This window comes from Guptibacillus hwajinpoensis (assembly GCF_020171785.1).
In the GTDB taxonomy this organism is placed as follows: Bacteria; Bacillota; Bacilli; order Bacillales; family Guptibacillaceae; genus Guptibacillus; species Guptibacillus sedimenti.
On sequence record NZ_JAIVAE010000002.1, the window covers coordinates 632,234 to 689,904 of the forward strand.

Annotated in this window: 56 protein-coding genes, 8 tRNA genes and 1 riboswitch (2 of these 65 running past the window's edge); of the genes, 54 read left to right on the forward strand and 10 right to left on the reverse strand. The window is 39.7% G+C overall.

Features of this window, described 5'->3' with window-relative positions:
• The 11 genes from LCL91_RS03730 to LCL91_RS03780 all read left to right on the forward strand — a co-directional run.
• Nucleotides 1-50, forward strand: a tRNA-Val gene (locus LCL91_RS03730) (it extends 26 nt beyond the left edge of the window).
• A 34-nt stretch (nucleotides 51-84) separates the two neighbouring features.
• Nucleotides 85-160 (forward strand) — tRNA-Thr (locus tag LCL91_RS03735).
• A 5-nt stretch (nucleotides 161-165) separates the two neighbouring features.
• Nucleotides 166-250: transfer RNA gene (locus LCL91_RS03740), tRNA-Leu, on the forward strand.
• Nucleotides 251-262: 12 nt separating this feature from the next.
• Nucleotides 263-339, forward strand: a tRNA-Arg gene (locus LCL91_RS03745).
• 6 nt (nucleotides 340-345) lie between these two features.
• Nucleotides 346-421, forward strand: a tRNA-Ala gene (locus LCL91_RS03750).
• Between the two features lie 10 nt (nucleotides 422-431).
• Nucleotides 432-524 (forward strand) — tRNA-Ser (locus LCL91_RS03755).
• 5 nt (nucleotides 525-529) lie between these two features.
• Nucleotides 530-603: transfer RNA gene (locus tag LCL91_RS03760), tRNA-Gly, on the forward strand.
• A 7-nt stretch (nucleotides 604-610) separates the two neighbouring features.
• Nucleotides 611-685 (forward strand) — tRNA-Glu (locus tag LCL91_RS03765).
• Nucleotides 686-811: 126 nt separating this feature from the next.
• Nucleotides 812-1,141 carry a transporter gene (locus LCL91_RS03770; protein WP_224880040.1) on the forward strand — a complete coding sequence of 110 codons (330 nt, stop codon included), beginning with the start codon at nucleotides 812-814 and terminating at the stop codon, nucleotides 1,139-1,141.
• A 132-nt stretch (nucleotides 1,142-1,273) separates the two neighbouring features.
• Nucleotides 1,274-1,918 (forward strand): YpjP family protein, encoded by a 645-nt coding sequence (locus LCL91_RS03775; RefSeq protein WP_224880042.1) that lies wholly within the window; start codon nucleotides 1,274-1,276, stop codon nucleotides 1,916-1,918.
• Between the two features lie 56 nt (nucleotides 1,919-1,974).
• Complete coding sequence (locus LCL91_RS03780) at nucleotides 1,975-2,202, forward strand: hypothetical protein (protein ID WP_224880044.1); 228 nt, start codon at nucleotides 1,975-1,977, stop codon at nucleotides 2,200-2,202.
• A gap of 191 nt (nucleotides 2,203-2,393) precedes the next feature.
• On the opposite strand, the gene LCL91_RS03785 is transcribed toward LCL91_RS03780, so the two are convergent.
• Nucleotides 2,394-2,630: a YuzB family protein gene (locus tag LCL91_RS03785; RefSeq protein ID WP_098443574.1), complete on the reverse strand. Its 237-nt coding sequence runs from the start codon at nucleotides 2,628-2,630 to the stop codon at nucleotides 2,394-2,396.
• A gap of 190 nt (nucleotides 2,631-2,820) precedes the next feature.
• Here LCL91_RS03785 and trxB point away from each other — a divergent pair, with 190 nt between their 5' ends.
• Nucleotides 2,821-3,762 (forward strand): thioredoxin-disulfide reductase, encoded by a 942-nt coding sequence (gene trxB, locus LCL91_RS03790; protein ID WP_224880047.1) that lies wholly within the window; start codon nucleotides 2,821-2,823, stop codon nucleotides 3,760-3,762.
• A gap of 34 nt (nucleotides 3,763-3,796) precedes the next feature.
• On the opposite strand, the gene LCL91_RS03795 is transcribed toward trxB, so the two are convergent.
• Nucleotides 3,797-4,240: an Hsp20/alpha crystallin family protein gene (locus LCL91_RS03795; protein ID WP_098443576.1), complete on the reverse strand. Its 444-nt coding sequence runs from the start codon at nucleotides 4,238-4,240 to the stop codon at nucleotides 3,797-3,799.
• A gap of 150 nt (nucleotides 4,241-4,390) precedes the next feature.
• On the opposite strand from LCL91_RS03795, the gene LCL91_RS03800 reads away from it, so the two are divergent.
• Both LCL91_RS03800 and LCL91_RS03805 read left to right on the forward strand, forming a co-directional pair.
• Nucleotides 4,391-5,185 carry a thymidylate synthase gene (locus tag LCL91_RS03800; RefSeq protein WP_224880049.1) on the forward strand — a complete coding sequence of 265 codons (795 nt, stop codon included), beginning with the start codon at nucleotides 4,391-4,393 and terminating at the stop codon, nucleotides 5,183-5,185.
• Entirely contained in the window at nucleotides 5,182-5,664 is a 483-nt protein-coding gene (locus tag LCL91_RS03805) for a dihydrofolate reductase (protein WP_224880051.1), read from the forward strand. Before LCL91_RS03800 ends, LCL91_RS03805 begins: the two co-directional genes overlap by 4 nt.
• 43 nt (nucleotides 5,665-5,707) lie before the next feature.
• Here LCL91_RS03805 and LCL91_RS03810 read toward each other — a convergent pair whose 3' ends face one another.
• Complete coding sequence (locus LCL91_RS03810; protein ID WP_224880054.1) at nucleotides 5,708-6,541, reverse strand: YitT family protein; 834 nt, start codon at nucleotides 6,539-6,541, stop codon at nucleotides 5,708-5,710.
• 143 nt (nucleotides 6,542-6,684) lie between these two features.
• Between LCL91_RS03810 and LCL91_RS03815 the strand changes: the two genes are divergently transcribed.
• Nucleotides 6,685-7,350 (forward strand): GntR family transcriptional regulator, encoded by a 666-nt coding sequence (locus LCL91_RS03815; RefSeq protein WP_224880056.1) that lies wholly within the window; start codon nucleotides 6,685-6,687, stop codon nucleotides 7,348-7,350.
• A gap of 40 nt (nucleotides 7,351-7,390) precedes the next feature.
• Here the strand turns inward: LCL91_RS03815 and LCL91_RS03820 are convergent, their stop codons facing one another.
• Nucleotides 7,391-7,711: a 2Fe-2S iron-sulfur cluster-binding protein gene (locus LCL91_RS03820; RefSeq protein ID WP_098443581.1), complete on the reverse strand. Its 321-nt coding sequence runs from the start codon at nucleotides 7,709-7,711 to the stop codon at nucleotides 7,391-7,393.
• A 163-nt stretch (nucleotides 7,712-7,874) separates the two neighbouring features.
• On the opposite strand from LCL91_RS03820, the gene LCL91_RS03825 reads away from it, so the two are divergent.
• The 9 genes from LCL91_RS03825 (at nucleotide 7,875) to LCL91_RS03865 (ending at nucleotide 18,063) form a co-directional block, all read left to right on the forward strand.
• Nucleotides 7,875-8,306: a DUF2203 domain-containing protein gene (locus LCL91_RS03825; RefSeq protein WP_224880058.1), complete on the forward strand. Its 432-nt coding sequence runs from the start codon at nucleotides 7,875-7,877 to the stop codon at nucleotides 8,304-8,306.
• A gap of 335 nt (nucleotides 8,307-8,641) precedes the next feature.
• Nucleotides 8,642-10,528 carry an ABC-F family ATP-binding cassette domain-containing protein gene (locus tag LCL91_RS03830; protein ID WP_224880060.1) on the forward strand — a complete coding sequence of 629 codons (1,887 nt, stop codon included), beginning with the start codon at nucleotides 8,642-8,644 and terminating at the stop codon, nucleotides 10,526-10,528.
• 187 nt (nucleotides 10,529-10,715) lie between these two features.
• Entirely contained in the window at nucleotides 10,716-11,537 is an 822-nt protein-coding gene (locus LCL91_RS03835) for a M55 family metallopeptidase (protein ID WP_224880062.1), read from the forward strand.
• 15 nt (nucleotides 11,538-11,552) lie between these two features.
• A complete protein-coding gene (locus LCL91_RS03840) occupies nucleotides 11,553-12,482 on the forward strand; it encodes an ABC transporter permease (RefSeq protein WP_098445743.1) in 930 nt (309 codons plus the stop codon).
• Nucleotide 12,483: 1 nt separating this feature from the next.
• Nucleotides 12,484-13,428, forward strand: a complete 945-nt coding sequence (locus tag LCL91_RS03845) for an ABC transporter permease (RefSeq protein ID WP_305077679.1) — start codon at nucleotides 12,484-12,486, stop codon at nucleotides 13,426-13,428.
• A gap of 54 nt (nucleotides 13,429-13,482) precedes the next feature.
• On the forward strand, nucleotides 13,483-15,114 hold the full coding sequence (locus tag LCL91_RS03850; RefSeq protein WP_305077681.1) for a peptide ABC transporter substrate-binding protein: 1,632 nt from the start codon (nucleotides 13,483-13,485) through the stop codon (nucleotides 15,112-15,114).
• Between the two features lie 171 nt (nucleotides 15,115-15,285).
• The gene (locus LCL91_RS03855; RefSeq protein WP_224880065.1) at nucleotides 15,286-16,386 is read left to right on the forward strand and encodes a dipeptide epimerase; all 1,101 of its coding nucleotides are present in this window, start codon (nucleotides 15,286-15,288) and stop codon (nucleotides 16,384-16,386) included.
• Complete coding sequence (locus LCL91_RS03860) at nucleotides 16,373-17,281, forward strand: C40 family peptidase (protein ID WP_224880067.1); 909 nt, start codon at nucleotides 16,373-16,375, stop codon at nucleotides 17,279-17,281. Before LCL91_RS03855 ends, LCL91_RS03860 begins: the two co-directional genes overlap by 14 nt.
• Complete coding sequence (locus LCL91_RS03865) at nucleotides 17,281-18,063, forward strand: serine hydrolase (RefSeq protein ID WP_224880069.1); 783 nt, start codon at nucleotides 17,281-17,283, stop codon at nucleotides 18,061-18,063. Before LCL91_RS03860 ends, LCL91_RS03865 begins: the two co-directional genes overlap by 1 nt.
• A gap of 53 nt (nucleotides 18,064-18,116) precedes the next feature.
• Here LCL91_RS03865 and LCL91_RS03870 read toward each other — a convergent pair whose 3' ends face one another.
• Complete coding sequence (locus LCL91_RS03870; RefSeq protein WP_224880174.1) at nucleotides 18,117-18,614, reverse strand: L,D-transpeptidase family protein; 498 nt, start codon at nucleotides 18,612-18,614, stop codon at nucleotides 18,117-18,119.
• A gap of 41 nt (nucleotides 18,615-18,655) precedes the next feature.
• Here LCL91_RS03870 and LCL91_RS03875 point away from each other — a divergent pair, with 41 nt between their 5' ends.
• From LCL91_RS03875 to LCL91_RS03940, 14 genes are all read left to right on the forward strand, one after another.
• The gene (locus LCL91_RS03875) at nucleotides 18,656-19,156 is read left to right on the forward strand and encodes a metallophosphoesterase family protein (RefSeq protein ID WP_224880072.1); all 501 of its coding nucleotides are present in this window, start codon (nucleotides 18,656-18,658) and stop codon (nucleotides 19,154-19,156) included.
• Nucleotides 19,157-19,275: 119 nt separating this feature from the next.
• Complete coding sequence (locus LCL91_RS03880) at nucleotides 19,276-20,775, forward strand: phytoene desaturase family protein (RefSeq protein ID WP_224880074.1); 1,500 nt, start codon at nucleotides 19,276-19,278, stop codon at nucleotides 20,773-20,775.
• On the forward strand, nucleotides 20,772-22,208 hold the full coding sequence (locus LCL91_RS03885; RefSeq protein ID WP_224880076.1) for a phytoene desaturase family protein: 1,437 nt from the start codon (nucleotides 20,772-20,774) through the stop codon (nucleotides 22,206-22,208). Before LCL91_RS03880 ends, LCL91_RS03885 begins: the two co-directional genes overlap by 4 nt.
• Before the next feature lie 7 nt (nucleotides 22,209-22,215).
• The gene (locus LCL91_RS03890) at nucleotides 22,216-23,052 is read left to right on the forward strand and encodes a phytoene/squalene synthase family protein (protein WP_224880078.1); all 837 of its coding nucleotides are present in this window, start codon (nucleotides 22,216-22,218) and stop codon (nucleotides 23,050-23,052) included.
• A gap of 163 nt (nucleotides 23,053-23,215) precedes the next feature.
• Nucleotides 23,216-23,926, forward strand: coding sequence for an alpha/beta hydrolase family protein (locus LCL91_RS03895; RefSeq protein ID WP_224880080.1), 711 nt, complete (start codon nucleotides 23,216-23,218; stop codon nucleotides 23,924-23,926).
• A 56-nt stretch (nucleotides 23,927-23,982) separates the two neighbouring features.
• The gene (locus LCL91_RS03900) at nucleotides 23,983-24,540 is read left to right on the forward strand and encodes a GNAT family N-acetyltransferase (RefSeq protein WP_224880083.1); all 558 of its coding nucleotides are present in this window, start codon (nucleotides 23,983-23,985) and stop codon (nucleotides 24,538-24,540) included.
• 30 nt (nucleotides 24,541-24,570) lie between these two features.
• Nucleotides 24,571-25,497 carry an alpha/beta hydrolase gene (locus tag LCL91_RS03905; RefSeq protein ID WP_224880086.1) on the forward strand — a complete coding sequence of 309 codons (927 nt, stop codon included), beginning with the start codon at nucleotides 24,571-24,573 and terminating at the stop codon, nucleotides 25,495-25,497.
• Nucleotides 25,498-25,857: 360 nt separating this feature from the next.
• Nucleotides 25,858-26,607 carry an AAA family ATPase gene (locus LCL91_RS03910; protein WP_224880088.1) on the forward strand — a complete coding sequence of 250 codons (750 nt, stop codon included), beginning with the start codon at nucleotides 25,858-25,860 and terminating at the stop codon, nucleotides 26,605-26,607.
• A gap of 92 nt (nucleotides 26,608-26,699) precedes the next feature.
• Nucleotides 26,700-27,239, forward strand: a complete 540-nt coding sequence (locus LCL91_RS03915) for a GNAT family N-acetyltransferase (RefSeq protein ID WP_224880090.1) — start codon at nucleotides 26,700-26,702, stop codon at nucleotides 27,237-27,239.
• A 191-nt stretch (nucleotides 27,240-27,430) separates the two neighbouring features.
• Nucleotides 27,431-27,910 carry a DUF2975 domain-containing protein gene (locus tag LCL91_RS03920; RefSeq protein ID WP_224880092.1) on the forward strand — a complete coding sequence of 160 codons (480 nt, stop codon included), beginning with the start codon at nucleotides 27,431-27,433 and terminating at the stop codon, nucleotides 27,908-27,910.
• A gap of 10 nt (nucleotides 27,911-27,920) precedes the next feature.
• Nucleotides 27,921-28,142: a helix-turn-helix domain-containing protein gene (locus LCL91_RS03925; RefSeq protein ID WP_224880094.1), complete on the forward strand. Its 222-nt coding sequence runs from the start codon at nucleotides 27,921-27,923 to the stop codon at nucleotides 28,140-28,142.
• Between the two features lie 24 nt (nucleotides 28,143-28,166).
• Nucleotides 28,167-28,985 (forward strand): DUF817 domain-containing protein, encoded by an 819-nt coding sequence (locus tag LCL91_RS03930; protein WP_224880096.1) that lies wholly within the window; start codon nucleotides 28,167-28,169, stop codon nucleotides 28,983-28,985.
• Nucleotides 28,986-29,008: 23 nt separating this feature from the next.
• The gene (locus tag LCL91_RS03935; protein WP_224880099.1) at nucleotides 29,009-29,437 is read left to right on the forward strand and encodes an HIT family protein; all 429 of its coding nucleotides are present in this window, start codon (nucleotides 29,009-29,011) and stop codon (nucleotides 29,435-29,437) included.
• Nucleotides 29,438-30,420: 983 nt separating this feature from the next.
• Entirely contained in the window at nucleotides 30,421-31,080 is a 660-nt protein-coding gene (locus LCL91_RS03940; RefSeq protein ID WP_224880100.1) for a Type 1 glutamine amidotransferase-like domain-containing protein, read from the forward strand.
• 60 nt (nucleotides 31,081-31,140) lie between these two features.
• Here the strand turns inward: LCL91_RS03940 and LCL91_RS03945 are convergent, their stop codons facing one another.
• The 4 genes from LCL91_RS03945 to LCL91_RS03960 are packed head-to-tail and all read right to left on the reverse strand — an operon-like array spanning nucleotide 31,141 to nucleotide 36,051.
• Nucleotides 31,141-32,613 (reverse strand): phytoene desaturase family protein, encoded by a 1,473-nt coding sequence (locus tag LCL91_RS03945; protein ID WP_224880102.1) that lies wholly within the window; start codon nucleotides 32,611-32,613, stop codon nucleotides 31,141-31,143.
• Nucleotides 32,610-33,722 (reverse strand): glycosyltransferase, encoded by a 1,113-nt coding sequence (locus tag LCL91_RS03950; RefSeq protein ID WP_224880105.1) that lies wholly within the window; start codon nucleotides 33,720-33,722, stop codon nucleotides 32,610-32,612. Before LCL91_RS03950 ends, LCL91_RS03945 begins: the two co-directional genes overlap by 4 nt.
• Entirely contained in the window at nucleotides 33,722-34,528 is an 807-nt protein-coding gene (locus LCL91_RS03955; RefSeq protein ID WP_224880107.1) for a carotenoid biosynthesis protein, read from the reverse strand. Before LCL91_RS03955 ends, LCL91_RS03950 begins: the two co-directional genes overlap by 1 nt.
• Before the next feature lie 17 nt (nucleotides 34,529-34,545).
• Nucleotides 34,546-36,051 (reverse strand): phytoene desaturase family protein, encoded by a 1,506-nt coding sequence (locus LCL91_RS03960; protein WP_224880109.1) that lies wholly within the window; start codon nucleotides 36,049-36,051, stop codon nucleotides 34,546-34,548.
• Nucleotides 36,052-36,225: 174 nt separating this feature from the next.
• Here LCL91_RS03960 and LCL91_RS03965 point away from each other — a divergent pair, with 174 nt between their 5' ends.
• The 4 genes from LCL91_RS03965 to msrA all read left to right on the forward strand — a co-directional run bounded on the left by LCL91_RS03965 (nucleotide 36,226) and on the right by msrA (nucleotide 40,199).
• A complete protein-coding gene (locus LCL91_RS03965; RefSeq protein ID WP_224880112.1) occupies nucleotides 36,226-36,744 on the forward strand; it encodes a glycosyl-4,4'-diaponeurosporenoate acyltransferase in 519 nt (172 codons plus the stop codon).
• Complete coding sequence (gene fni, locus LCL91_RS03970) at nucleotides 36,725-37,768, forward strand: type 2 isopentenyl-diphosphate Delta-isomerase (protein ID WP_224880114.1); 1,044 nt, start codon at nucleotides 36,725-36,727, stop codon at nucleotides 37,766-37,768. Before LCL91_RS03965 ends, fni begins: the two co-directional genes overlap by 20 nt.
• 82 nt (nucleotides 37,769-37,850) lie before the next feature.
• Nucleotides 37,851-39,254 (forward strand): Na+/H+ antiporter NhaC family protein, encoded by a 1,404-nt coding sequence (locus LCL91_RS03975; RefSeq protein ID WP_224880116.1) that lies wholly within the window; start codon nucleotides 37,851-37,853, stop codon nucleotides 39,252-39,254.
• 80 nt (nucleotides 39,255-39,334) lie between these two features.
• Nucleotides 39,335-39,449: riboswitch (SAM riboswitch) on the forward strand.
• A gap of 99 nt (nucleotides 39,450-39,548) precedes the next feature.
• Complete coding sequence (msrA, locus tag LCL91_RS03980) at nucleotides 39,549-40,199, forward strand: peptide-methionine (S)-S-oxide reductase MsrA (protein WP_224880118.1); 651 nt, start codon at nucleotides 39,549-39,551, stop codon at nucleotides 40,197-40,199.
• Between the two features lie 41 nt (nucleotides 40,200-40,240).
• On the opposite strand, the gene LCL91_RS03985 is transcribed toward msrA, so the two are convergent.
• On the reverse strand, nucleotides 40,241-42,484 hold the full coding sequence (locus LCL91_RS03985; protein WP_224880120.1) for a hypothetical protein: 2,244 nt from the start codon (nucleotides 42,482-42,484) through the stop codon (nucleotides 40,241-40,243).
• Between the two features lie 215 nt (nucleotides 42,485-42,699).
• Between LCL91_RS03985 and cydD the strand changes: the two genes are divergently transcribed.
• The 12 genes from cydD to carB all read left to right on the forward strand — a co-directional run.
• Entirely contained in the window at nucleotides 42,700-44,433 is a 1,734-nt protein-coding gene (gene cydD / locus LCL91_RS03990; RefSeq protein WP_369522933.1) for a thiol reductant ABC exporter subunit CydD, read from the forward strand.
• On the forward strand, nucleotides 44,430-46,136 hold the full coding sequence (cydC, locus tag LCL91_RS03995) for a thiol reductant ABC exporter subunit CydC (protein WP_224880123.1): 1,707 nt from the start codon (nucleotides 44,430-44,432) through the stop codon (nucleotides 46,134-46,136). Before cydD ends, cydC begins: the two co-directional genes overlap by 4 nt.
• A 126-nt stretch (nucleotides 46,137-46,262) precedes the next feature.
• Entirely contained in the window at nucleotides 46,263-46,613 is a 351-nt protein-coding gene (locus LCL91_RS04000; protein ID WP_224880125.1) for a VOC family protein, read from the forward strand.
• Between the two features lie 78 nt (nucleotides 46,614-46,691).
• Nucleotides 46,692-47,579 (forward strand): ABC transporter permease subunit, encoded by an 888-nt coding sequence (locus LCL91_RS04005; RefSeq protein ID WP_224880127.1) that lies wholly within the window; start codon nucleotides 46,692-46,694, stop codon nucleotides 47,577-47,579.
• A complete protein-coding gene (locus tag LCL91_RS04010) occupies nucleotides 47,576-48,601 on the forward strand; it encodes an ABC transporter permease subunit (protein ID WP_224880129.1) in 1,026 nt (341 codons plus the stop codon). The genes LCL91_RS04005 and LCL91_RS04010 overlap by 4 nt, the downstream gene beginning before the upstream one ends.
• 62 nt (nucleotides 48,602-48,663) lie before the next feature.
• On the forward strand, nucleotides 48,664-50,814 hold the full coding sequence (locus LCL91_RS04015) for a DNA topoisomerase III (protein ID WP_224880131.1): 2,151 nt from the start codon (nucleotides 48,664-48,666) through the stop codon (nucleotides 50,812-50,814).
• Nucleotides 50,815-50,961: 147 nt separating this feature from the next.
• Nucleotides 50,962-51,999, forward strand: coding sequence for an N-acetyl-gamma-glutamyl-phosphate reductase (gene argC, locus LCL91_RS04020; RefSeq protein ID WP_224880132.1), 1,038 nt, complete (start codon nucleotides 50,962-50,964; stop codon nucleotides 51,997-51,999).
• Nucleotides 52,000-52,026: 27 nt separating this feature from the next.
• Nucleotides 52,027-53,259, forward strand: coding sequence for a bifunctional ornithine acetyltransferase/N-acetylglutamate synthase (gene argJ, locus LCL91_RS04025; protein ID WP_224880134.1), 1,233 nt, complete (start codon nucleotides 52,027-52,029; stop codon nucleotides 53,257-53,259).
• A complete protein-coding gene (argB, locus tag LCL91_RS04030) occupies nucleotides 53,222-54,055 on the forward strand; it encodes an acetylglutamate kinase (RefSeq protein WP_224880136.1) in 834 nt (277 codons plus the stop codon). The genes argJ and argB overlap by 38 nt, the downstream gene beginning before the upstream one ends.
• Entirely contained in the window at nucleotides 54,046-55,218 is a 1,173-nt protein-coding gene (locus LCL91_RS04035; RefSeq protein WP_224880138.1) for an acetylornithine transaminase, read from the forward strand. The genes argB and LCL91_RS04035 overlap by 10 nt, the downstream gene beginning before the upstream one ends.
• Nucleotides 55,215-56,288, forward strand: coding sequence for a carbamoyl phosphate synthase small subunit (locus tag LCL91_RS04040; protein WP_224880140.1), 1,074 nt, complete (start codon nucleotides 55,215-55,217; stop codon nucleotides 56,286-56,288). The genes LCL91_RS04035 and LCL91_RS04040 overlap by 4 nt, the downstream gene beginning before the upstream one ends.
• A protein-coding gene (gene carB / locus LCL91_RS04045; protein ID WP_224880141.1) for a carbamoyl-phosphate synthase (glutamine-hydrolyzing) large subunit crosses the window boundary here: on the forward strand, nucleotides 56,275-57,671 show its start. The gene runs 1,804 nt beyond the window's last position; only the first 1,397 of its 3,201 coding nucleotides appear in the window; the start codon lies at nucleotides 56,275-56,277; the stop codon falls past the right edge of the window. Before LCL91_RS04040 ends, carB begins: the two co-directional genes overlap by 14 nt.

The window sequence follows — 57,671 nt, forward strand, 5'->3', positions numbered from 1 at the left end:
TCTGCCTTACAAGCAGAGGGTCGGCGGTTCGAGCCCGTCATCCTCCACCATTTCTTTTAAGTGTGTTATCACTAATAAAATCATGCCGGCCTAGCTCAATTGGTAGAGCAACTGACTTGTAATCAGTAGGTTGGGGGTTCAAGTCCTCTGGCCGGCACCACACATGCGGGTGTGGCGGAATTGGCAGACGCGCTAGACTTAGGATCTAGTGTCTTACGACGTGGGGGTTCAAGTCCCTTCACCCGCACCATATATTATTTTTGCGCCCGTAGCTCAATTGGATAGAGCGTCTGACTACGGATCAGAAGGTTAGGGATTCGACTTCTCTCGGGCGCACCATATTTCGGGGCCTTAGCTCAGCTGGGAGAGCGCCTGCCTTGCACGCAGGAGGTCAGCGGTTCGATCCCGCTAGGCTCCACCAACTATATATCGGAGGAATACCCAAGTCTGGCTGAAGGGATCGGTCTTGAAAACCGACAGGGGCTTAGTCGCCCGCGGGGGTTCGAATCCCTCTTCCTCCTCCATCTTTGCGGGTGTAGTTTAGTGGTAAAACCTCAGCCTTCCAAGCTGATGTCGTGGGTTCGATCCCCATCACCCGCTCCAATTTGTTGGCCCGTTGGTCAAGCGGTTAAGACACCGCCCTTTCACGGCGGTAACACGGGTTCGAATCCCGTACGGGTCACCAGCATCATTTAATGATATAATTTTTCTTAAGCATACTCAGGAGAGATGCTTTTTTGTTGTTTTCATTTCGGTACATCTCACTTGGATACCGCATACATTGCTGTATATAAGAGAGGGGATGGATCGAATGGTTTATGAAGAACATGAACATATTGCTTACCACTATGACAACACTGATGCTTATCGCCAGCAGCCAGTAGCACCAACATCGAGCCCACCTGCATCACCGCCTCCAAGACCAATGTCTTCTGCGCAAGCAGGAACGTTTGCTGTTGATCCTGGCTCAATCAGAAGATGCATGTATCGATTTACCTATATTTGGATGAGGGGTGGCAATTCGTTCTGGTTTTGGCCGGTATTTGTAGGACGTACGTCTGTATCCGGATTTCGTTGGACTGGTAGAAGGTGGGTTTATACAGGAATTAGCTTAAGAAGAATTGACATGTTTCAATGCTAAATCGTGGAGCGCTTACATGAGGCGCTCTTTTTCATGACTTCATTGTGAAAATTAGCGTAAATATCTGGCTTTTTTTAATAGATCGTGCGAAAATAAGACTAATTATTGATCTTCGAAAGTCAGGTGCACATAATGAAATTCCCTCTATGGATGAGAAAGTTATTTGTAGCATTTGTCGCTGTTATGACGTTAGGAACGGTTATTCCTACTGGATACCTGGCAGATGAAAAAAACGAGCCGTCAGAGACGTATCAGGAGGAAGGCCATCTTCTTCTCGATTCATTGGACGAGCCTTTAGGGTTATCGGAACCTTCGGAAGAAGAGGCTACAGATTGGCCGACAATTGCAGCTCAAGTGCCTTCTTCTGAATTACTTGCGCATTTTGTCACTTATGCAAGTAGTCAGTCAGAAGAACAGGGATTATCAAAGTTTGGAGAAGCGATTTCAACTCGTGTAGGTAGCGAATATTCGGAGTCAATCGTTCCCAAAATGACAGAAGCCATTGCAGCATCTGTTGCAGATCTCGACATTGAAGAACTTAGGACGCTTCGTTTAACGGAATCACCGTCTGGCGGATATGGAGAGCGGATTCTTCATGTATACAGCGAACAGAGTGGAGAAGACCTTTTGCGCTTTCACGTTCGAAGAGATCATCCACCTCAGGATGGCTACTGGTTTAACTTTCACTATCATGCAGCAGATGATAATTTTGAAGAGCATTATGAAGTAGGTAAAATTTATTGGGATAAAAACACTCCGCCTAAGTGGCTCTCTTAAGAGAGGTGCGCGGGGTGTTTTTGGTTGGAGAGTAGTAAGGGAGGATTACAGCCTAGATGGAACTTGTACAATGCATTAGAGATGTTTTTGAAGAAGAACCGCTTGTCGGTTCAGAAAACCCGTTTCAGCGGAAATTATTTAAAGAGGGAAATTTTTATCCGGTTTACAGGGATGAACACAATAGTTGGATTACACTCGATGAAGAAGGCGAACAGCATATCATTGCAACAGGGATTTTGTTAAATGATGATTTTTGGTTCACATTTCGGTTTCGAATCGCATAAAAAAAGCCGCAGCGTGCGGCTTTTACTTCTTTTTAGGGCGCGCGTTTTGCGGGCCTCTTTTTTTATTCATCAGAAGAGCGTCTTCGCCCTCTTTTTTGCCCTGTACCCCGGTTTTAGGATCATAAGCATTACGGTTTTTCATACAAGTGCCTCCTCTACTTAGATTCATCACTTAGTATGTCCGATTCTCCTTAAAACATCGGGTTTTCTTCGATGAACTGGTAGACGTTATCAACAAGTTCATCTGGCGTTTCACCTGTCACACGTTCGCCATTTACAAGGCAGTACATTTCTTGGCTACATAGCGTGCAATGGCCAAGACAGGAATATTCAAGGACGTCTAGGTCCGTATCTTTTTCTAGTGTTTCCATTGCTTTATGTGAACCGCTTGAAAGATTGCTCATGCAAAATTCTACAATTGGATTCATTTCTATTCACCTCAAGTTTTCCTCACAAATTCATAACTGTTTCCATTCTACCAAGAAGGGAGGAAAATGGACAACCATTTGCATGGACGAAGAAACATATTGACTATGACTCATATAATTTGTAAGAGAAGGGTTTATTTCTTTATAATTAGGAAAAATAACATAATGAAGTCGATAGAGGAGGGTCATTATGCATAAAGCAGTTATTGTAGGAACAGGACCAGCAGGTTTAACAGCAGCGATTTACCTTGCGAGAGCAAATATGGATCCGCTTGTCATTGAAGGGCCGGAACCTGGTGGTCAGCTTACGTTAACAACTGATGTAGAAAATTTCCCCGGGTTTCCGGATGGTGTTCTTGGCCCTGAATTGATGGAAAACATGAAGAAGCAGGCGCTCCGTTTTGGTGCAACAATCGAACGCGGCTGGGTGAAGGACATTGATTTTAGTGAACGTCCTTTTAAATTAACAACGGATACGCTTGGCGACATCGTGGCAGAATCAGTTCTTATTTCGACTGGTGCTTCAGCGAAGCTTCTTGGAATTCCAGGTGAATCAGAGAATATGGGCAGAGGTGTAAGTACATGTGCGACGTGTGATGGCTTTTTCTTCCGTGGTAAAAAAATCGTCGTAATTGGTGGAGGAGACTCTGCGATGGAAGAAGCCACTTTTTTAACAAAATTTGCTTCGGAAGTAACCATCCTTCATCGAAGAAAGGATTTACGTGCCTCAAAAATCATGCAAGAGCGCGCACGAACTAACGAAAAAATCAGCTGGAAACTCAATGCTTCACCTATTGAGGTTGTGGCCGAAAACAATAAAGTTAGTGGTATTAAAGTGAAGGATAGTGATTCCGGAAAAGAAGAAATTGTGAAAACGGATGGTATTTTCGTTGCCATAGGCCACCGTCCAAACACAGATTTTCTTCAGGGTAAACTTAACATGGACGATAAAGGTTATATCCAAGTGGAACCAGGAACCACCAGAACGAATGTTCCAGGTGTATTTGCATGTGGCGATGTTCAGGATTTTACTTACCGACAAGCGATTACAGCAGCAGGAACAGGCTGTATGGCTGCGATGGATTGTGAGCGGTTCTTAGAAGGTAACGCCTTTATTGATTGGAGTATGTAAACATGAAAGCGCAGGGCAGGTGCCCTACGCTTTTTTAATGGATATCGATATAGTTTGAATCGTTTTGAATGCGGTCGGCTTTTGGAATTTTAATTTCAAGAATGCCGTTTTCGTATTTTCCCTTCACATTTTTCATTGAGAAGTGATAAGGCAGTTTGATCGTGCGACTCGTACTCGCATAAGAGCGTTCTTGTTTATAATACTTTTGCTTATCGTTTCGTGTTTCTTGATATTCTTTCGACTCGATTGAAATGCGCAGTCCATCTCCAAGCGGTTCAACCTTAATTTGTTCTTTTGAAATACCAGGTAACTCTGCCTCTACGATAAAAGCAGCATCCGTTTCATATAGGTCAACGCGAAACGATTGCGCAGGCAGCAAATTGGCAAACGGCTCTTTAAAAAAATCATCAAACGTGTTCATCCAATTTTGAATAGCAGGATCTTGAAACAGTTTCGGCAATTTATCGCCTTTACCCATTTAACATTCATCCTTTCCAACATTTCTGATATAAAGTATGTGTGCCCATGGAAAATGTTCCTTTTGGCTGTTTTTTACAAGGGATTCTAAAGTTACTTCTCTACTTTCTTCATGTTACAATGGTCAGTAGAGAATTAAAGGAGGAGTACGATGAAGACTTATTTGCAGCTTTGCGAAGAGATTTTACATAACGGAACAAAAAAATCCGATCGAACAGGTACAGGTACAATGAGTGTGTTTGGTCACCAAATGCGCTTTGATTTGCAGGAGGGTTTTCCTGCATTAACAACAAAAAAACTTCATCTAAGATCCATTATTCATGAGCTACTTTGGTTTTTAAAAGGGGATACAAACGTAAAGTATCTTCAAGATAACGGCGTGCGTATTTGGAATGAATGGGCTGATGAAAACGGGGAGCTTGGTCCTGTTTACGGTCATCAATGGCGTTCATGGACAGGCGCAGACGGATCGACAGTCGATCAAATTGCGAAAGTGGTTGAACAAATCAAAACAAACCCGAATTCAAGAAGGATGATCGTAACAGCATGGAATCCTTCTGAAGTTGACGATATGGCTTTGCCTCCATGTCACTGTCTTTTCCAGTTTTACGTAGCGGATGGTAAACTTTCTTGTCAGCTTTATCAGCGGTCTGCTGATGTTTTTCTTGGTGTACCATTTAACATCGCTTCATATGCACTTCTCACTATGATGATGGCACAAGTGTGTGACTTAGAGCCCGGTGAGTTTATTCATACGTTAGGCGATGCTCACATTTATAACAACCATATCGAGCAAGTTCAGCTTCAACTTACGCGTGATCCGAAAGATTTACCCAAAATGAAAATCAATCCAGAAGTGAAATCCATCTTTGATTTCTCATTTGAGGATTTTGAATTAACGGATTATCATCCTCATCCTCATATTAAAGGAGAGGTTTCTGTATGATTTCATTTCTTCTTGCAATGGATGAAAAGCAGCTAATTGGTAAAGACAACGATCTTCCATGGCATCTGCCAGCTGATCTTGCTTACTTTAAACGAATGACCACTGGAAAGTCGATCGTGATGGGAAGAAAAACGTTTGAATCGATTGGAAAAGCGTTACCAGGACGTGAAAACTATCTAATTACGAGAAGAAATCTCGAATATGAAGGGGTTACGGTTCTCCATTCAATCGAAGCTTTTCTCGATCTTACAAAGCGTGAAGAAAAAGAGTGGTTTGTGATCGGTGGAGCGGAGATTTATCGTCAAATTCTGCCGCATGCGGATCGACTATATATTACCGAAATTCATGAAACGTTTAACGGGGATACTTATTTCCCTGATTTCTCTAAAGAGGATTGGAATGAAACATCCAGAGAAAAACATGAAAGAGATGACCGAAATCAACATGATTTTGATTTTGTAGTATACGATCGAGTCTAATAAAAAGAATCCCCCGTGAACTTCACGGGGGATTCTTTGATCACTATGTTTTTGGAAAGGTAAAACCTTCTCCAAAAACGTCTCGCACATCATGAACGACAACAAAAGCTTTATCATCCACTTGTTGAATCATTTTTTTGAGAAGAAAAAGCTCCTGTTTGTTAATCACAACGTATAGAATATCTTTTGATTCATTTGAATAGTGACCTCGTGCATTAATGACTGTAACACCTCGGTCCATTTCTTCGCTTACTTTTTCGGCGATTGCGACGGTGCTAGTTGAAATAATCGTAACGGCTTTTCGCGTATCAAATCCATCAATTAAATAGTCCAATATCTTCGTACTAATATAGATAGAAATTCCCGTATACATCGTATTTTCAATTCCAATAACGACAGAAGAACCGAGAACGACTAGAATATCGAATACAAACATCGATGTACTAACGCTCCATCCAAAGTGCTGGTTAAGCATTCTGGCTACAATTGTAGAGCCGCCGGTTGTTCCACCGGAGCGAAGAACAAGACCAAGTCCGATCCCGATGAACACACCTGCAAAGACAGTACCAAGCATGATATCAAGAGGTTCGCCCATTCCCTCAGTGAGCTGGATAAATAGGGAGCTAAAGAAAATGGCAAGCATTGTGTACCAAGTTACTCGTTTGTTTAGTACTTTGTATCCAATCGCTAAAAGTACAGCGTTCATTACAAAGTTCGTAATTCCCGGTGACCAATCAAGAATATAATATAGCGTCATGGAAATACCGGTTACGCCACCTTCACCTAATTCATTCGGAATCGCAAACAAGTTTACTCCAAGCGCAAAGAATAGCGATCCAATAATAATTAAAGTGATTTCTTTTCCGGTGTTATTCATTTTATCACTCCGTTCTGTTCCTGAATACGTAGGATAATATATCATATCGGATAAAGTCGAACAAGATTGTTCAACAATATTGTTCAAAAAAACAATCCATATGTTAAAATGAGGGAAAAGAAAGGTAAGGCGGGTCTTGAGATATGCGAAAAGAAACGGTCGAGCAAAAAGTATATCAGCTTATTAAGAATGCAATATTGAGGAGACAAATTGCACCCGGAAATCAGCTGTTTGAAAGTGCAATTGCAGCGAAAGTAAATGCTAGCAGAACGCCGATTCGTAGCGCCATTTCGAAGTTAGAAGCAGAGGGACTTGTCGATGTCATTCCGAATAAAGGGGCATTTATCGTTCAACCGACAATGGAAGAGATGATTCAGGCTTTTGAAATGAGAAAAGTCTTAGAAGAAATGGCAGTCAGAGAAGGATACTCTAAACTAGTGAAAACACATATAGCGTTGTTAAAATCTCATACAGAGGAGATGAGTAAAGCTTTTGAAGCGGGGGACATGCTTGTATACCATGAGCAAAATAAAGCGTTTCATCTTATAATGGCAAATGCGAGTGGAAATCGTTATTTAATTGATTTTATGGAGAAGATATTAAACCAAATCACCATTTATATGATTTTGTATGATGTTTTTAGAGAAAATGATGATAATGATCTTCTCGAACATCATCAAATGAATCAGCTTATCGAGAAGAATGATAAGGGGAGCCTTCTTCAAGTGGTTAAGGAACACCTTAATCATAGTTTAGCAAAGCTCGAGAATGACAAGCACAAATATCAGTCGCTTACGAAATTATTCTAAAGAAAGACGAGCTGTGTATAGCTCGTCTAAGTAAGTTCCCTTATTCTGCAGGTCTCGGACCGGCATCCAGACCAGAACTTTCAACAGTCATCATAGGTTTTACTTCACAATCACCGTTAACACGAACTTGACAGGAAAGACGTAGGTTTTCTTCTACACCTTTTTTCTTGAATGCTTCCTGCTCAATTTCTGTGAGATCTCCAAACTCCCCATTCATTACTTCAACACGGCAAGTTGTGCATTTTGCTTTACCACCGCACCGGTGAAGCACCTGAACTCCGTTATCTTCAAGTGCAAGAGTTAATTTTGTTCCTTCTTCTACGTCAAATGATCCATGGTCTGGTACTGTTACTTTAGCCAAAGAAATTCCTCCTTTATAAATCGTTCCCCGTTCACTTACTATCATATCGGAAATATGTACTCGTTTGAAGCACTCTTTTAATTGTAAAATTTCGTCGAATGATGTGTAAAGAATAGAAGGAAGGGTAAATAAGAAGTAGTAAAGATGAACCAGGAGGAAAAACATGGATAAAAAATATTTTACTTTAGAGGAAGCGAATAATTTATTACCCATGATTAAAAGAGAGCTCGCCGGATTAAAGCGTTTAAAAGCCCAGTTTAATGAACATTATGATCAAATTGAGCAACATAAAAAAACGCTTCTTTATCGCCATAAAACAAAAGTAGATGAGGATATTCTATTTAAAAAAGAAGCGCGTATGGAATTTATGGAATTAGAGGCACAAACGTTTATCAATAATATTATGGCCCTTGGTGTCGAAATAAAAAACGTAGATGAAGGGTTAATTGATTTTCCAGCCGTTATCAATGGAAAAAAAGTGCTACTTTGTTGGAAAGAAGGGGAAAGCGAGGTATCCTTTTTTCATTCTGATCTTGGAGGGTTTAGCCAAAGGGAACCGATTGAAAACATCATTAAAGAAGAAGAGCAGGGCTGAGGTCGTTCAGCCCCTTTTTTTGAACAGTTTATAAATTTCAATTACCGTATTAGTATAGAAAATAAAATATTGCTTACCTTAAGAAACGAGGGAGGTGAAGCAATGAAAAATCCTAAGCAAAATCAGAAGCATGAGACAGAATTTGCGAGTGAGCTTGCAGCTGATCAGAACAATAATAAGAAACATAAAAAAAATAAAAAACAGAAAAAGAATGCCTAACAAAAAGAAGCTCTGAATGGAGCTTCTTTTCTTTATGAAAGTAGTTGATTAGTTCCCTTCTATCTCTAAAACAGTTAAAATAGAAAGCAGACTAAAGAGAGAAAAGGATGAGGATCATGAGCTTGTTACAGGCTGAATCAATCACCAAGTCATATGGAGAAAAAACATTATTCGATGAAATATCTTTTTCGCTCGAAGATAAGCAAAGAATCGGATTAATCGGTGTTAACGGGACTGGAAAATCATCATTGCTTAAAATCCTTGCGGGGCTTGAATCAATGGATCGTGGCAAACTTTATCACGCGAATCAATTTCATGTGGAATATTTACCTCAAGATCCTGTATTTATAGAAAAGAAAACGATTCTTGAAACGGTTTTTGATAGTGACGTTCCACTTTTTAATACGGTGCGGAAATATGAAGAGGCACTTCAAATCGTTATGAATCATCCCGAAAAAGAATCTGCTCAAGAAAAGTTGCTTCAAGCACAAGAAGACATGGATCGTCTTCAAGCATGGGATTTTAGTACACAAGCTAAAACAATCTTAACGAAGCTAGGTCTCCATGATTTTGAGGCAAAGGTTAATGCATTATCAGGTGGTCAACAGAAGCGGGTGGCACTAGCAAAAGCATTTATTAATCCTGCCGATTTATTAATTCTTGATGAACCTACAAACCATATTGATAATGCTACAGTAGAGTGGCTCGAGCAGTATCTTGCGAGCTATTCGGGCACGCTATTACTTGTCACACATGACCGGTACTTTCTTAATCGCGTAACGAATCGTATTTTTGAATTAGATAAGGGGCGGTTATTTGAATATGATGGAAACTATGCGACGTTTTTAGAACAAAAAGCGTTGCGAGAAGAACGTGAAGCAAAAGAAGAAGATAAGCATAACAAATTACTTAAGAGTGAACTCGAATGGCTAAAAAAGGGAGCTAAAGCAAGAACCACAAAACAAAAAGCCAGGAAACAAAGAATTGAAAACATGAAAGAAGTACCTGGGCGTGCGACTGAAGGCAATGTAGATATGGCATTAGGGGCTAGTCGACTAGGCAAAAAGGTGATTGAAGCAACTGACCTTACAAAAACCATTAATGGTCGCATTTTGACTGATCGCTTTAACTATCTTGTCCTTCCTCAAGACCGAATAGGCATCATCGGACCCAATGGTTCTGGTAAAACAACATTACTCAATATGCTTGCAGGTCGGATTGCCCCTGACGCTGGTCACGTTGAAATTGGGGTCACAGTTAAGCCTGGTTTTTACACCCAACAAAATGAAGGGCTTGATGAATCTCTAAGAGTTATTGAGTACATTCGAGAAGGGGGAGAAGAGGTTCGCCTACGTAAAGGCGGTACCGTTTCAGCTTCCCAAATGCTTGAGCGATTTTTATTTTCACCTGATATGCAGTGGACTTACATATCCCGATTGTCCGGTGGAGAGAAAAGAAGGTTATATTTGCTTCGCATTCTAATGGAAGAACCAAATGTCCTTTTTCTTGATGAACCTACGAACGATTTGGATGTTCAAACGTTAGCGGTATTGGAAGACTACCTTGCTGATTTCCCAGGGGCTGTTATTACTGTCTCTCACGATCGCTATTTCCTTGATAAGATCGCAGAGCAACTTTTTGTTTTTGATGGCACAGGAAAGATTGATCATTATTATGGCTCTTACTCTGATTACCTTGACGTTGTAAAAAGAGAAAAAGAACTTGAAGCACAAGATAAAAAGCAATCGAGTCAAAAAGAAAACATTGTAAATGAAAAGCCTAAGCAAGTGAAATTGTCCTATAAAGAAAAGAAAGAATGGGAAACCATTGGGGACACAATTGAGAAAATAGAGCAGCGCATTGAAGACGTGAAGAATGAAATTGCAGAATCAGGAAGTGATTTTGCCAAAGTAGACGAGCTCTATAAAGAAGAGCAGGCTCTTTCAATGAAGCTAGAAGAAAAAATTGAACGTTGGTCTGAGCTCTCGGAAAAAATGGAATAAGCAATACAAGATCCTACCATACACGCTGGTAGGATCTTTTTATTGTGTCTATTTCTTTTAACTAGGAGTAAAGGGAAAAAACTATGAAATAAAACTTCACAATGTCTTTAGAATATTTTGAGAAACGAAGTAAAAAGTGGTATAATAATTCAGAAAGTTACGAATCTAGAGAGAAGGGAGAAAATTTGTGAAGTTTTATTTATCGGTAGATATGGAAGGAATATCAGGACTTGTTGATGACTCGTTTATTGATTCGAGCAAGCGGCACTACGAACGCGGGCAGGAAATCATGACAGAGGAAGCCAATCATGTGATTGAATCGGCATTTGGATGTGGATGTTCAGCGATAACGGTGAATGATAGTCATTCAAAAATGAACAACTTGCTTTTTGAGAAACTTCACCCTGAAGCAAGGCTCATTTCAGGAGATGTGAAACCTTATTCAATGGTTCAAGGGTTGGACAGTACATATGAAGGAATGGGAATGATTGGCTATCACGCACGCGCTGGCACTCCGGGTGCAATGTCTCATTCCATGTTTCACAATGTAAGAAATTTCTACATAAATGAGCAAGTTGTTGGAGAGCTGGGAATGAATGCTTACGTTGCAGGATATTTGGGTGTTCCAGTATTGTTTGCCGCTGGTGATGATCGAGCAGCACTTGAAGCTGAACAGCTAATCCCAAATATTACAACTGCTGTAGTTAAAGAATCGATTTCGCGATCTTCTGCGCTTTTATTTTCTCCCCATAAAACAGAAAGGATTTTGCGTGAACAGACAGAGAAGGCGTTTGTTAACAGACACAATGTCGAACCTTTAGTTCCTCCTCGTGAGCCTGATCTTCGCATTGAATTTACTAATTATGGACAAGCCGAGTGGGCGAGCCTGATGCCTGGTGTCGAAATTGAAACAGAAACCACCGTTAAATATCAAGCGAAAAATATGCTTGAAGCTTATCGAGCCATGCTTGTGATGACAGAATTAGCATCTAGAACAACATTTAGCTAGAAAGTAGGGATGCCTGTGGCGAAATATATTGTTAATCGTCTCTTCGCCATGGTGATTACATTATGGATCATCGTAACCATTACGTTCTTCTTAATGCACGCGGTTCCAGGGTCACCATTTAACCAGGAAAGAAACACCAGTGAAGCAGTGCAGCAAAATCTTGAAGCGCATTACCATTTAGATGAACCGGTCTTTATTCAATATGCGATTTATATTAAATCTCTTGCAACACTTGACTTTGGACCATCAATTAAACAATCATCTACCTCCGTTAATGAAATGATTGGGAGAGGGTTTCCTGTCTCAGCAGAGCTCGGAATAACTTCTCTTCTTATTGCGATTATTTCAGGCATAATACTTGGTATCATGGCCGCACTTCGTCACAATGGGGCAATTGATTATATGGCCATGACATTTGCAGTAATAGGGATTTCTGTACCGAATTTTATTATGGCGACACTACTTATTCAACAATTAGCCGTCACATGGGAGATTTTCCCGGTAGCGACGTGGGCGTCACCAATGCATATGATTCTACCATCAATCGCGCTTGCTACAGGCCCAATGGCGATCATTGCGCGATTAACGAGGTCAAGTATGATCGAAGTACTAAACCAAGATTACATCATGACGGCTCGTGCGAAAGGAATGACTACTTTTCAAATTGTGACAAAGCATGCGCTTAGGAATGCGTTACTACCGGTTATCACGATTCTTGGTACGCTTGTTGCTGGTGTTTTGACGGGTAGTTTTGTTATTGAAAAAATCTTTGCCATCCCTGGAATGGGGAAATACTTTATTAACGGCATTAATGATCGTGATTATCCTGTCATTATGGGAACAACTGTCTTTTATAGTGCTTTCCTCATAATGATGCTCTTTATTGTAGACATTGCTTACGGGATATTAGATCCGAGAATTAAGCTACATAAGAGGGGGGAGTAGCATGATACCAGAGCGAAAAGAAATAAAACAGGAGTTATCTGATGATCTGTTTCTTCCGTTACAAAATCCCTCTTCTAATGCTGAAATGATCGCGAAACCTAGTATTTCCTATTGGAAAGATGCCTGGATGAGGCTTTCTGGGAACAAGCTATCTATGGCTGGACTTGTGATGCTAGTTTTACTCGTATTGATGGCGATCTTTGGGCCGTTATTAACGCCATATTCCTATGATCACCAGGTGCTAACAGAAGGCAATTTACCACCTTCTTCTGAACATTGGTTCGGTACAGATAATCTTGGACGAGATATGTTTACGCGAACATGGAATGGAGCGAGGATTTCATTATTCGTTGGATTTATGGCAGCCATTATCGATTTCATCATCGGAGTCGCTTATGGTGGGTTTTCTGGTTATAAAGGTGGAAGAACAGATAATTTTATGATGAGAATCATTGAAATTTTATATGGTCTTCCGTACTTACTAATGGTGATCTTACTGATGGTGGTTATGGGTCCAGGACTGTTTACAATTATTATTGCGTTAACCGTAACAGGATGGGTTGGTATGGCGAGAATTGTTCGCGGCCAGGTTCTTCAATTAAAGAATGCAGAACACGTACTGGCATCCAGAACGTTTGGAGCGCGTGCTGGTCGAGTTATTCGAAAGAACCTACTTCCGAATACAATGGGGCCGATTATCGTTCAAATGACGCTGACTGTACCCACGGCAATCTTTGCAGAAGCTTTTTTAAGCTTTCTAGGGCTAGGTGTACAGGCACCTGTTGCGAGTTGGGGTGTTATGGCGAATGATGGATTGTCTGTTATTTTATCTGGTCACTGGTGGAGATTATTTTTCCCTGCATTCTTTATTTCGTTAACGATGTTTGCTTTTAACGTTCTTGGCGATGGTTTGCAGGACGCGCTTGATCCAAAATTACGTAAGTAAAACCTCATTTTTATGAGATTTCACTGATAATGACATTTTAAGGGGGAAATTTATTTGAAGAAAATCATAACAATGCTACTTTCCTTGTTGCTTCTTATTGGAATCGTTGGTTGTACAACAACGGAAAATAGCTCATCAAATTCAAACTCAGGAAGTGACGATGCAAAGCAAGAAGAGGGTACAAAGGTACTTAAGCTGAATAATGGAAGTGAACCAACTTCATTTGATCCACCAATTGGTTTTGATAGCGTATCATGGAACGCGTTGAACAACTTAATGGAAGGTTTAACGCGTCTTGATGAGAAGGATCAGCCACAGCCGGCTGCGGCAAAAGAGTGGGAGCTATCTGAAGATGGCAAAACGTATACGTTCCAATTACGTGAAGATGCGAAGTGGTCGAATGGAGAAGTCGTTACTGCTGATGATTTTGAATATGCCTGGAAGCGACTAGCGAATCCTGATACGGCATCTCCAGCCGCGTTTCTTGCTTACTTCATCGAAGGGGCGGAAGCATATAATACAGGAGAAGGATCAGAAGACGATATGATGGTAAAAGCTGTGGACGAAACGACGCTTGAGGTAACACTTGAAAGTCCCGTTGCTTTCTTTCCTAATTTGATTTCAAACCCGGCTTTCTTCCCTGTTCATAAGGCGACAGTTGAAGAAAACCCTGAATGGCATACGGAAGCTGATACGTATGTAAGTAATGGACCTTTCAAACTATCAAAATGGGAACATGATTCTGAGTTTGAATTTAGTAAGAATGAAAATTATTGGGATGCTGCGAATGTAAAGCTTGACCAAGTAAATTGGGCAATGGTTGATGATACGAATACAGAGTATCAAATGTATAAAACAGGAGAGCTTCATACTTCTGATGTCCCAGCTGACTTAAGCGAAGAACTTTTCAGCGATGGGAAAGCTCAAGTGGAAGATCAGTCAGGAACTTATTTCTATCGCTTCAACCTTGAAATGGAGCCTTTCCAGAATGAAAATATTCGAAAAGCGTTTGCAATGGCCGTTGATCAGCAGAAAATTGTAGAGTTCGTTACGAAGAATGAAGAGAAACCAGCTTACGGTTTTGTTGCATATGGATTTGAAGATGCGGCAGGCGGTGATTTTAGAGAAGTTGGTGGTGACCTCGTGACCACAGACGCTGATCAAGCAAAAGAGCTACTTGAAAAAGGGATGGAAGAAGAGGGGTATGATCAACTTCCTACAGTAACCCTGACTTATAACACAAGTGATGATCATAAGAAAATTGCTGAAACGCTACAACAAATGTACAAAGAAGTTCTTGGGGTAGATGTTGAACTAGCGAATCAGGAGTGGAATGTTTTCTCTGATGAACAAAAGCAACTAAACTTGCAATTCTCAAGAAGCTCATTCCTTGCCGATTATGGCGACCCGATTAACTTTCTTGAAAGTTTCCAAACGGATCATTCTATGAACCGTACTGGATGGAGCAACGAGGAATATGATTCTTTAATCGAAAAGGCGAAACAAGAAACGGACGAAGCGAAACGTTTCGAATACATGCATGATGCAGAAGCACTCTTATTCAAAGAAATGCCGATTTTCCCGATTCATTTCTACAATCAAGTTTACCTTCAGAGTGAAGATGTGACGGGAATTGTTCGTCACCCTGTAGGATACATGGAACTGAAATGGGCGGATATTAAGTAAAAGCACGGAGCCCGGTTTGAGTAAACCGGGCTCTTTTTTATAAGAAGACTTTTAAGGAAATATGTAAAAGGGCTATAGTTCTATGTTTATCATTGATAGAATAAACGTGATGAATGTCGTAAGCCTAGTTGAAATTTACCGGATCACGTCCTCATGAAAAGGAGAATTTAAATGAAGATCACGAACATTGAAACGTTTTGTGTATCAGTTCCATTGAAGAAACCATTTAAAACGGCGCTTCGAACGGTAACAGAGGCTGAAGCTGTGATGGTGAAAATCGAAGCAGAAGAATTAGTAGGTTTTGGTGAAGCTCCGCCAACGGTAGTGATTACGGGGGAGAGTCTGGCTAGTATTAATTCAGCAATACAACATGTGATTAAACCGAAACTAATTGGAATGAACCTCACAGAATATGAATCTATCTTCCACCAACTTCACAATGCGATGATCGGAAACACAAGTGCGAAAGCTGCGGTCGATATGGCCATTTATGACCTTATATCGAAAAAAAGTTCTCTTCCTTTATATCAGTTTTTAGGCGGTTATCGGAACACGATGCAAACGGACTACACCGTAAGCGTGAATGATCCTAATGAAATGGCTAATGATGCAGTCCAGTACATAGAAGATGGCTTTACCATTTTAAAAGTAAAAGTTGGAAAAGATACGATCCAAAATGATCTAAATCGCATTAGAGAAATTAGAAAACGCATTCAAAACGATGCCTGTATCCGATTAGATGCAAATCAAGGTTGGACGGCTAAAGAAGCCATTTATGCCATTCGTCAAATGGAAGAGGAAGGGCTAAACATTGAGCTAGTTGAACAGCCGGTACATAGAAAAGACTTAGAGGGATTGAAGAAAGTAACGGATGCTGTACTGACACCAATTATGGCAGACGAGAGCGTATTTTCACCTCAAGACGCTCTTCAAGTCATTCAAATGCGTGCAAGTGATCTTATTAATATTAAACTGATGAAATCTGGAGGCATTCACCAGGCACTTAAAATTAACGCACTTGCTGAGACGGCTGGAATGGAGTGTATGGTTGGCAGTATGATTGAATCCCGTGTAGGCATAACTGCTGCTGCTCATTTTGCTGCAAGTCAACGAAACATTACTCGATTTGATTTTGATGCGCCCCTTATGTTTCAAGATGATCTCGTTCAAGGTGGCGTTCACTATAGGAGGAATGTGATGACTTTTACGGAGACTCCAGGATTAGGAATTCACACAATTGAAAAGGATGGGATGACAATTGGAATTGACTAGAAAAACAATCGCTGTAACAGTAGCAACCTTATGGACATCGCCAGAAAAAGCACGATCGATTGACAAGAATGCTCTTACAAATCCTGTACAATTAATTGACTGGTTGGAGCCGTTAACATATACAGAAAGACTTGAGTTATGTGATCAAAATCATATCCAATCACAAGTATTATACGGGGAAGAAGTCATTGTACTTGATCAACGAGGGAATTGGTCATACGTTCTAGTACCTTCTCAACCTTCTTCAAAAGATGAAAGAGGCTATCCAGGATGGATTCCGACAGTTCAGCTATCGAGTCGAATACCTGATCCTAATTCCTTATGTGTTTCAACAAACAAACATGGTGCTAAACTACGAGACGTGACTAAAAACAGCGAGATGCTATTAAGTTATCAAACGATTCTACCTGTACTCGATGAGCAAAAGTTGGAATATGTCGTTTGGACCCCTCATGGGGAGGGACGATTAGATAAGGAAGATGTTACACTTTGGAGAAAGAACGAGCAAGTGGGGACAGGGGATGAGCTTGTTCACGAAGCTGAAAAGTTTATTGGTCTTCTTTATTTATGGGGAGGCATGTCTTCTTATGGGTACGATTGTTCAGGGTTTAGCTATAATATGGCGAGGTCTATTGGCTGTACAATTCCGCGTGATGCACATGACCAATTGAAAAGTGGGGAAGCCGTCGAAGAAGGACAGTGGAAAAAAGGAGATTTGCTCTTTTTTGCTTATGAACAAGGGAAAGGATCGGTTCACCATGTTGGCATTTATTATGGAGACGGGAAAATGATTCATTCTCCTAGTACAGGTCGATTTATTGAAGTTACACCACTTAAAGGAACAATTTACGAGGAAGAATTGTGTGGGGTCGTACGTTATTGGGGGAAAAATTGATGCAGTTTGGACAGGTGAAAGAAAAAATCCTAGAGTGTTTTCACGGGCTTGAAGGGAATCAATCGATTTATGTATCGACCCCTGATGGCGAAATCGCGTTACATGCTGATCAGCCAGTATCCTCAGCAAGTATTATTAAAATTGCCATCTTGCTTGAAGCATTAAAACAAGTCGACGATGAACAGTTGAAAATCGATCAGGTTGTCCAAATCGATAACGTAAATTATGTTTGGGGAGCCGGAGTGATAAACCATCTTTCACGTGATTATCAATGGAAGTTAGCTGACCTCCTTAAGTTGATGATCATATCCTCTGATAACACTGCAACGAATCAGCTAATTGATTTAGTTGGCGAACACAACATTAATCATACAATGAAAGCAGCAGGAGCCTTTCATTCAAAGCTTATGAGAAAGATGATGGACCGAGATGCTCTTAAATCAGGATTGGACAACATGCTCAGTGGGAAAGACACCTATTTACTATTGCGTGAATTTGTTACCCAGCATTTACTATCGCAATCTTCCATGAAATGGGGAGTAGAGGTTCTATTACAGCAGCAGTTTAAAGATAAGTTTCCAAGCAAAATTTCTACTATAAAAGAAATTTTGCTTGCTCACAAAACCGGAGAACTGAATGGAGTCGAACATGATGCTGGCATACTGTTTACTTCTAATGGTCCTGTGGTTTATGCCTTTTTAACAGCAGGCTTATTGGAGAATCGTTATGGGCGAGAAGCTATCGCGAATGCAGGCAGGTTGTTGTATGACTTTTACGAGTAATTGATCGATATCGAAAACGCTGTCCAAAAGTGGAGAGCGTCTTTTTTATATGATTAAGGTCCTATTGTTACAGAAGTGCCAATTGGAATCGTATTGGCGAGTTGTTCCACATCTTGGTTATACATGCGAATACAGCCTCTCGAGACGTATTTTCCAATTGAGGATGGATCATTTGTACCATGAATGCCGTAATGGATCTTTGAAATACTCATCCACATTGTTCCAAATGGGCCTCCAGGATTTGGCGCTTTATTAATAATAATAAACTTTCCGGTAGGCGTATCGTGAAGCATACGGCCAACGCCGACAGGGTATACCTTTACAGTAGACCCATTTTTTAGAAGCGTAAGTGTACGATTAGTTAACGAAACATAAATCGTAAAGGGTAGTGTGTTTGGATCCGGGTATCCTGGAATTTCAATGAGCTGGCCAGGATATATGAGGTTTGGGTTGGCTAGTGAATTTGCCATAATGAGTTGCGAAACAGGAATACGGTAATCACCACTAATCGAAGACAACGTTTCACCTGATTTTACAATGTGCTGCAAAATGAAACCTCCTTAAACAATGTTATATGAAGGGAATGAGAACAATGAATGTCATTATCGTTTCAGATACGCATATGCCACGGATGGGAAAGCGACTTCCTGAAGTTTTACGAAAGGAACTTTTGGGAGCAGATCTCATCATCCATCTAGGGGACTGGAGTACAAAACAAGTGTATGAAGAATTAAAGTCGTATGCACCTGTAACAGGAGTTTATGGTAATGCTGACGAAGCTTTTTTTATTAAACAATTTAACGATAAACTTGTCCTTGACTTGGAATCTCATCGCATAGGCATTACGCATGGGCATGGTAAAGGAAAAACAACAGAGCAAAGAGTGATAGCTCAATTCGAACATGAAGACGTAGAAATAATTCTCTTTGGGCATTCACACATCCCTCTTCATAAAGAGTATGAAGGGAGAATCCTCTTTAATCCTGGATCCCCAACTGATAAGCGAAAACAGTCCCATTACTCCTTTGGTAAATTGAGCGTAGTACGAAATCAGCCTCTTTACATCGAACATGTTTTCTTTCTGAAAAAATAGGGCATTACGTTAAAAACAAGCTTTTGTGCATAAAATGTTGAACTATTTCCGGCTAATATGTATAATGTTTGTATAACATATGTGCGAAGTTTCATATGCGGATGGAAGGGGAACTAATCATGTCAATAAAAAAACGAGTTATCGTAATCGGGGCTGGACCAGGGGGGCTTACAGCCGCCATGCTTCTAGCAAGTAAAGGACATTCGGTTACAGTCTATGAGAAACAGTCCTATGTCGGTGGTCGAACCTCGGGGTTTGAGCGAGGCGGCTATCGTTTTGATAGAGGGCCAACCTTCCTTAACATGCCGCATATTCTTGAAGAAATGTTTGAAGAATCTGGACGGAATGTACACGACTATCTTGATTTAATCGAGATTGATCCCATGTACGAATTGAAGTTCGATGATGTGTCTTTTTATCCTACTCGAGATCAGGATGAGATGGTACGTAGAATTGAACAAACTTTTCCTGGCGATGGAGAAGGATATAGACGCTTTATGAAAGAAGAGAAAGAGAAATTTGAAGCGCTGATGCCTATACTCCAAAATAAACATGATTCTCTCCTTGACTATGGAAGATGGCGGTTTGTAAAAGCATTACCAAAGTTAACAGTTACGGATAGTGTTTATAAACGCTTGTCTCATTATTTTCAGGATGAACGGCTGCGATTATCATTTACATTTCAGGCGAAATACCTTGGGATGTCCCCATGGGAATGTCCCGGTGCATTTACGATTCTATCTTATATGGAGCATGCTTACGGAATCTTTCATCCGATCGGAGGGCTAAATCAAATTCCAGAAGCCATGGCTAAAGTAATCAAAGAAGAAGGCGGAGACGTATATACGAATAAAGGTGTTAAACAACTTCTGTTGGATGGGAAAACAGTGAAAGGTGTGGAACTCGAAGATGGGTCTGTGGAGTATGCAGATGAAGTTGTCATTAATGCAGACTTTGCCCATGCTGTCAATCACCTCATTCCTTCAGGATCTGTGAAAAAGTATACACCTGAAAAAATGGAGCAGAAAAAGTACTCCTGTTCTGCATTTATGCTTTATCTAGGTGTTAATAAGAAATATGACTTACCTCATCATTCAATCATTTTCTCTTCTGACTATAAAAAGAACGTAGAAGAGCTTACAAAGCAAAAGATCCTTTCAGAAGACCCGTCTATTTATGTTCAGAATGCTTCTGTCACAGATGACACCCTAGCACCAGAAGGAAAATCTTCTATCTATATCCTCGCTCCAGTTCCAAATAACTTTAGTTTAGTAGATTGGGAAGAGCGAAAAGGCGATTTTAGAAGGTTAGTTCTTGATCAACTTGAACAAAGAACGGGATTCAAAGATATTGAGCAACACATTGAAGTAGAAGAAATGTACACACCTACGGACTGGGAAATGGATTTAAACGTTTATAAAGGCGCGACGTTTAACCTTGCTCATAATCTTCCACAAATGATGTATTTCAGGCCTCCCAATCAATTTAAAGAGCTAAATAACTGCTGGTTGGTTGGCGGAGGAACTCATCCTGGAAGTGGGCTTCCTACTATAATGGAGTCAGCACGGATTACGAGCAAAATGCTTCATGAGCAGGCGTCATTGGAGAGTGTGAAATGACGATCGGTATTGTAGGTGGAGGGATTGGCGGAATGCTTTCTGCGCTCCTCCTTTCACAAAAGGGATACAAAGTTGACATACATGAAAAAGCATCATCATTAGGTGGAAGACTTGCATTTATTGAAAAAGATGGTTTCAAGATTGATAAAGGACCGACAATTGTGCTTCTTCCAGAAATGATTTATGAGTTTTTGGATAAAGCAGGTATTCCGAGGGAAGAAGTCCAGATGGTAAGGTGTGACCCGCTGTATCGTATGATTTACCCTAACGGAGAAACGTTTACAAAAACGAGCGATATTGACAAGCAGTTAAAAGAAATTAATCGCATGTTCCCTGGTGAGAAACAGAACTTTCTCTCATACATCGAGGATATGCGTGAACGATTTATTAAAGGGAAAGCCGCATTTCTTGAACGGTCCTTTGTTAATCGGAAAGATTTCTTTACACCTAGTAATATAAAGCTTCTTCTCGAATTAAAAGCTTATCAATCTGTTCAATCACAAGTTTCAGATTATTTCACAGATGAGCGATTGCAGGATGCCTTTTCCTTACAAACTCTTTATATTGGTGGTAATCCATCTGCTTCACCTGCTCTCTATTCACTTGTTCCATTTAGCGAGTATGAACATGGAATTTGGTATATCAAAGGAGGGTATGCGAGTCTTATTACTGTATTAGAAAAACATCTTCATCTACAAAATATTTCAGTTCACCTAGAATCCAATGTAGAGGAACTTCTTATCGATGGTGATGTATGTAAAGGGATTCGTACTTCGAGTGGCGAACATTATTATGATAAAGTAGTTTACAATGGAGATTTCCCTATGATTAAGCATCTTATAAAGGATGTGAAAGCACCTAGAAAGAAATACAAAGCCTCTTCTGGTTGTCTGCTCCTTTACATGGGGCTAGACCGAGTTTATGAGAATGCAGATGTTCATCAATTTTTCATGACGGATAACTTTTCTTCTCATATGAAAGACGTCTTTCAAAGCGGAAAACTGACTGACCAGCCAGCTATTTATACTTTCCATCCTTCTCGAATTGATGAGACGTTAGCCCCTCCTGGTAAAGGTGTATTGTATGTTCTCATTCCCGTCCCTTCAGGGGAATCGATTCAATGGGATGAAAAGGAGCATGTAGCCTCCAGAATGATTGAACTTCTTGAATCACGAGGGTTTCCCGGTTTACGGGAAGCTATCGAATGGATGGAGATTCGAACACCTGCTGATGCAGAAGTGGAAGGGTTGTATAAAGGTGGAAGTTTTGGAATTGCACCGACGCTCACACAATCCGGTGCTTTTAGACCACAGGTAAAACCATTTAAATATGAAAATCTTTATGCAGTTGGCGCGTCAATCCATCCTGGTGGTGGCATTCCGATTGTGATGCAGGGAGCGGATCTTCTTGTAAAAGAAATTGAAAGGGTGTGAACGAAAGATGCTTGAACAAGCCTATGCACACTGTGAAGCCATTATTAAACATCACTCCAAAACCTTTTATAAAGCTTTCTCTTTACTGCCACGAGCTAAGAGGAACGCTGTTTGGGCTGTATACGGCTTTTGCAGACAGGTTGATGACATCATTGATGAAGGCACAGATCCTGAAGCAGAACTAACCGTCTTTCGTTCTGAATTTGCCTCTTTTTTGAATGGACAAATCCCTCAAACCGACCCGATGTGGCTTGCACTCGAAGATGTATTCCGTCATTATCCAATGGAAGCAAAGGCCTTCCATGATATGATTGCAGGCCAGGAAATGGACTTATACAAAACCAGGTATTATACGCTTGATGAACTTGAACATTATTCTTATCATGTAGCTAGCACGGTAGGTCTCATGCTTCTTCCTATACTAGCGCCACAGAGAGTAGATCAACTACGAGAGAGTGCGATTTCACTTGGTCTTGGCATGCAAATTACGAATATTCTAAGAGATATTTCAGAAGATCTTGATCGCGATCGTATTTATTTGCCTATCGATGAGATGACAAAAGCGGGGTATCATGTTGATGATTTAATGAGTAGAACAAAAAATGACGCTTTCGTAAGCGTTTGGGAAAAGTTAGCTTCTCGCGCCGAAATGCATTACGAACATGCTTTTGCAGCAATGCATCACTATCCACTAGATTCACGTCTTCCAGTAAAAAGCTCTGCTGTCTTTTATAAAGCAATCTTACAATCAATTCGCAAGAAAGACCATAACGTCTTCCAACAGCGTGCTTTTGTTTCTGATCAGGAAAAAGAAGCGCTTTTATCAGGAATTGCAGGAAACTAAAAAAGCTCACCTTCAAACGAAGGTGAGCTTTTTTGTACTCCTAAAAGTTGAAATAAAAAAGAGTTGTAACATTTGTGAAAATTTGAAATGATTAGGTGGGAATTGATGATTAATCTGTACTAAGTTAGGCGCTGTACAACTTATAGGAAACTTGGTGAATCCGATGATAAAAATGTTTGATCATAATTTCTCCTACTATCTTATGAAACCGTTTCATACTTCTTCCATCATGACTATCATTCTCTTTCATGGCTGGGGGAGCAATGCATCGAAGTACTTAGAGTATGCCTCCTCTTTGACAAGAAAAGGGTATACAGTCATTATTCCTGAATTAATTTATCATGACACGAGAAATCCTCTTACTAATCCTTTTAATCAAAAAAATATGGAAACCTACTTCTGGAATGTGATATTCCAAAGTATCGATGAATGTCACCATTGGTTAAACTGTTCAAACATAATAAAGCAAAACACGGTGGTCGCTGGGGTTTCAATGGGAGGATTTATTGCAAGCGGCGTTTATGCGACTACTGTTTTAAAGGGATTAGCAAGTATCAGTGGTTCGGGATCCTTTTTTTATTCAGAGCGGTTGTTTCGTCAAGCGTCGAACCGAGATCCTCTTACGAATAAAGAAGCAACTAAGCTAAAAATGTATGACCCTATGAATCACGTTCATGGAGACGGTGAAATTCTACTGTTACACGGTGAACAGGATCAAATCATCTCAATCAAAGCTCAAGAAGATTATTTTGCTTATTTGACAAACAAAGGAAAAAAAGCGCAGTTCAACCGATATAAGGATGTCGAGCATGAATTTACAACATGTATGCAAACAGACGTTTTAAACTGGCTAGAAGTTCAAGCAGCTAGGTGAGCCTTTTATTACGAATGTAAAGTGTACATGAAAGTATAAGGAAAGGGAGATCATATTTGATTCATATTGAAAAAAAGAAGGTTATTTTAAGAGAAGCAACATGGGAAGATATCAATACTTTATACTATTGGAAGTATGAAGAGAAAAATCAGGAAGCAAAAAAATGGAATGGTCCATATATTTTAGAAAAAAAGCTGTCGAGAATAGAGTATCGAAATGAATGGAAAGGCCAATCCGATATTTATCCAGGCGTCCCAGATACCCTTGTCATTGAAGCTGATCATGAAGTGATCGGAACAGTTGGCTCCTATTGGGTAGATAAGTACACGAACTGGCTTGAAACAGGGATTGTCATCTACAACCCTCTCTTTTGGAATGGAGGATACGGTTATGAAGCGTATAAAGAATGGATAAACTTTCTTTTTCGTTCTACTGATCTTCACCGAATTGGGATGTCAACATGGTCTGGAAATATACGAATGATGAGAGTAGCAAGTAAAGTTGGTATGAAAGAAGAAGCCCGAATAAGAGAGGCTAGAATGGTAGAAGGCAACTACTATGATGCGATTAAGATGGGCATTTTACGCAAGGAATGGGAAATGACGCACGATTAAAGAGCTTGAATTGAAAATATGGAGGATATGATGAAGAAATTAACTTATACACGTTTACTAAATGAAACGATTTCTATATACGAAAAGAAAGGTAGTTTGGAAGCTTATCACTTTATGAAAGAAAATGCTGAGAAGGTTGATGGGAACGAAGCACAGCTCTACAACTTTCAATATGCACTTGCTGCAGCATCTGACCTTAAAGAAGAGGCACTAGGAATCATGAAGGAAGCAATCCTCGATCATGGGTACTGGTATGAATATAACTATTTACAAGAAGACGAAGATTTGAATTCCCTACGTTCAATTAAAGAGTTTCAAGAACTGGTTGAACTGTGTAAGAGAAGAGAAGAAGATGCAAAGAAGGAAGCAAAGCCGAAGTTAACAATTCTCAGTGAAGGTCAAAATCAACCTATTCTGATGGCGTTACATGGCGATCAAGAAAATGCCAAGATGACTTCATCCTTCTGGAATCGTCCCGCGACACAAGGTTATACACTTGCCTTCCCACAATCCTCTCAAATTCAATTTTCAGATGCTTATGAATGGGAAGATTTACAAAAGGGTGTGCAGGAAATAGAAGAACATGTTAAAGAACTTTCTTCTTACAACTCATTGTTCATTGGAGGATTTTCCGCTGGATGTCGCGTTGCACTTAAAGCGATGATCGAAGGACGCGTATCAGCAGATGGATTTGTTTTTGTCGCTCCATGGCTTCCTGAAATTGATGAGTGGAAAGAAGCGATGACTTCATTACAAAATACGAATATAAGCGGTTATATCATTTGTGGGGATCAAGACGATGATTGTTTGGAAGGCTCAAAAGCTTTATCAGCTATATTAGAGGAAAAAGGCATCGCTCATGAATTGAAAGTCGTAAAGGGGCTGGATCATGAATACCCGGAAGCGTTTAATGAATCGCTACAGCGCGCTTTGAACTTTATTAACAAACGAAAGTAAAGATATTTTTCACTTCACTTAAAAATGAGATTGATCTTAATGGTGAACTCACCCTATTACTTTATGAAAATAGTTAGCGATTGAGAGGGGAGTCTATAGTGAGAGAACGAATTGGTTCATGTACACAATGTAAAAAATCAATTTATTGTTTGGATGGTTTTTTGGATGGTGTAATAGCTGAGAATCAAAAGCTATTCTGCTTTTTGTGTTATGAGAGATCAGAATTCGGAGCATCTAAAACCTAGATCCTCATGATCGATGGAGGCAGATTCCAATTAGCTGGAGAATGAATGTTATTTTAAGTATTGGGAGCTTGTTAAAGGTAGTAGTGAGGTGGTATTCCATAAGGGGGAAAGAAAAGTGAAATTGTCGGAGGAAACGCAATATGTTAGAAGTATCCGTTTAGAAAGAAGAGAATGTAATGAATTCCCCTTTTCTTTACCAGCCGTCCAATCACTGCAAGAAAGACTTTCTTTGCATCCGAATGTGACATACATTGTTGGTGAGAATGGCATGGGGAAATCGACGTTACTCGAAGGGATTGTAGGGGCGCTAGACATTAATCCAGAAGGTGGAACAAAGAATTTTAATTTTTCCAGTTATGATTCACATTCTAATTTACATGATTTCCTAAAGGTAACCAAAGGCGTACATACACCAAATGATTTGTTTTTTTTTCGTGCAGAGACTTATTACAACCTTGCAACAAATATTGAAGAGCTAGATCGGGAAGGATTTGGTCCGAAAATCATTGATTCGTACGGTGGTCAATCGCTTCACGAACAATCTCATGGGGAATCATTCTTTGCCACATTTATGTATCGGTTTAAAGGTGAAGGATTTTATATTTTAGATGAGCCTGAAGCTGCACTTTCACCGATCAGGCAGCTTTCAATGTTAACCAGAATCCATGAGCTTGTTCAAGAAGGTTCACAACTCATTATTTCAACCCATTCACCTATACTAATGAGCTATCCTTTTGCAAAAATTCTTCAGTTAACTAATAAAGGCATGAGGGATGTTTCTCTAGAAGAAACCGATCATTACATAACAATGAAGCAGTTTTTTGACGACAAGGATCGTCTTTTGCATCATTTACTTAACGGGTAAAGAAGTAGAACCAACAAGCTAAAACGGATCGAAAACAACGAAATGAGAAGCTCAATTGAAGTCTTGTAAATGATGAAAAGGAGCGAGATGGAATGTTTAGTTTACAAGTTAATGATGAAATAGCGTTAAAGTTACTAGAAATTAACGATGCGAAAGAACTCTTTGCGTTAGTAGATGAGTCTAGAGAATATTTACGAAAATGGCTTCCATGGGTTGATAACATGAAGAACGAGAAGGACTATGAACCTGTTATCGAAATGTGGTTAAAACAATTTTCTTCGCATGATGGTTATCAAGCGGGAATTTTGTACAATGGAAAACTAGCAGGCATGGTCGGTTTTCATGGCATCGATTGGTCAAATAAAAAAGCAAGCATGGGCTATTGGTTAGCAGAAAAATTTCAAGGAAATGGCATTATGACTACTGCTGTGAAGGGAATCATTGATCAGGCATTTCACGAGTATGACTTGAACCGCGTGGAAATTCAATGTGGGATTGAAAATAAGAAAAGTAGAGCAATTCCTGAACGTATTGGTTTTATACAAGAAGGAGTTATTCGAGATGCCGAATATTTGTACGACCATTTCCATGACATCATCGTATATAGTCTCTTATCAAGAGAATGGAAGTAACTTAACTGTTGGTGGGGTACTTTAGTAACTAAAAACTTAAAGTGTGAAAAAAGGAACGCCATTCTTAATGGGTTCCTTTTTTAGTATTCGAACCTAAGAACAATAATAAAATCGTCATAAAGAATAAAAAGTTATTGTTTTACGATAAATATTGTTTTACAATAAAACAATAACGAAGCGAGGTGCTAACGATGAATCGAGGATCTACCTATTTTTTAAGATCAGTTGTTCTTCTGCTTGGAACTTCAGTGCTATTATTATGTATATTTGCCTTACCGTGGATCGCTAAAGAAGCATCAGGAAATGCAGCGTTTGCTTCTCTGATCTATCCTGTCTTAATAGGAATGTACGTAGCAGCTATCCCGTTTTTTATAGCATTATTTCAGGCATTGAGACTTTTACACTTAATTGATAAAGACGATGCGTTCTCGGTATTTTCTGTCAATGCTTTAAGGATGATTAAATTCTGTGCGGTGGCAATAAGTGTTGTCTATATCATGGTTATGCCGTTTTTCTATTTTATCGGAGAGAAAGACGATGCGCCGGGAGTGATTTTAATTGGGCTTGTATTTATTTTTGCTTCACTTGTGATTGCTGTATTTACGGCTGTACTTCAGAAATTATTAAAGAGTGCCATTGAGATTAAATCTGAAAATGATTTAACGGTTTGAGGTGAATAACATGGCAATTATTATTAATATTGATGTAATGCTGGCTAAAAGAAAAATGAGCGTAACCGAACTTTCAGGAAAAGTGGGAATCACAATGGCCAACCTATCGATATTGAAAAATGGGAAGGCTAAGGCGGTTCGTCTTTCCACGTTAGAGGCGATTTGTAAAGCATTAGAATGCCAGCCAGGTGACATTTTGGAATATAAGAATGAAGAAGATGCCGATGATTGATAATCTTAAGTTGGATTGTAGACGATGAGAGCAATGAAACAACTCGGTCATTTTGGTGTGGAGCAAGCGCTATCTTGTTTGTTTCCTGTTGTTATCTTCGCTTCTTTAGCCATTACACAAATTATTTCATTACCTTTCCTACCACGTTATGATTGGCTGCTTATTATTTGCCTTCTTATGCAGTGGGGGATGGTACGCTCAGGTCTTGAAACGCTCGATGAACTAAAGGTGATTACATTGTTTCATATCATCGGGCTAGCGCTTGAGCTCTTTAAAGTGCATATGGGTTCCTGGTCATATCCTGACGAGGGCTATACCAAAATAGTAGGAGTTCCTTTGTATAGTGGCTTTATGTACGCAAGTGTCGCAAGTTATCTTTGTCAGGCGTGGAGAAGGTTGCATGTTCAGCTTATCAACTGGCCGTCAAATTGGATCGTTGTCCCATTATCAGCTAGCATTTATTTAAATTTTTTTACTCATCATTATTGGATTGATGTTCGCTGGTGGTTATCTGGTCTCGTGATCATCGTATTCTGGAAATCATGGGTTACATACGAGATTAACCACAGCCAGTACCGGATGCCTATTGCTCTTTCTTTTGTTCTGATCGGTTTTTTTATATGGATTGCAGAAAATATTGCTACCTTCTTTGGGGCCTGGGAGTATCCGAATCAAACAGAGGCCTGGAGTCTCGTTCATTTGGGTAAAGTAAGCTCTTGGCTTTTGCTTGTCATCGTGAGTTTTCTTATCGTAGCCACGTTAAAACGTGTCAAAGGAGAAAGTAGATCCAGTTGGCAAGAAAATTTATTTGTTCATAAGGATAGCGAGAAATTGCATGAGTGATTGCAGAAAGGATAGTAGATTTTATGTTACCAAATGTCGAGTGCTTAGGTTGTAAATTAGCCAATAAAATGGAGCCTGTTCATGTAATTTATGAAGATGCTCTCGTTTGTTGCATTTTAGATATCGAACCTTTTAATGAAGGTCACACGTTAATCTTACCGAAGAAGCATTTCCTAGATGTCGAGGAGTTAGACCCATTAGCAGCAAATGCCATTATGAAAGCTTCAATGAAAATTTCAAAAGCACTCAAGCAGCTATTCGCTCCAGATGGCTTAAGTATTTGCCAAAATGGTGGTCAATTTAACGATTTAAATCATTATCACATGCATTTGATTCCAAGGTTTCATGGTCAACCATTTTATAACGAAGCAGAAATTGACAATGCCAAGGAGAAGCAGAACCTTAACGAAACAAAGACTAATTTAATGAAGCAATTACATGTTGATCGATGAGACTGATAGAGATGTAGGATTGTATAAGAGGAAAAAGCTATCATATGACTCTGTCATGGATGGCTTTTTTCATCAAGTGGGCTACATGCTGGAATAGGGAGGGGATTATGATTAAAGCGAGTGCACGCTTAAGTGTAAAGCTAGCATTGATTTTGCAAATCATATGGTATGTCATGTTTTTTACTAATTTTATTGGAGTTATAGGTGCTCGGAGTTCGATCCTACAAAATATGATATGGCTGGGAATACCGTTGGTTGGAATCATTACTTCTTTCATTTATTTATTGAAATTTAGTTTTAATAGGGTTGTACTTACTACTCTTTCCTTATCACTACCGATTTGTCTATTATGGATATTCATTTCTGGTATAAGTAAAATGTAATTCTTTATCAATTTTTGAGGAGCCGAGAGAAATGAAAATGTCCGCTTGGATTTTATTGGTATTACATACAGTTATCCTATTGCTTTGGGTAATGAACTCTAAATATTTGTTCTCATTTTTTGGTGTTGTGGTTTGGGCTATTTTAGTAGTCATAGGTTTTATTGTACAAAAACAGTTAAATCAGCGGTTCATAAAAGTATCACTGTTGGCTTCAAGTTACCTTCTGGTAGTACTGATTGGAGTTACAGTTGGGATCTACTATGTTACAAGTTCGATGCCTTGATTTTTTTATAATTAAAGGGATTCTCTCAAGAATATCGAAGGTTACTAAATAACAGATGAGGTAGAGGGAAACTAACCTATAACTCGGATCAAAGTTATCCCATCTTTTACTCAAAAGACATTCAAGGGTTATATGAAAACCTGAAGAAACATAATGTCAGAGTTAGTGAACTACATGATGATGGTGTCAATCACTTCTTCGATTATTTTGATCTGGATGATAATAAATTTCAAGTTTCTTATTTTAAAGAGTAAGAACAAGAGACAGGATAGCCTGGTATGACAAAAAAGAGTAGAAGAGAAAAATGGAGGCTTTGAATGGGTAAGTTGTTTTTGTATAGTGATCAAATTATCGAATCTCCTGAAAATCAACGATTAGACTCGTTACTTTTTAATGGAATGGAAACGGAAAAAATTAAGGTTGGTTATATTCCATCAACGGAAGATAAAGATAAAAAGTATTTTCGTACAAAAGTGGATTATTACCAGAATTACGGTATTGCGGATATCATGTTTTTTGATTTATACGCTGAATATACTTCTAATAACATAAACAAGCTCTTCGAATGTGACATTATTCATCTTTCTGCAGGAAACCCGATTGAATTTAGAAAAGCGATTAAACATCGCAAAATGGAACAGGTTTTATGGGATTATTATCATAGCGGAGGAACCATTGCTGGCGTAAGTGGCGGTGCCGTTCAACTTGGTCAGTCGACTGCATTATTTCATCTTTTTAAAGGTTCAGACGATGTGGAGACTTCTGATGCACTAAAGATGGTGGATTTTGAATTTCTCCCCCATTACAATCGTTGGAATAATGAATTTAAACAAGAGGTTCTAGCATACTCAAAAAGAGCGGGAACAAGAATTTTATGCGCGAATGACGGAGATGGCGTTATAGTTGATGGGGAGAACATCCAAATGATCGGTGATATTACAGTAATTGGCGGAAATGAAAAGCTGAATGAATGTTAGCGAGCGTTCTAAAACGAAGGGAAATCCATAAACGGCTTTCCCTTCGTTTTTTCACCTTTATTAAACCGTAGAACGATCTTCTTTTATAATCTTTTCAGCAACATTTTTCCCACTAATGACGACCATCGGTGATCCGCCTCCTGGATGCGTACTCCCTCCTGCAAAGTAGAGGTTCGCGATATCCTTTGATTGATTCGAAGGACGGAGAAAGCTGTTTTTTAGTGAATTTGAGGAAATGCCATACAAGGCTCCTCGGAAAGCGTGAAACCTCTCCTGGATCTCTTCAGGACCGACCAATTTCTCAACGACAAGATGTTCTCGAATCGACAGTCCGTGTTTTTCCAATTTATCGTACACCTTTTCTTTATAGTCTTCTAAAGAAATACGATTTTCGTCTGTTAAAGGTGGTGCGTTAACTAGAATAAAAAGATTATCACCGTCTGGAGAGACGGAAGGATCCGTGACAGAAGAATTTGAGATATAAATTGTCGGGTCGTCTGGCCACTGCCCGTTAAATAGCGTTTCAAACTCTTGAGCGTAATTTTTTGAAAAGTAAACTTGATGGTGCTCGAGGTTCTCTAACTTTGTTGATAGCCCGGCCATAATCACAAAAGCTGAGATCGATGGAGAAGACCGCTCGATTTTCTTGTTAGGCATTGATGGTCGGTTTTTCTCATCTACTAAGTTCGGATAGGCGTGAAGCAAGTCTCCATTAATAATGACATTATCTGTTTGAAGCGAGGCGGTCGCTGTATCAATTCGGCGCGCTTTTTTGTTCTCAATGTGTATGTTCATTACCTGTGAATTGAGGTGAAAAGTTACGCCAAGATCCTTCGCTGCCATTTCAAGACTTTTTGCAAGCTTAGTGTTTCCTCCCTTTACATAATAGACTCCTTGTACCATTTCAAGATAGCCAATCATCGCAAATGTTGCAGGCGCTTGATAGGGGGATGAACCTATATACGTTGAATAACGATTGAAGGCTTTTAATAAGAGCGGGTGCTTAAAATAGCGTTCGTGAAAATGGTTCATTTTTTCTAGTGGCCGCACCTGAACGACAGCGTTAAAGAGACCGGGAGACAAGTAATCCTGCCATTTTGTAAACATCCTCGGAAAGAACGAGTTCTTAGATAAATCATAGAGCCGCTCGATTTCCTTTAAATAAGCGTGATAGTTCTCAGCAGCAAACGGATCAAGCTTAAGTAGTTGGGTTTTCATATATGAATCATCGGTACTCATCATAAAAGATTGTCCATCATGATCCACGTTCTTTGTATGATGATCGAGTTTTATCCAGCTGTAATAATTTCTAGGGTTAAGGTCTGCTTCTTCAAAAATAGAATCAAACACTTCAGGCATAGTCATCGTGTTTGGACCAAAATCAAAATGATGTGTTCCTATTTTAACGGGCATCATTTTTCCACCTGAATAAGTATTTTTTTCAAAAACGTGTACGTCGTATCCTTTGCTTGCTAGTTTAATCGAGGCAGACAGTCCACCGAGTCCAGCCCCGATAATCGCGATGGTTTTCATGAGTAAGTTCTTCCTTTCCAAACATACCCCTTCTGTTTTAAGCCTGTTCGCATTGAATGGATTAGAAGCGTCATAAATGCAATAGCGCTAAGTGGCATGAGAAATGCTAGCGTCATTTTCTGATTTGTTCTCCCATCAATCCATCCTTTTTGTAAAACGATAAGCAGGTAGGGGATAACTAAAGTGAGTTGAAGTGAGTCTGTCATAAAGGTATAAAGTCCAATCGGTAGTAGAACAAGCGGTCCGACATAAAAGAGACCGTAAAAAATAAATAGTATGATTATTAGAAACCGAGAGCGTCCAAGACCTGGGAATAAATTTTTCGTGAAACCTTCCCATACTTCTCGATTTGTTTGATACATGTAGCACGTGACCATATTAGTAATATTCGCAAGGAGCACTTTACGTCCTTTTTTCTTAAATGCTTTTGCTAAATCAATATCATCAAGTAATGTTTCTTGAATGCTCGCATGACCACCAACCTGCTTGTATGCTTGCTTATGCACCATAATAAATGCCCCATGAGCTGCGGTGAACGAGGGGAGCGTTGTTCCGTTTGCTGGAGCTATTGGAAGATGGAAATGAACAACAAAATGTTGAAGTGGCACAAGTAGCTTTTCGAGAAAAAGGCTGACTGGAAATGCAGGGAAACCTGTTAACATAGAAGCCCTACGCTTTATCATAAGAGAGAGTGCTGCTTGAATGGCACGAGGCGACATACGTAAGTCAGCATCATGAAAAAGCAAATAGTCTCCTTTCGCACGTTCACTAAGCTGATGACAAGCGTATACTTTACCAGTCCACCCTTCAGGAAGGTCTTTACCTTGTATAATGGTAAAGCGCTGATCGTTTTTTGTATATTTAAAAAGTAAATCCAGCGTTTGATCCGTAGAGTGATCATCTAAAAGAAGAATTTCGATGTTTCGGTACGTCAGCTTTTTTAAACTTTGGACAAGCTCCCTTACGTTACGTTCCTCATCACGAAGGGGGACAAGAATGGATACTAGCCCATTCTCGTCCCCCGTCCCTTTAAGGCGTGGCATGAATAGCGAATTAATGATCGTCCAAAGAAGAAATACGCCAAGAATACATGTGTAAATAAGTATCATTAGACAATCACCTCTTCGACTGTAGCATTTTGCTTATTTATTTTCTTCTTATAGGTTAGTAAAAGAAGCAGTGTCGGAATAGATGTTAGTAAACAAGCAAGCCATAGTCCGTCAAGCAATGCTAAGAAAATAAACATCCCCATTACCATTCCAAACAACATTGCCATTCGGTGTTTCCATACGTTGAAAGAAGCTTGATCAGGCACTTTATTCCGCACATAAAGAGGGTAGAGTAAGAGATGGAAAAAGAGAGACACCCAGAACCATCCGGTAAAATTTTGGAAAGGAACGTTATAATAAACGCCATCTCCCTCCCAACCCCAGTAGCCTTTTACTAAATAAGCGACGGGATCAATGATTAAATCAATTAAAACTGCAATGAGCGCGCCTGTTAGAGCATAAACGATCCATTTTATATAGCTTTCTTTCATTTTTTCGATGATTTGCATTGATAAAACATGCGTGACGGCGACCACCATAATCCATGCAAAGCCAATGCCGATTGGAACCTCAGCAATTTTAAAACCAAAATCACCTGAATAAACATATTGGCCGAAGATAAGTCCGTAATGGACGCCAAGACCTTCTGCCAACATACTAATCACAAAGATAAAGGAGGCAAAAGATAGCCCCCATAAAGATCCGAAAGTACGTATAAAATAGATGCTGCCTAGTATTCCACAAAGTATGAGGAAAAAGGCATTTGCCCAATTAAGAAATGGGGGAAGCAGGTCAAATCCTACTAGGATCAACCCGCAACAGTACCAAAAAATAAAAAGTCGAAAAATAATATTATCCCAATTCATGCTGCGAAGGTCCTTTCTTAGCCAGTTTGCTCATCTTTCAATTTCTGATCCTCCGCAATTAAGTCTGCAGTTAACTGTCCTGAGAGTGTGACCATCGGTACCCCACCGCCTGGATGTGTTGAACCACCTACAAAGTAGAGGTTATCAATCAATGTACTTCTAGATGGGATTTTAAATCCTCCGTTCACTTTACGATCGGTCGCAACCCCGTAAATCGATCCGCCATTAGATCCATATAAATTTTTAATATCATCCGGTATAAATTGATATTCGAATTCGATCGATTCACGAAGACCTGTCATGCCCATTCTTTCTAGCTTGTCAAGCACAATTTCGCGGTATCTCCCGCGATGTTTTTCAAAGCTCTCGCCAGGCTGAAGTGGAGGGACATGTGTTAACACAAATAAATTTTCTTTCCCAGAAGGTGCTTGTGTCGGATCTGATTTTGAAGAGACGCCAATATAAACAGTTGGATCGTCAGCAGGAACACCTTCATCAAAGATTTGTTTGAATTCAAGTTCTGGATCTTTCGAGAAAAAGAAATTGTGATGTTGAAGCTGATCGAATGTTTTATTAACCCCAAGTAACAGAACGAGGCCTGATACAGTCGGTGTATATTTTTGGAGATCCTTTTTCACTTTTTCTGCTCCAGGTTCTCCTTTTAGAAGCGTCTCATGTGCAGGAATTCCTTCAAGGTTGCTGACAATTAAATCAGCTTCCATCGTTGTTCCATTTGTAAGCTTTACGCCAGCGGCTTTTTTGTTTACAGTAAGAATCTCAGCTACCTCTGTATTCACTTGAACGTCGACCCCTAGTTCATCGAGAAGCTTTAGCATTCCTTCTGCTATGTTGTACATCCCGCCTTCAACATAATAGATTCCTAGACCAAGTTGTACGTACACAAGCTGTGATAGGATAGCAGGAGAATGATAAGGCGAAGAACCTATATACATAATGAAGAAGTTGAAAAGCTGTTGAAGATGCTTATCATCAAGATACTTTTCCGTAGCCTGATTCATTGATTTCATCGGATCCATTGTAAGAAGATCTTTAAATGAGTGAAGCTTTTGCAAATCTTGAATGCCTGATAAACTTTTCTTGTAAAAACTTTTAAGGCTCAGGTCAAACATCGTTTTGCAATAATCTAAGTAGGAGAGGAAGTTGGAATAATCTTTCTCTGAGCGTTTATGTACCTCAGATAACATGACCGCGATGTCACTCGTAACATCAATTTGTGCGCCGTCTTCAAAAAAAGTTCTCCACTGAGGTTCAATTCGCTTAATCGTCATATAATCGTTTACATTTCGATTCGCACTTTTGAACAGTTTCTCGAGCACCCAGGGCATTGTGAGGATGGAAGGTCCTGTATCAAACTTAAATCCTTGACCGGCACGTTTGTTTAACTTACCACCAGCTCGTTCGTTTTTTTCAAGTACAGTTACTTTGTGCCCATCTGCAGCGAGGCGAATAGCGGCTGAAAGTCCACCAAGGCCAGCCCCAATTACGATTGTTTTTTTGCTCATTCCTTCTCCTCCTTCACCAAATTAGCGTCATGAATCGACTTTTGTACACTGTCATTGTATAGTTTAGGTATAACCTTTGTAAAGGAATCATAACGCTGTTAAAGTGTTAAGTATGCTTTCTTGATAATTACCTAAAAATGGATAGGTTAAACAATGTTGAAGTGAGGAATGCATATGCACGTTATCCACTTAACCATCCTAGAATTAATCTTAGTGAATATTTTTGCATGGCTGATTATTCATGTATCTATCTCTTATATTTGCCTTCGTTTGCCAGATTCCTTTTACGAATCAAAAAAAAATAGGTTAGAGAGCAAAAAAAAGGAGCTGAATTTCTATGAAGGCTTACGAATACGTAAATGGAAAACGATACTTCCTGATGGGGGAGACGTGTTTAAAGGTGGCTTTCGAAAGAAAGAGTTAAAGACACTGAGCTCATCATATCTTACGAAATTTATTGTTGAGACAAGACGTGCAGAAGTGACCCACTGGCTCCTAATTCCGCCTTCCATTTTGTTTTTTTTATGGAATCCCATGAGTATTGGGTTCGTTATGGTTGGGTACGCACTAATTGTTAATCTTCCATTTATCCTGATTCAACGGTACAATCGACTCAGGTTAAAACCATTGCTAAGTAAACAGTTGAAAAAAGAGCAGCGCAGGGGGAATTCCATTGGAACATTTGGGGTTTGAGCAAACCGAAAAACGAAAAAACGAGCATATCGACATCTGTCTTACAGAAGAAGTGGAAGGGGCAGGATTAACGACAGGACTAGAACGCTATCGTTTTAAACACAATCCTTTACCTGAGATTGCTTATGATGAAGTGGATATCTCTACTTCTTTTCTAAATAAAAAATTAAACACGCCATTTCTTATAAGCTCAATGACCGGCGGCACTGAACGAGCATGGGAAATAAATAAGCGTCTTGCCAAAGCTGCTGAAGCACATGGGTGGGCACTTGGAGTAGGATCGATGCGTGCAGCGATTCAAGAATCCAAATCCGTATACTCCTTTGATGTGAGAAAATACGCACCGACCATCCCGGTCCTAGCTAATATTGGGGCTGTACAACTTAATTACGGTTTTACCATTGAAGAATGTAAGCGAGCCATTGATTTAATTCAAGCTGATGCACTGTTGCTTCATTTAAATCCACTACAGGAAGTGTTTCAACCAGAAGGCGACACAGATTTCCAGGATTTAATTGTTAAAATTCGTGAAGTAGCAAAGGCGATTCCTGTTCCGCTTGGAATTAAAGAAGTTGGTATGGGGATCGATGCGAAGACAGCTCAGCGCCTGATTAGCGCTGGGGCCAGCTTTATCGATGTCGCAGGTGCGGGCGGAACTTCCTGGATTCAAGTTGAAAGCTACCGTTCTCATCAAACGATGCGCAGGCAAGCTGCGAAGGCTTTTGAGGATTGGGGGAACCCAACCGCAGATTGCATCATTGATGTGCGAAAGCAACACCCTGATGTACCAATGATTGCAAGTGGGGGGCTAAAAAACGGTGTGGACGCAGCGAAAGCAATCGCCCTCGGTGCAGATGTTTCTGGATTTGGAAGGGCATTACTTGAAAATGCCGTAAATGACACTGAAGAAGCGCTCTCAGAACAATTGAAACGAATTGAATTTGAATTACGAACTGCTATGTTTGGGATTGGTGCTTCGTCTATTAACAGATTAAAATACAATAGCGCATTACGTAAGAAATAGTCAGAGCCCAGGCTCTGGCTTTTTTGTTTTTGTATAGGTCGTCTCCTAGCGTGCAAACTAGAGCAGAAGGAGGGCGAACTTATTGGATTGGTTATCTGTGTTACCTTTTATCGTAGTGATAGTGGTTGCGATTAAAACTAAGCTAGTGATTCCAGGTCTTACAGCAGGACTGTTAACGGCCTCATTCATTTATAAACCTGGCGTAATTAGTGGTTTACAGCAGTTTTATGAGTTTATCATGAATGGTCTTAAAGATGAGAATAACGTTAAAATCATTCTTTTTCTCTATATGTTTACCGGATTAATTGGATTAATGAAATACACAGGTGGAATTAAAGGGTTTGTTCATCTAGCCTCTTCGAAAATCAAGACAAAAAAAGGTGCATTGTTTCTTACTTGGATCTCGACAATTGGAACCTTTAGTGCTCCGAGTTTTCGCATTGTAACAGTAGCTCCAATCATGAAAGCTCTTCTCAATAAAGTGAAAATCACCCCTCAGGAACTTGGATTTGTGATCGAGACGACTGCAACTCCGGTGATTGTATTGATGCCGATTGCGACTGCTTTTGTTGGGTACATGTCGTCTGTTGTTCAGCTTTCTTTAAAAGCAGAAGGCATTGAAGGTGATGGTTATCGCTATTTTCTTCAAAGTATTCCATATAACTTTTTTTCCATCAGTATCATTCTAATAGGCTTTTATTTAAGTTTTTTCCATCACAGTAAAAAACAAGCAACTGATGCTGGGAATCAAGAGAAGGAGCTAGATGATCAGTGGGAGGACTGTCATCCAGCCGTATCAAAAGACCTTCCCAAAAAGCCGTTCAACTTATTACTGCCGCTTGGAGGAGTCATACTGTTAACTCTTTTTCTTACGTATTGGAGTGGGTATGAAAAAGGCTTTACCTCCTTACTTCAAGCATTCATCGAGGCGGATGTGCTTGACGCCATGGTATTTGCTCTATTAACAACGGTACTACTTACATTCCTTTTTTATTTATTCCAGCGTTTCTCCTTAAAGGAACTCGTCACTTTCTTTATCGAAGGAGGAAATGAAATGATGCCAGTGATCGTATTGTTAACGGTGGTGTGGGGGCTAGCGTCATCAACTGAAGCGCTTGGATTTTCGACATTTGTCACATCTAATCTTGATTGGATTCCATCGTTATTTGTTCCGCCTGTTTTGTTTCTTGTTGGTGCGTTTATTTCTTATTTCATTGGTTCATCGTGGGGAACTTGGGGAATTTTAATGCCGCTTGGTATTTCGTTAGGCCATTCAACCGGAACTGATCTTCCTCTGGTCATTGGAGCCGTATTTGCTAGTGGGACATTTGGGGCTTTTTCTTCACCGTTAAGTGATAATACGAATACAATAGCGAGAATTTTAAAGTTAAACCCGATGACATATGCTAAATTTAAGCTAACTCCTGCTCTTATTGCAGCGGGTACGGCTGCAGTAGGATATTTTATTATTTCTTTTGTCATTTAGCTTGAGCACTTTTCTATTGACAACTGTTTTAATACCATTTATTATTGAGACTAACTTAATAATCCTTTATTTAAAGGATCTTCTTATTCAGAGAGGTGGAGGGACTGGCCCTTAGATACCTCGGCAACGGACCAATGAACATTTTGTTCATGCGGAACCGTGCCAATTCCTGCGGCGAAAGTCGGAAAATGAGAAGAGGCTCGGATTATCCAAACCCTCTTCTGTTCGGGCAGATGAGGGTTTTTTGTATGCATCCTCATCTGGAAAATTTTTTAGTAGAGGGAGTGAACGATATTGCATACACTAATGGATAACGACACAAGAAAACAGCAGCTTATAAAGACTCTTCTTCAAAAAGGAATTTATAAGAAGGGTGAAAAACAGCTTTATATGTTAACACTAAATGAACTGGAAAACATATATGCTCGACCAAAAAAAATTAATACGATAACTGGAAACGGAGTGGTTACAGTGGAGCAAGCAACATTTGCAGCAGGGTGCTTTTGGGGTGTAGAAGCACTATTTCAACAATTAAACGGCGTTATTTCGACAGCAGCAGGGTTTACTGGTGGTGAAACAATTAATCCTACTTATGAAGATGTTTATTCTGAGTTAACAGGTCATGCAGAATCCGTGCAAGTTGAATACGATCCTTCCCTCATTTCTTATGAAGAGCTTGTGGAAGTGTTTTTTGAAAATCATAACCCAACTTCTTTAAACAGACAGGGAGAAGATATTGGAACCCGCTATCGCTCAGCGATCTTTTTCCATTCGAATGAGCAGGCAGAAATTGCATTAATTGCAAAAGAAAATCTTGAGCGTTCCGGGCGTTTTAAAAAGCCTATTGTCACTCAAATTGTTCCAATCACTTCATTTTATCGTGCAGACGAATATCACCAAAGTTATCTTGCTAAGCGTGGACAGTCTTCATGCAAAATTTCGTAACACAAAAAAGCTTTTCCTCAATAGTATGAGGAAAAGCTTTTTTAGTTTGGTTGGTTTACACCGATTTGATCAAGAAATATTTTTCCTTTTGGAGAGGCGTTAAACTCAAACGTGATGGAGTCAATCTCATTTAGCTTCAGAGATCCGTTATCTTTATTGAAAAGTTGTACCGGAATGTTAAACGTTTGGAGGACGGGTTCGGTAGGTTCACCGTAACGCCGTTCTTCAAAAAATTTTGTTTTCGTATGCTGAATAGGGAGTGCCCCGTGCATTGGCATAATATCACTTACCAATACGCTGGATGACTCACCGTTGGCTGAGGTTACAGTTACCCTAAAATCAACAGGCTGTTGATTTTCTGCTTCCGATACGTTTGCTGCAGTAAATGTTAGTGAGCTATTCGGTGTGAAGTTATATGGATCTTGTAACGGTTTCGTGAGATCTAGTGAGTAAGATGCATTTTTTGAATAGGATTGATCCCATTTTAAAAACACACCGTGAGTTCCTCTTTCCTTATCTCTACGAAATTCAAGTTCCCCTTCATACCACTGAATAAAGCTATTGGCATCTATATCAATAGAAGGTGATGTTGCGGTTAGCACGTTCACATCTTCCTCAAAGTCACTGAATATATGGTAAGACGGATCTTCGTATTGACTAATGTAAGTTGTCTTAGGTAGCCACTCAAGTGCATATCGGTAATCCTCAAACATTGGCTGATAGCTTTCATCCTCATGAAGAGTTGCTTCAAGAAAACCGGATACGTAAGTCCTTGCAATCTGACGCTGCTCATCGCCCTCAAGTAAAGGCTGTTTATTTAATAGTAATGTAAAAGGGAAGTACGTATCATTTTCTCCCCAGGTGGTGTTAAATTGCCCATGATTAGCACCATCAATATAAAGAGACGATTTCATCGCATTTTCGCTACCTGTTAATTGAATACCGTTATATTGGCGATCTCCTTCAAATTCAGATAAGTCACTATCATAAGAACCACCAAGCAATAAATAATTAACATCATCAACTTCAATTTTACGATCAGAGAGAGTTTGATAATCGGTTGGAGCCAGTGCAATTACGGTTTCAATTTTGTAGTTAAAGTTAAAACGCATGTTAGCATTGTTTGGATAGCGATCAAGTTCATTGAATTTAGCAGCAAGGATAGCGGCTTGACCCCCGCGAGAGTGACCAATTAATGCAATATGATCCATATCAACTTTATTGAAAAATTGGGTATCTTGTTGTGTCGAAAGTGATTCAATTTCTTCAATGTGTTTTAATAATAGCCAGGCTCGGCCATTAATATCTCCAGATAGACCTCCTGACCATGAGGAGTTAAAGAAATTTTCATCAACTGATACGGTTAAAAATCCTCTACTTGCAAGCAGCTCTCCTAAATAATTGTAGCCTTCATCTGAAAAATCTTCCATTTTATGATTACCATGTACGATCAGAACAAGTGGGAAAGGCCCCTCACCTTCTGGCATAAAGACACGTCCGTTTAGTGGAACGTTAGTATCTTTAAAGCCCCAAAACCATTCCCGTTCTTTGGACCATTCTCCAATCATGCTTGAAGCATTAACGGACCTTGTTTGGAGGTCGACTTCATTACCGAATTCGTCTCGTTGTTTATCAGTTCCACTTCCATATGTAAACGTATTTACTTCAAGCGAACCATATTCCGATGGGTTTTGACTGACGGTGGAAAATGGCTCAACAGTGTTGGCGAGGCGCTCATCCATGGTACCAGGGGTAAATAGCCAGTAACAAAAAATGCCTGTTACGAAAACCCCTAAAAGTAGCATGATGATTGAAAGTGGTTTCTTCAATCCAGTTGTTAACGGGTATCCAAACAGTACTCCAGTAATAACGCCAATCGCAACTAAGAGATAGGCAAGAGGGAGAATGTTCTCAAGACTGCGAAATTGATCTAACGTGTAAATCGTGATTGTAAGGGAAATACCTAAACTAGCGATGAAAAGAGCAGGAAGTTTTTTAACTCTATTTATAAGCCATTCGCCCATTTTTACGGCTACCCACGTTCCAATAATAGCGATTAGAAAGAAAAGGACAACGTCTACTAATTTTCCGAGTCCAGTATGAAAATCAAAACCGATGGCGAAGATTAGAAGCATTGTGATTAATGTGGCGCCATAGGAAGCGCCTTTCCAACTCGCATTAAAAAAAGACTGTACAGGCAACCTTATGCGCTTAAATCGTTTTTTTACTTTATTTTGGTTATGCGTCTCTTTCCGTGTCTTTCCGTACTCTGGTTCCTGTTCCACGCGAATCCTCCATTTCATTATTCACTTCTTTTATTATAGCAAATACATAATGAAGAGAGGGAACTCATAATGGCTCATCCCCGTTCATTTAATCGTCAAATCAAAATCAGCAAAGTATTTGATTCTTACTTAGATAAGTCGTACAATTAGTACAATGCTTAATGTGAATTATTTCACAAACGTGCGTTTGAGATTAAAATAAAGGTGGGGATAAGGTGAAGAACGAGCTTAAAGCATACGCTTCAGGATTTAAAATTACGCACCTGTTCATGATTTTAGGCGCGCTTTTAATAGGTGCTTCAATTATTGCACAGGCTTTTCTTACAGTAGAAATTGTAAACAACGTTTTTGTAAATAAAACAGATTTTGAAGAAGTCATGCCTTTTCTTATGAGTTTGCTAATTGTATTGCTATTACGACCATTCTTATCTTACTTAATGGGCAGAGCAGGAGTAGAGATGGCTGCTACAGTAAAACAAAGAATTCGTAAAGCGCTATTAGACAAATTTTCGCGAGAAGCGCTACTAACTTCTCATCAAGGGCAATCTGGTCAGAAGGTGAGCGTCTTGCTTGATGCAGTTGATGAGATCGATGCTTATTATAGTAAATACATTCCACAAGTGTTCAAAACAGCCGTAATTCCAATTTTTATTTTAGTTGCTGTTTCAACTCAGCATCTCCAAACAGGACTAATCATGATGGTAACGGCACCGTTCATTCCAATATTTTATATTATTATTGGGATACGAACACAGAAAAAATCTGAAGAGAAGCTTGAACAAATGACTGTTTTTTCTGGCCGCTTTTTAGATACGATCCAGGGATTGACCACACTAAATTTGTTTCGACAGTCAAAAAAATACCGAACCATTATTAAAGAAAGTAGCTTAAACTACCGTGATGCTACTATAGAAGTATTAAAAGTTGCTTTCGTGTCCTCTTTAATGCTTGAGTTAATTTCTATGCTTAGTATCGGCATTATTGCGCTTGAAATCGGCCTTCGTCTCATTGTATTTAATAGCATGTCTTTTGCAACGGCATTTTTTCTTCTTATCCTTGCTCCAGAATTCTACCTTTCATTAAAAGAACTAGGCAGTGCTTTTCATACCGGTAGAGGGAGTATGAGCGCAATGAAAAAGGTAAGTGAAGAACTAGGTCGTGAGAGCGAAGAAGTGACATGGGGAGATCGGTTTATTGAAAATAGAAAAACTCCACCAAAGATTGCTCTAAAAGACGTTTCTTATCAGTATAAAGACAGTGGTTTTTCTTTATCATCTCTAAATATAACTATTGCACCTTATCGTCAGGTAGCGGTAATCGGGCGAAGCGGGTCTGGTAAGTCAACGTTATTGCATATGATTGCCGGGTTGCTACCACCGCAACAAGGTGAGATTACGGTCGATCATCATTCCATGACAAATTTAAATGAAGATAGTTGGTTTTCACAGGTTAGCTATATCTCTCAGCATCCGTATATATTTACAGGGACGATAGCTGAAAACATACGTATCGGATCAAAGAATGCCAGCCAATCTGAAATTGAAGATGCAGCGGGGAAAGCTGGTATATCCGCATTTGTTGCTACACTAGAACAAGGTTATGAAACGATCATTGGTGAATCGGGTCGTGGTTTATCTGGAGGAGAAAAACAGCGACTGGCACTGGCACGTGCTTTTTTAAAGAAGCCAAATGTCATTTTGTTTGATGAGCCAACAACCGGACTTGATTTATATACAGAGAAAGTACTTCAATCAGCGATGAATTCATTATCTCAAAACGCTACAATCATTACAGTAGCGCATCGACTTCATACCATTCGAAAAGCCGACCATATCATTGTGCTCGATCAAGGAAAGATGATGGCTGAAGGCACTGACGAAGCACTTTATGAGTCAAGTGAACTATACCGGGAAATGGTAAATGTTCAAACAGAGGAGGTAACCTTATGAGAGAATTAGCATTTGTTTGGCGTGAAATGCTAACAGAGAAAAAAGATATCCTTCTTTCCATCTTATTTGGCTTTATTGCTGGTATAACAGCTGTTGCCCTTTTTGCTGCAAGTGGCTACTTAATTTCTAAGGCAGCATTGTCGCTACCTGTTTTCGCATTAGCCATCTTAACAGCTGTCGTGAAATTTTTTGGACTTGCTCGTGCAGTAGGCCGTTACTTTGAAAGAATTTATTCTCACCGCGCCACATTTTCAATCTTAAGCAACATGCGCGTATCATTTTATAAAAAACTTGAACCAGTTGCAGCGAGCTTAACTCAGAAACACCGAAGTGGGGAATTGCTAGGGCGAATCGTAGGAGATATTGATCGGCTTCAGCATTTTTATTTGCGTGTCTTCTACCCACCGATCGTATTTATTCTTATTTTCCTTGTTACCATTTGGTTTACATTATTCTTTTCAATTAAAATTGCCAGTTTAATGCTGTTAGGTGTTTTTCTTACTGGGATAATAATTCCTGGTTACTTCGCGTGGCGTATTCGTAAAAAAGATCAGGCCGTTCGTGCACTGAGAGGAGAATTTGCAGCTGATTCGGCTGAGTTCTTCAATGGCTATCGTGATTTGAAAATCATGAGAGAAACCGCTAAAAGAAAAGAAGAGTTGGAAGCAAAATCAAGCGCAACTTTGAAGGCGGAAAGTAAAGAAAGTAAGGCGGAAGTTTTTCATCAGGCGGTTAACTCATTTATCTCTTTATTTGTCACATGGTGTGTCATCGTGGTGGGTGCCTATCTTGTGACAACTGGAGAATTGGATGGCGTATTTCTCGCCATGCTTGTCCTAATCTCCTTAACGTCGTTTGAGAATGCGGTGCCGATGGCGATCGTGCCAGCTTATTTACAAGATAGCATGACAGCATCCAAAAGACTTTCAGACGTACAAGCTGTCACTTCGAATAACATAAAGCAAACAATAAAGCTTCCAGAAGAAAAACCATTCTCGTTATTAGCCAAAAATGTAACTTTCACATATCCAGGTGAAGAAAGAAGAGCACTGAAACATGTATCCGTTCATATCCCAGTAGGGGGGAAAACGGCGATCGTAGGACCTAGTGGTTCTGGTAAGTCAACGCTTTTACAACTATTCCTTAAGTTCTATGAGAGCGGGGGACTAGAAGTGAATGGTGAGTCGACTCAAACGCTATCACAGGAGCAAATTTGGTCAGAAACAAATGTTGTCCTTCAACAAAACCATTTTTTCTCAGGCTCTATTCGTGACAACTTGAAACTCGCCGGAGAGACGTTAACCGACGAACATTTAACAAATATCCTTGCTATTGTTCAACTTCATCATCTTTCTCTTGATTACGAAGTCCATGAAAAGGGCGCAAACCTATCCGGTGGCGAACAGCAGCGTCTTGCCATTGCAAGAGCTCTGTTAAAAGGAAAGCGTGTCTGGTTATTAGACGAGCCAACTTCCTCTGTAGATCTTTTGACAGAAAGATTAATCTTTAACTATTTATTTGATCGAGCCAAAGAAGATACGCTTCTCTTGGTCAGTCATCGACTGAACAATCTTGAAAAGATGGATCAAATTATCGTGATGGATTCAGGTGAAGTTGTTGAAAGTGGTACGTATAATGAATTAATGTCGAGAAAAGGATATTTTTATCATATGAGAGAAATCGAAAAAAGCGTTCTTGTGTAAACTTAGCTTCCAATACGCAGCCATGTAGCAGTTAATTGGAAGCTTTTTAATATTTATTTTGAAAAAAAGAGGATAAGTATCCTTTTTATGGAATTTTGTAGAGATAAGTAAAAAGGAGGAGTTGTCTTGTTAAATAACGTGTGTGTCATAACAATCAAAGTGTCGAATATGAAAGAATCTTTAGCGTTTTACACTGAAATACTAGACTTTAAAATTTCAAAAGAGTACGGACCGAACATTGTGAGTCTTCAACATGAGTCGATTCCGATCGTTCTCGAAGAAGAGTTTCAAGAAACTGTAAAAAACAGCGTTCTGATAGCGATTCAATCAGATAATATCCATCAAGATTTTCAGTGGTTTAAAGATAAAGAAGTATCGATTTTATCGGAAGAGCCAGAACCTTGTCCACCGGGTTTGTTTTTTGTAATAGAAGATCCGTCGGGGAATCGGATCGAAATACTTCAATTTATGAATTGATTGGTTACATAAATGGTATTTAAATCATTTGTTTGGCGCTCTGTTTCTCAATTTCTGTTAACATCACTGGGGATTTTATTGATAGGATCCTTACCTTACCTCTTTTTTAATATGAAGAGTCAACTTGAAATATTGAAGATGATTGATCAAAAAGCCCTATCAAACACGCTTTTTTTATATGATACCATCGTATTTAACGTGGAAGCTTATGTAAATCAACTTGTTCATACAATCAAGGTATTGTTTAACGGAAATATGCTTGACTATTACACAAGAGGAAGAAATGTACCATTATTTCCTGATTTATGGCATGCCTATAAACTTTCTATGTCTTACTTAGTCGGATCCTTAATCATTTCTGTGTGTGCAGCGATAGTACTCACGATTATAACTATGGTGTTTCCGAAACGAATGAGAGGTTATCTAAAAGGCTTATTCTTTCTTATTGAATCATTACCTGATGTATTCGTTATCTTACTTGCTCAGTTAGGCGTGATTTGGATTTATAAACAGACAGATCTTCTTCTATTCAATGTAACAAGCGGGTTTAATGAAAATGCAATCGTTTTACCGGTTTTTATTCTATCTTTACTTCCTTCTGTTTACATTTATAAATACTTATTACTCTCCTATGAAGAAGAAGAAGAAAAGCCCTATGTTGTACTGGCAAAAGGGAAAGGAATTGATCACTTTACAATTCTACTAGTACACATGTTTCGGAATGCAATGGTGTCACTATTTCACCATTTTAAAGGGATTTTTCTCCTTGCTCTAGCGAACTTGCTTATGCTTGAGTTGATTTTTGACATGAATGGTTTAATGATGTTCATTTACAAACATGGGGCCGTCAATACTGAAATGGTGACGCTTTCTCTATATATGATTTTTTTACCAACTTTTATTCTTTTTACCTCAATTGAATGGTTGATTAATCGATGGACGGCAAAGCGAGAGGGGGCAATATGAGAAAAGATTCACTTTTACGAAATGGCCCTTTTGTCTTCGGTGTTGTTTTTTTATTACTCCTATTATTAAGTAGTTACTTTTACAGTTTTTACAGTTCAGAAGTTCATCCTGATAAAATGCTTTATGATGAAAATGGAAATGTTATGGCATTAGCACCATTTGCTCCTTCGCTCAACTTTCCACTTGGAAGTGATCTTGACGGCAATTCGTTTGTATTTAAACTAATAGAAGGGGCTAAATATACGATTGGGTTATCCCTTATCGTTGCCTTTTTTAGAGTCGGCTTTTCATGTATATTTGGGTATTTGCTTTATCGTATGCCTTTTTCATTAAGGGTTTTATTTGGTGGCCTTTCGAACGTGTTTCATTATGCCCCTGTTACGATTTTTACTTATATCATTATCGCTCCTGTCATATTAACGTTTAGTTGGAGCTATGATGTTTCTACGAAAATCATTTTTCCAATGGTAATCTTGATTGGTATTAGCATTCCTGTTTTAGCTCTTTATGTACAAAATGAATTGGATTCCATATCTACAAACGAGTATATAGACAGTGCAAAAGTATTGGGAGGAAGTAGGTTTCATCTTTTAAGAAAACATCTAGCCCCTTTTATGTATCCGAAGTTATTGCTTCTTTTTGTGCAGCAGGTAGGTCAAGTACTCATTATATTTGCTCATCTAGGATTATTAAACGTTTTTATCGGAGGAACGGATGTAAGGGTGATGGATGTTGATTTTAAAACAGGCGAGACGACAACGGAATCCTTTTCGATGACGAATGAGTGGGCCGGTTTGATCGCTCAAAACTTCCAGTATGCCCAGTCGTTTCCTTGGATGGTTCTAGCTCCAGTATCAGCTTTTGCACTATCTATTCTCGCAATTAATAGTATTGTTTACGGATTAACGAATCGCAAAACAGTTAAGAAAAGTGTTGGCAAAAAGAGTCTACCTGAGAAAACGGTTATTCTAGAACAAACTCACTTTGAATTAAATGGTGGCCATTCATCAAAACAAGGTTAATACTATCCGATACGATCACATGTACGCTATACTAATAGCTAGCGTATTTTTTAGAGAGAGGGATGTTACGATTGGCCGTTTGTATTATCGCCGAAAAGCCAGATCAGGGAACGCGCCTTGCAGCGCCTTACCCAACTGAAAAAAAACAAGGATATTTGTACATAAAACCAAATCCGGACTTTCCTGACGGAGCTTATATGACATGGGCGGTGGGACACTTATGTGAATTAGTTTCGCCTGAAACCTATGAATCTTCATGGAAGAAGTGGTCGCTTCAAACACTTCCTATGATTCCAAACCAATTTCAGTATCAGGTAACGAAAGGAAAATGGAAGCAGTTTAACGTGATTAAAGAACTAGTCAATAAAAAAGATGTTGGCTCAATTATCCATGCTGGAGATGCTGGAAGAGAAGGTGAGCTGATCGTTCGAACGATTTTGAATCAGGCTCGATGTAAAAAGCCGATGAAGCGGCTTTGGATTTCTTCCTTAACCGAGCGTGCTGTAAAGGAAGGATTCCAATCTCTGTTAGAAGAGCATGAGACTCGTAATCTCTACTATGAAGCATATGCGAGATCATGTGCAGATTGGGTGGTTGGCATTAATGCCTCGCGTGTTTATACGCTTCTTTTTAAACAGAAAGGTGTTCAGGATGTTTTTTCTGCAGGGAGAGTTCAAACGCCTACACTTGCGTTAGTTGTGCAAAGAGAGAAAGAAATAGCGAACTTTAAATCAGAGCCATTCTGGGAAGTAAAGGGGACGTTCGACTATAACGGAAAAGTGGTTGTTGGTAAGTGGATTAAAGACGAACAAACGAGGTTTCAATCTCCCGAAATGGCGCAAGCAGTCGCTCAATTTTGTGATCAAAAAGACTGCATTGCAAGGGAAGTGAAGAAAGAAAGAAAACAATACAAGCCCCCTTTTTTGTATCAGCTTTCTTCTCTTCAATCGACTGCGAATAAACGATACAAATTTTCGCCGAAAAAAACGTTGGATATTGCGCAAAAGCTTTATACGAAAGGAAATATTTCTTATCCAAGAAGTGATTCTAGCTTTGTTACGAAGGATGAAGCGGCTGAATTTCCTTCCATTTTGTCAAAGCTACAAAAACAAAGTGCTTATCAAGATTATTTTCCATTAAAACGGGAGTCGATCTTAACTGACAAGAGGTTTGTCAATGCATCAAAAGTAAGTGACCACTATGCAATCATTCCAACAGAACAGGTTCCAAACCTTGATAAACTGTCAGGTGATGAGGCTAAGATTTATGATTTAATTGCAAGAAGTTTACTTGCGGCGCATGAAGAGGCTTCAATCGTTGATTACACGACTTTATTCACGCTTGTCGATCAGCGAGCTTTGTTCCAATCAAAGGGGCAGGTTCGCGTGCAAGAAGGTTGGCAGCGAATCATACCATCGACTCAAAAAGATGAGGAATTACCAGCTATTGAGCAGAACGAACAAGGTAAGGTGCTTTCAGCAGAAGTAACAGAGGGGAAAACCCAGCCGCCAAAACGTTTTACTGAAGGGCAGCTGATTACAATGATGAAAACTGCTGGAAAGCATCTTGAAGATGAGTCGTTAGAGAAAATCCTTAAAGATACAGAAGGACTAGGAACAGAAGCAACGAGGGCAGGCATTATTACAATGCTGAAAGATCGAAAATACATTGAAGTTATTAAGAACCAAGTATTCGCAACAGATAAGGGAATTCTTTTAATTGACTCTATTGGGGACGCTGTTCTTTCGAGTCCAGAAATGACTGCAAAGTGGGAGCAACGGCTCAAACAAATTGGTAGTGGTGAAGCGTCACCCCAAACCTTTATGGAGTCTGTTAAGAAGCTTGCAGCGAAACTAACATCAGATGCGATTGAATCTTCAGCATCCTGGGATTTAAAGGATATAAAAATAGAAGCCCAACCTTCCAAAAAATCAGTAGGGAAAAAGGTAGGTATATGCCCGCTCTGTGGATCTGATGTACTTGATAAGGGGAAGTTATTTGGATGTAGTAGCTATTCTAAAACAAACTGTGCGTTTACAATTTCTAAACGTATTCTGGGGAAACCTATTTCACAAACCAATGCAAAGAAAATTCTAACTGACGGAAAATCGAATGTAATTAAAGGATTAAAAAGTAAAAAAGGGACATTTGATGCAGCGCTCGTTTGGAGTGCTAAAGAAAAGAAACTAACATTTGAATTTGTAAAGAAGTAATTTAAAGCATGCCTCTACTAAAGGCATGCTTTTTTTATTTGTAGATTGGGCCGATCTTAAATATAAAAATAATCAAAATAATTGTTGTATATATATTCTTTAGTATGTATAATCATTCAATAAGAACAGTAAGAGGGAGTGGAAATAGTGAAAGCAAGTATAGTCGGTGCTAGCGGATATAGCGGCCTTGAATTAATTCGCTTATTGCTTAGTCACCCTGAAGTAGAAATTAATACAATTGTATCTCCATCTAACGCAGGAACAAATGTCCATGATGTTTTCCCACATCTCACGAATATACAAGTAAGTCAGTTTGAAGCACTTGATGCAGAAAAGCTTGCTTCCGAGTCAGATGTTATCTTCTTCGCAACACCAGCTGGCGTGAGCAGTCAATCTGTTCCTTCCCTACTAAATACGGGTGTTCCAATGATCGATTTATCCGGAGACTTCCGATTAAAGAGTGGAGATTTATACGAAAAGTGGTATAACCATTCATCTCCACCAGAAGGAGCTTTGTCAGAAGCGGTATATGGATTATCGGAATACTATTCAGAAGACATTAAATCCGCAAATTTAATTGCCAATCCAGGATGCTATCCGACGGCAACGCTACTTGGCCTTCTTCCGATCATTCAAAAAGGATGGGCTGATCCATCGTCTTTCATCATCGATGGAAAATCGGGGCTTTCAGGAGCAGGACGTAAAACGAGTCTTACTGCTCATTACTCTGAAGTGAATGAAAATGTATCAGCATACAAACTTGGCAAACATCAGCATATTCCTGAAATCGAACAAGTGATTTCAAATCAAATCGGTGAAGACGTCAAAGTATCGTTCTCTACCCACCTCGTCCCGCTTACAAGAGGGATGATGTGCAGCATGTATGTCAATTTATCTCAGGATCGATCCGAAGCAGAAGTCATTGATCTTTACCAATCAATCTATAAGGACCATCCTTTTATCCGCGTGATGCCTGAAGGGAAATGGCCCTCAACAAAAGGTGTTTCCGGTTCTAACTACTGTGATATTGGTCTCTCTGTTGATCCGAGAACAAATCGTTTAACGATCATTTCGGTGATTGACAATTTGATGAAAGGTGCCGCTGGTCAAGCGGTACAAAATATGAATCTACGATTTGGTTATCCTGAGACAGCAGGTCTTCGTTTATCTCCTGTATTTCCATAAATCTACTAAACGAAAGGGTTGAATGCTTTGGCAACATCGACTGTAAGTGATGAACTTTTTTCAATCGTAAAAGATGGCACAGTTACTTCTCCTAAAGGATTTGAAGCTGGTGGGTTTCATGCAGGTTTAAAACGAAAGCGAAAGGATCTTGGTTGGATTAAATCTGTTGTACCAGCGAATGCTGCAGGGGTGTTTACAATGAATACTTTCCAGGCACCGCCATTAAAAGTGACAAAAGAAAGTTTAAAAGGTGGAAAGCTTCAAGGTCTCATTGTGAATTCAGGGAACGCAAATGCTTTTACAGGTGAAAAAGGACTTGAAGATGCCTATGAAATGCGTAAACAGTTTGCATCAGTTATGGGACTGACTGAAATGCAAACAGCAGTGACTTCAACTGGAGTGATTGGAGAGTATTTGCCAATGAAAGCCATTAGCAAAGGAATCCATGATATCCCAAAGTATAAAGCGAAAACGTCAGGCGGTGATTTTGCTGAAGCGATCGTTACGACAGATACAATGACAAAACAGGTAGCCGTAACATGTCAGATTGATGGAAAAGACATCACCATTGGCGGCGCTGCAAAAGGATCAGGAATGATCAAGCCGAACATGGCCACGATGCTGGCTTTTGTAACGACCGATGCAGAAGTAGAAAATAACGCTCTTCAGTCCGCATTAAGCTCGGTGACAGACACGACTTATAACATGATCACGGTTGATGGTGAAACAAGTACAAATGATATGGTTCTCCTTCTAGCAAACGGTCAGGCTGAGAATGAAGCGTTATCAGAAAGCCATCCTGAGTGGCCGACGTTCTTAAGTTCACTTGAGTATGTTTGTCAGCAGTTAGCTAAATTGATCGCAAAAGATGGCGAAGGGGCTACTAAACTCGTAGAAGTTCACGTAAAAGGAGCTCAATCAGAAGACGGGGCAAAAGCAATCGCAAAATCTGTTGTTGGTTCAAGCCTTGTTAAAACAGCGATTTACGGAACCGATGCAAATTGGGGCCGGATCGTTTGTGCGATTGGATACAGTGGTGAATCTGTTCAAGAAGATTCGCTGTCCATCTCACTGGGACCAATTAAGGTAGTGGATTATGGAATCACCACAGAATTTAGTGAGGAAGAAGCGAAAACTTATTTAGAAAATGAGAACATTCATATTTATATTGATTTGCATAACGGAAACGAAGAAGCAACAGCATGGGGGTGTGACCTTTCTTATGACTATGTCAGAATCAATGCCTCCTACAGAACATAATCAAAAGTATTTTGTTATTAAATGTGGTGGAAGTATATTAAATCAGCTTCCAGACTCATTTTACCTTGACCTAGTAGGTATGAAAAAACAAGGTTATCATCCCGTACTCGTTCATGGTGGAGGCCCTGAAATCTCAAGGATGCTTGATAAGCTATCAATTCAGACAACATTTGTCGATGGACTACGTGTTACAACGGATGAGATGGTCGATACAGTTGAAATGGTACTGAGCGGTAAGGTGAATAAGCAGCTCGTGAGGAAGATCCACCATGCAGGAGCGAAAGCCATTGGCATTAGTGGCGTAGACGGGAAGCTGTTTACATGCAAACAGTCTAGTGAGTCACTGGGACGAGTTGGTGAAGTGTTATCCGTAGACCATACCTTAATTGAACAGTTGTCTGATGCTGGGTACATACCAGTTATCTCACCAATCAGTATGAATGAAGATGGCGACACACTTAACATAAATGGAGATGAAGCCGCATCAGCTGTCGCTCAGGCGCTGCATGCAGATATTTGTCTCGTTAGCGATACGCCAGGTGTGTATGAAAAAATTGATGGGCAAAAAGTTATTTTCAGAACACTAGATGAGCCAAAAATAACAAGTCTAATAGAAAAAGGCACGATTATTGGTGGAATGATCCCTAAAGTGAAAGGAGCGATTGCCGCTCTTTCGGATAAAGTCTCCTCGGTTATTATTGTTGATGGTCGAGAAGAGAATGCCCTGCTAAAAGCAGTCGCACATGAACCTGTTGGAACGCGAATTGTTCGAAAGGAGTCTTTAGAATGTCACTAACTGAAATGTCACAAACAAGCATCATGCAAACATATAATCGACTTCCGATTACTGCCGTTAAAGGTGAAGGAAGCTTCCTATATAGTGAAGACGGAACAAAGTATCTTGATTTTACTTCCGGAATTGCCACATGTAACCTTGGTCATCAACCAGCTGCGATTAAAACAGCCGTTACAGAACAGTTGGATCTCCTCTGGCATTGTTCGAATTTATACCATATCCCAAAACAGCAGGAACTCGCTGACGTGTTAACGGAAGAAAGCTGTTTTGACCAGGTGTTCTTCTGTAATAGCGGTACGGAAGCGAATGAAGCAGCGATTAAGCTCGTTCGAAAATGGAGCGGTAAAGAAACAATTGCAACGTTCACGAAGTCTTTCCATGGAAGAACGCTAGGTTCCCTTTCCGCTACAGCTCAACCAAACCTTCAAGATGGGTTTGGCTCTATGCTTTCTGGTTTTGAATACTTTCCTTACAACGATTTTGAGCGTTTATCAGAAATCGAGGAACTAAAACCAGCAGCCGTCATGTTAGAGCTCGTCCAGGGAGAAGGAGGCGTTCGTCCAGCAGATCAGGAGTGGATTTCGGAGCTTGTGTCGATTTGTAAATCAAACAATATTCTTATCGTCGTTGATGAAGTGCAAACCGGGATGGGCCGAACCGGAACGCTATTTGCTCATGAGCAATATGGGTTTGAACCAGATATTATGACGCTTGCAAAAGGGTTAGGTTCAGGATTCCCGATTGGTGCGATGCTTGCGAAGGAAAGCGTAGCGTCAACATTTGGTCCAGGAACTCACGGAAGTACATTTGGGGGAAATCCACTTGCTTCTGCCGCTGCAACTGCGACGGTAAAAGAGATCGGTTCTTTACTTAACAACGCAAAAGAAATGGGAGACATACTTATAAATGAATTAAAAAGTTTGTCGGAGCAGCACAATTCCATTAATGAAGTGAGGGGACTAGGTTTACTTCTAGGAATTGAAGTGGCGGATGCCGCGCCTTTTGTTAGTAAGCTTAGAGAAAAAGACGTTCTTGTTTTAAGTGCAGGACCTAACGTCATTCGCATTCTTCCACCTCTTAATGTGAGTAAGAAGGAAGTAGAGCAATTTATGGAGAAGCTAACCGACGTTTTTAAGTCAGCTGAAGGGGAGGATAAGGCATGAAAAAAGGCTATCTTGTATTAGAAAACGGAGCAGTATTTGAAGGCGATCTAATAGGGGCTTTAGAAGCTTCTGGTGAAGTTGTTTTCAATACAAGCATGACTGGTTATCAAGAGATTGTATCGGATCCTTCTTACGCCGGTCAAATCATCGTCTTCTGTTACCCACAAATCGGTAACTATGGAATAAATAAACTTGATAGTGAAAGTGAATACCTTCATCTTCACGGTGTTGTTACAGGAGAGCAGTGTGAGGAACCTAGTCATTATTTAGCAACAGGTTCCTTCTCAAATGGTCTATTACAGAATGAAATTCCTTCATTAACAGGTGTAGACACACGAGCCCTCGTTAAAATGCTACGGGATTACGGAACAATGAAAGGACAAATAACGGCTGAACTTCCTAGTAACAACGTTGAATGGAAATCAGAGAAATCTTTTGTTCCAAATGTATCAGTAAAAGAAAAAACACATCATCCAGGTGAGGGACCACATATCGTGCTAATGGACTACGGCTATAAGAAATCAATTCTTACGTCCCTTCAATCTCTTGGTTGTGAGGTAACAATCATGCCATTTAATACAACTTTTGAGGAAGTTGTTGACCTACAACCAGACGGAGTGGTGTTAAGTAATGGTCCTGGAGATCCTGAAGCTTTATCTGCAACTTTTGAGACGATCCGGCTTATTAGTGAAAAATATCCAACTTTCGGGATTTGTCTAGGTCATCAGCTTCTCGCTCTTGCACACGGGGCGTCCACTCGAAAGCTAACATTTGGACATCGTGGGTCGAATCACCCTGTGAAGCATTTGGAGACGGGGAAAGTGTTTATCACCTCCCAAAACCATGGTTATGAAGTTGTACAGGAGACCTTAGAAGATACAGGTTTTGCGCTTACTTTTGTTAATTTAAATGATGGAACCGTTGAAGGATTAAAACATCACCATTACAACATTCAATCGGTGCAATTCCATCCAGAAGCACACGCGGGACCTTCAGATACAGCCTTTTTGTTCGACGCATTTATGAACCAGATTACAAGAACAGGAGACCAGCACTATGCCTTTACGTAAAGAGTTAAAAAAAGTTGTCATTTTAGGATCTGGCCCTATTGTCATTGGTCAGGCAGCGGAATTTGATTATGCAGGTACACAGGCGTGCCTGGCGCTAAAAGAAGAGGGGATTGAGGTTGTTTTAATAAATAGCAATCCAGCCACCATTATGACGGATTCATCGATCGCGGATCATGTTTATATGGAACCAATGACGCTTCCTTATGTAGAGGAAATCCTCAAAAAAGAAAAGCCTGATGGCATCATTGGCACACTCGGTGGTCAAACAGGTTTAAATCTTGTCGTAGAGCTTTATGAAAAAGGGATTCTAGAAAAATTGAATGTTGAACTTCTTGGCACCTCTGTTGAATCCATTCAAAACGGGGAAGACCGTGAGAAGTTTAGACAGCTAATGCTTGATATTGGCGAACCTGTACCTGAGTCGAAAATTGCCGTGACAAGGGAAGAGGCGTTAACATTCGCTCGAGAAATTGGCTATCCGATCATGGTTCGCCCAGCTTATACAATGGGTGGTGAAGGCGGTGGATTTGCAGCTGATGACAACGCCTTGCTTGAAATTGTTGATCGCGGACTTTCCTTAAGTCCTATTCATCAGGTACTCATTGAAAAAAGCATGCTTGGTTGGAAAGAAATCGAATATGAAGTGATGCGGGATGAAAACGATACGTGCATGATCGTCTGTAACATGGAAAATATGGATCCTGTTGGAATTCATACAGGGGATTCGATTGTTGTTGCACCATCTCAGACGCTGAATGATTACCAATACCAGATGCTACGAAACGTTTCGTTGAAAGTGATTCGTGCCATTGACGTTATTGGTGGTTGTAATATTCAAATTGGATTAAACCCTGAATCAAATGATTATTACATCATTGAGGTGAATCCGCGGGTAAGTCGTTCATCAGCATTAGCTTCTAAAGCTACTGGCTATCCGATTGCACGTATGGCTGCAAAATGTGCCATTGGCTTTACATTAGATGAGCTTCCAAATCCAATTACAGGTAATACGTATGCAGCATTCGAACCTGCCCTTGATTATTTAGTTGTCAAAATACCGAGGTTCCCATTTGATAAGTTTCCTGAAGGTGATCGCGTACTTGGAACGCAGATGAAAGCAACAGGAGAAGTGATGGCAATTGATCGAAGTTTTGAAGGTGCTTTAAATAAAGCTGTTCGATCTCTTGAGAGTGGTCATCAATCATTAACAGGCTTATATGAAGAGGTAAGTCAAGAGTATTTAAATGAACAGCTAATGACGCCAACAGATGAAAGACTTTTTTTAATTAGTGAAGCTTTCAGAAGAGGTTATTCTGTAGAGGACATTAAATCACTTACAGCCATTGATAGCTGGTTTCTTCATAAGGTGAAGCGAATTGTTGA

What these genes read in the sequence shown, in the direction of transcription:
- LCL91_RS03770 (WP_224880040.1), top strand. Translation starts at nt 812, where the DNA reads ATGGTTTATGAAGAACATGAACATATTGCTTACCACTATGACAACACT.
- LCL91_RS03775 (WP_224880042.1), top strand. Translation starts at nt 1,274, where the DNA reads ATGAAATTCCCTCTATGGATGAGAAAGTTATTTGTAGCATTTGTCGCT.
- LCL91_RS03780 (WP_224880044.1), top strand. Translation starts at nt 1,975, where the DNA reads ATGGAACTTGTACAATGCATTAGAGATGTTTTTGAAGAAGAACCGCTT.
- LCL91_RS03785 (WP_098443574.1), bottom strand. Translation starts at nt 2,630, where the DNA reads ATGAATCCAATTGTAGAATTTTGCATGAGCAATCTTTCAAGCGGTTCA.
- trxB (WP_224880047.1), top strand. Translation starts at nt 2,821, where the DNA reads ATGCATAAAGCAGTTATTGTAGGAACAGGACCAGCAGGTTTAACAGCA.
- LCL91_RS03795 (WP_098443576.1), bottom strand. Translation starts at nt 4,240, where the DNA reads ATGGGTAAAGGCGATAAATTGCCGAAACTGTTTCAAGATCCTGCTATT.
- LCL91_RS03800 (WP_224880049.1), top strand. Translation starts at nt 4,391, where the DNA reads ATGAAGACTTATTTGCAGCTTTGCGAAGAGATTTTACATAACGGAACA.
- LCL91_RS03805 (WP_224880051.1), top strand. Translation starts at nt 5,182, where the DNA reads ATGATTTCATTTCTTCTTGCAATGGATGAAAAGCAGCTAATTGGTAAA.
- LCL91_RS03810 (WP_224880054.1), bottom strand. Translation starts at nt 6,541, where the DNA reads ATGAATAACACCGGAAAAGAAATCACTTTAATTATTATTGGATCGCTA.
- LCL91_RS03815 (WP_224880056.1), top strand. Translation starts at nt 6,685, where the DNA reads ATGCGAAAAGAAACGGTCGAGCAAAAAGTATATCAGCTTATTAAGAAT.
- LCL91_RS03825 (WP_224880058.1), top strand. Translation starts at nt 7,875, where the DNA reads ATGGATAAAAAATATTTTACTTTAGAGGAAGCGAATAATTTATTACCC.
- LCL91_RS03830 (WP_224880060.1), top strand. Translation starts at nt 8,642, where the DNA reads ATGAGCTTGTTACAGGCTGAATCAATCACCAAGTCATATGGAGAAAAA.
- LCL91_RS03845 (WP_305077679.1), top strand. Translation starts at nt 12,484, where the DNA reads ATGATACCAGAGCGAAAAGAAATAAAACAGGAGTTATCTGATGATCTG.
- LCL91_RS03855 (WP_224880065.1), top strand. Translation starts at nt 15,286, where the DNA reads ATGAAGATCACGAACATTGAAACGTTTTGTGTATCAGTTCCATTGAAG.
- LCL91_RS03865 (WP_224880069.1), top strand. Translation starts at nt 17,281, where the DNA reads ATGCAGTTTGGACAGGTGAAAGAAAAAATCCTAGAGTGTTTTCACGGG.
- LCL91_RS03875 (WP_224880072.1), top strand. Translation starts at nt 18,656, where the DNA reads ATGAATGTCATTATCGTTTCAGATACGCATATGCCACGGATGGGAAAG.
- LCL91_RS03880 (WP_224880074.1), top strand. Translation starts at nt 19,276, where the DNA reads ATGTCAATAAAAAAACGAGTTATCGTAATCGGGGCTGGACCAGGGGGG.
- LCL91_RS03885 (WP_224880076.1), top strand. Translation starts at nt 20,772, where the DNA reads ATGACGATCGGTATTGTAGGTGGAGGGATTGGCGGAATGCTTTCTGCG.
- LCL91_RS03890 (WP_224880078.1), top strand. Translation starts at nt 22,216, where the DNA reads ATGCTTGAACAAGCCTATGCACACTGTGAAGCCATTATTAAACATCAC.
- LCL91_RS03895 (WP_224880080.1), top strand. Translation starts at nt 23,216, where the DNA reads ATGATAAAAATGTTTGATCATAATTTCTCCTACTATCTTATGAAACCG.
- LCL91_RS03905 (WP_224880086.1), top strand. Translation starts at nt 24,571, where the DNA reads ATGAAGAAATTAACTTATACACGTTTACTAAATGAAACGATTTCTATA.
- LCL91_RS03915 (WP_224880090.1), top strand. Translation starts at nt 26,700, where the DNA reads ATGTTTAGTTTACAAGTTAATGATGAAATAGCGTTAAAGTTACTAGAA.
- LCL91_RS03920 (WP_224880092.1), top strand. Translation starts at nt 27,431, where the DNA reads ATGAATCGAGGATCTACCTATTTTTTAAGATCAGTTGTTCTTCTGCTT.
- LCL91_RS03925 (WP_224880094.1), top strand. Translation starts at nt 27,921, where the DNA reads ATGGCAATTATTATTAATATTGATGTAATGCTGGCTAAAAGAAAAATG.
- LCL91_RS03930 (WP_224880096.1), top strand. Translation starts at nt 28,167, where the DNA reads ATGAGAGCAATGAAACAACTCGGTCATTTTGGTGTGGAGCAAGCGCTA.
- LCL91_RS03935 (WP_224880099.1), top strand. Translation starts at nt 29,009, where the DNA reads ATGTTACCAAATGTCGAGTGCTTAGGTTGTAAATTAGCCAATAAAATG.
- LCL91_RS03940 (WP_224880100.1), top strand. Translation starts at nt 30,421, where the DNA reads ATGGGTAAGTTGTTTTTGTATAGTGATCAAATTATCGAATCTCCTGAA.
- LCL91_RS03945 (WP_224880102.1), bottom strand. Translation starts at nt 32,613, where the DNA reads ATGAAAACCATCGCGATTATCGGGGCTGGACTCGGTGGACTGTCTGCC.
- LCL91_RS03950 (WP_224880105.1), bottom strand. Translation starts at nt 33,722, where the DNA reads ATGATACTTATTTACACATGTATTCTTGGCGTATTTCTTCTTTGGACG.
- LCL91_RS03955 (WP_224880107.1), bottom strand. Translation starts at nt 34,528, where the DNA reads ATGAATTGGGATAATATTATTTTTCGACTTTTTATTTTTTGGTACTGT.
- LCL91_RS03960 (WP_224880109.1), bottom strand. Translation starts at nt 36,051, where the DNA reads ATGAGCAAAAAAACAATCGTAATTGGGGCTGGCCTTGGTGGACTTTCA.
- LCL91_RS03965 (WP_224880112.1), top strand. Translation starts at nt 36,226, where the DNA reads ATGCACGTTATCCACTTAACCATCCTAGAATTAATCTTAGTGAATATT.
- cydC (WP_224880123.1), top strand. Translation starts at nt 44,430, where the DNA reads ATGAGAGAATTAGCATTTGTTTGGCGTGAAATGCTAACAGAGAAAAAA.
- LCL91_RS04010 (WP_224880129.1), top strand. Translation starts at nt 47,576, where the DNA reads ATGAGAAAAGATTCACTTTTACGAAATGGCCCTTTTGTCTTCGGTGTT.
- LCL91_RS04015 (WP_224880131.1), top strand. Translation starts at nt 48,664, where the DNA reads ATGTTACGATTGGCCGTTTGTATTATCGCCGAAAAGCCAGATCAGGGA.
- argB (WP_224880136.1), top strand. Translation starts at nt 53,222, where the DNA reads ATGACTATGTCAGAATCAATGCCTCCTACAGAACATAATCAAAAGTAT.
- LCL91_RS04035 (WP_224880138.1), top strand. Translation starts at nt 54,046, where the DNA reads ATGTCACTAACTGAAATGTCACAAACAAGCATCATGCAAACATATAAT.
- LCL91_RS04040 (WP_224880140.1), top strand. Translation starts at nt 55,215, where the DNA reads ATGAAAAAAGGCTATCTTGTATTAGAAAACGGAGCAGTATTTGAAGGC.